The following is a 55,021-nucleotide window of genomic DNA, read 5'->3' on the forward strand; positions in this document are numbered from 1 at the left end:
GGTCGCCCACCACGTCGGCGATGTGGATGATGGGCACGCCGACCTCATCCAGCACCTGATCGTAAACCCGGTGCATGGAATTGGCGCAGATGAGCAGGCTTTCCGCCCCGGCCTGCTCCAGCCGGCGGGCCGATGCGATGAGTTGCCCGGCGGCGCAGTCCCAGTCCTGCTGCGTGGCGCAGCGCGCGACCTCGGCGAAATCGAGGCTCTCGATCAGCAGCGGCGCGCTATGCTGGCCGCCCAATGCGCGATGCACCGCCTGGTTGATGATCTGATAATAGCGGGCGGTGGACGTCCAGCTAAGACCGCCGATCAGGCCGAGTTTGCGCATTATGATCCCTGTCTCCCTTGAACGGCCGCGCGAAGGGGGGCGGCCTTCCCTGCCCCCTCTTAGCGCAAGCCAGGGCAGATGCCAGCGCTCAGAAGCGACGCCGCCTTGCCAGCGCCGCCGTCCGGGCGCAAAGAAGGGTTCGGGGCAGGACAGATGGATTGGGGCGGGAATGAGCGCGGGGGCAAGGGCGCGGTTCGTGCGGGAGACGGCCGATGTGCGGCGGCAGGCGCTGATCGAGGCGACCGCCTGCTGCCTCGCCGAAAAGGGCGTGGCGGGCACGTCGGTGCGGGCGATCTGCGCGCGGGCCGGTGTGTCGGCGGGGTTGCTGACCCATTATTTCGACGGGGTCGAGGCGCTCATCATCGCGACCTATCGCGGCGTGGGCATGAAGGTTTCGGCTACGCTCGACGCAGCGGTCGAGGCGGCGGGCCCCGATCCGCGCGACCGGTTGCGCGCCTGCCTTCAGGCCAATTTCACCGGGCCGATCCTGGACCCGGATCTGCTCGCGACATGGATCGCCTTCTGGAGCCTCGTCAAGTCCGAGCCAAAGATCGCGGCGGTCCATGCCCAAGTCTATGGCGCGACACGGCGGCAGATGGAGCAGCTTCTCCATGCCGCCGCTCCTGCCATGCCCGCTCAACAGGCGCGGATCGCCGCGATCAGCCTCCAGGCGCTGGTGGATGGGCTGTGGCTGGAGCTGTGCCTCGACCGATCGGCCTTCTCGGCCGAGGAAGCGCAGACGATGGTCGCCGATGCGATGGATCGGGTTCTCCTGCCGTTCGACGGAAGGATCGATCAGACCGGCGATGATTGATCGCTTTTGTCACTAAGCAGGTTAGAGAAAACCAATTTCCCATCGCCATGCAGACTTCCTACATGCGGCTTCGCAACAGCAACCCATCCAACAAGGAACTGGATAGCCCATGGCACTTATCAACACCCCCCTTCAGCCGTTCAAGGCCACCGCGTACAAGGAAGGCAAGTTCGTCGACGTCACCGACGCTGACGTGAAGGGCAAATGGGCGGTCTTTTTCTTCTACCCCGCTGACTTCACCTTCGTCTGCCCGACCGAGCTGGAAGACCTGGCCGACATCTACCCCACCCTTCAGGGCATGGGCGTGGAAGTCTATTCGGTGTCGACCGACACCCATTTCTGCCACAAGGCTTGGCACGACACCTCGCCGGCGATCGGCAAGATCAACTATTATATGCTGGGCGACCAGAACCACGACATTTCCAACCAGTTCGGCGTCCTGCGTGAAGGCGTGGGCCTAGCCGATCGCGGCACCTTCGTGCTCGATCCCGAAGGCGTGATCCAGCTGGTCGAAATCACGCCCGAGGGCGTGGGCCGCAACGCAGCCGAGCTGCTCCGCAAGATCAAGGCGCTTCAATACTGGACCAGCCATCCGGGTGAAGTCTGCCCCGCCAAGTGGGAAGAAGGCGCCGAAACGCTCGCGCCGTCGCTCGACTTGGTCGGCAAGATCTAAGAACGCCGCCGGCACAGGAAAGGCGCCGGGTTCTCCCCATTCATGCGGGAACCCGGCGGACCTTTCCTTCTTTACCGATTGAAACACAACCATCGGGGGTCTTTGGGTCGCACCATTCCCCGGGCCGGGCCGTCGCGTTTTCTCTCCCGCGCGGCGGCCCGCCTTCATCTGACGGAGCCAGACTATGTTGGACGCAAATCTCAAGGGTCAGCTCAAGACCTATCTGGCGAACATCACCCAGCCCATTGAGCTGGTGGCGTCGCTGGATGAAGGCGCGAAGTCGCGCGAAATGAAGGAATTGCTGGGCGAAATCGCCGAGCTGTCCGACAAGGTGAGCCTCACCACCGGCAGCGACAAGCGCGTCCCCAGCTTCATGATCCGCCGCGTCGGCACCGACATCGGCGTGACCTTCGCCGGCCTGCCGATGGGGCATGAATTCACCAGCCTCGTGCTCGCGCTGCTCCAGGTCGGCGGCCATCCGTCGAAGGCGGCGCAGGATCTGATCCAGCAGATCCGCGATCTCGACGGCGACTTCGCCTTCGAGACCTATTTCTCGCTGTCCTGCCAGAACTGCCCCGACGTGGTGCAGGCGCTCAACCTCATGAGCGTGCTCAATCCCCGGATCAGCCACGTCGCCATCGACGGCGCGCTGTTCAAGGAGGAAGTGGACGCGCGCAAGGTGATGGCGGTGCCGACCGTGTTCCTGAACGGAGAGCCCTTCGCCAGCGGCCGCATGGAGCTAGAGCAGATCGTCGCGAAGATCGACAGCGGCGCGGAAGCCCGAGCGGCCGAGAAGATCAAGGCGCAAGACCCGTTCGAGGTGCTGGTGGTCGGCGGCGGCCCCGCCGGCGCGGCGGCGGCCATCTATGCCGCGCGCAAGGGCATCCGCACCGGCGTCGCGGCGGAGCGCTTCGGCGGCCAGGTGCTCGACACGATGGACATCGAGAATTTCATCTCGGTAAGCCGCACCGAAGGGCCAAAACTCGCCTCCGCGCTGGAAGCGCATGTCAAGGATTATGACGTCGAGATCATGAACCTCCAGAAGGCGGCGAAGCTGATTCCGGCCAAGGACGAGGGCGGCTATCATGAGGTGGTGCTGGAAAATGGCGCGAGCCTGAAAGGGCGCACCGTGATCCTGTCGACCGGCGCGCGCTGGCGGCAGATGGGCGTGCCGGGCGAGGAGGAGTATAAGAACAAGGGCGTGGCCTATTGCCCGCACTGCGATGGCCCGCTGTTCAAGGGCAAGCGCGTCGCGGTGATCGGCGGCGGCAACAGCGGCGTGGAGGCCGCGATCGACCTGGCCGGCATCGTCGCCCATGTGACGCTGATCGAATATGACAGCCAGCTGCGCGCCGACGCCGTGCTCCAGCGCAAGCTCGCCAGCCTGCCGAACGTCAAGATCATCACATCGGCGCTGACGACCAAGGTCGATGGCAATGGCGAGCGGGTGACGGGCCTCAGCTACAAGGATCGCAACAGCGGGACCGAGCATGACGTCGAGCTGGAGGGCATTTTCGTCCAGATCGGCCTTGTCCCCAACACCGAATGGCTGAAGGACGCGATCGCCCTGTCCCCGCGCGGCGAGATCGAGATCGACGCGCGTGGTGAAACGAGCCAGCCGGGCATCTTTGCCGCGGGCGACTGCACGACGGTGCCCTACAAGCAGATCGTCATTGCGATGGGCGCGGGATCGACGGCGGCGCTCTCTGCCTTCGACTATCTCATCCGCCTGCCCGCAAGCGAGGATGTGGCGCAGGCCGCCTGATTCCAACCGGCTCAACCGGGCTTATAGCAGCGGCCGATCCGGGCGACCGGGTCGGCCGTTTTGGTTTGGGTGGTCGGGAGGCCGCACCGATCCAATTCTGTCGTCATTCCCGCGGAAGCGGGAACCCATCTCCTGACGTTTGAATCAGGTCGATGGCATCGGAGATGGATCCCCGCCTTCGCGGGGATGACGATGAAGGGCGGACCTATGGCCCCCTACTCCCCCGCGTTGCTCGCATTGCCGGCGGCGGGGGGCGCGGGTGTCGCGCCCTTCACCGGGAAGGCGCGCAGGCTGTCGAGGACGGTGCCGGACATGGCCTGATATTGCTCGCTCAGCATTTCGGGATAGACGAAGGTGGCCGATATGATCGACCCGTCAGGCTGGCGCAGCAGGCGGACGACGACGTTGTTGCCTTCCCCATCATTGGCGGTGCCGCGATATTCATTGTCGCCGATGAAATCGCCGTCCACCCCCTCCGACGCGCCGTTGACCGCTTCGACGATCTGCTGGAGCGTTTCGTCATTGTCGTTCTTCTGCCAGAAGACGCGCACGTCGGCGCCGGCGCCGGGATCCTGATAGACGACGCCGTCGGCGTTGCTCGCCGCCTTGTCGATCGTCCACCCTTCCGGCAGGGTGATGGAGAAACCCCGCGCCTCGTTCACATAATTGCGGCTTTGTGCTGCATCGGCCTGCGCGGTGGCGAGCGCGGTCGCGGCGGCGGCGTTGGCTGCAGCGGCGAGCTGTTCCTGGCTGGGCATGTCGCCCACCGGCTCGGTGCGGCCGCATCCGGCGAGCAGCAGGAGGGGAAGGCTGGCGGCGAGGAGAACGCGTGTCATGCCATGCTCCAAAGCATAGCCGCGCGGAACATTCAACGCCCCGTCGTTCAGGCGGCGCTGTCGATGCCCAGTTCGGCGAGCTTGCGGTACAGAGTCGAGCGGCCGATGCCGAGCCGCCGCGCGACCTCCGTCATGCGGCCGCGATAATGACCGATGGCGAGGCGGATGACATCGGCCTCGATCTCGGCGAGCTGGCGGACATGGCCGTCGCCTTCGAACAGCGTGATGCCGGCGCCGTCGCGGTGCGGTTGCGGCACGGCGCGAGGGCGCAGCTGATGCACCTCGGCGCTGGCCTGCGCCTCGATCTGGGCGGCGATCTGCGGGAAATCGAGCGGGGTGAGCGCGTCGCCCTCGCACAGCACGGCGGCGCGGAACAGGGCGTTCTGAAGCTGGCGGACATTGCCCGGCCAGCCATGCTGCATCAGCAGCGCGAGCGCATCGTCGGTGAGGCCGAGGCTGCGCAGCCCCGGCTGGGTCGCGATGCGGGCCAGCAGGTGGCGGCAGAGGGCGGGAATGTCGCCCATCCTCTCGCGCAGCGGCGGGACGGTCAGCTGAACGACGTTGAGGCGGTAATAGAGATCCTCGCGGAACCGGCCCGCCTCTATCTCGTCGATCAGCCTTTTGTTGGTGGCGGCGATGACGCGCACGTCGACGTGGATCGGGCGGCGCGCGCCGATCGGCTGCACCTCGCCATCCTGGAGCACGCGCAGCAGCTTGACCTGGGCGTCCAAGGGCATTTCGCTGACTTCGTCGAGGAAGATGGTCCCCATGTCGGCGGCGGCGAATTTACCGACATGGCGGTCGAACGCGCCGGTGAAGGCGCCGCGCTCATGCCCGAACAGTTCCGATTCGACGAGGTTGGCGGGGATCGCGCCGCAGTTCACCGTGACGATCGCCTGCCTGTGGCGGGGCGATGCGGCGTGGATGGCGCGGGCGATGACATCCTTGCCGACGCCGCTTTCGCCCTCGATCAGCACGGGCACGCGGGCACGCGCCGCCTTGGCCGCAATGGCGAGCGCCGCGCGGAATTGCGGGGCGGAGCCGACCACATCCTCGAATGAGAGGGGCGCGGTAATCTTTTCGGTGAGCGGGCGCAATTCACCGGCATTCGCCCCGTCCGCCAGCGTCGCGTTGAGCGCGGCGAGAAGGCGATCGGGCGCGATCGGCTTCGACAGATAATCGGTCGCCCCTGCCCGCATCGCCTCCACCGCGACGGCGACATTGTTGTGCGCGGTGAGAATCAGGATCGGCAGCGCCGGGCGGCGCGCGCGGATTTCGCGGATCAGGCCGGAGGGCTGATAGTCCGGGCTCCACTGGTCGAGGATGATGGCATCGAGCATCATTCCGTCCTGCGTGCCGAGCGTGGCGATCGCGGTTTCGCCGTCGGCGGCGAAGATCGTACGCCAGCCGGCACGAGCCGCCAGCGCCGACACGAGCCGCCTCTGGGCCGGCTCGTCGTCGATCAGCATCAGCATCGGTACGCCCTCGCGCGCCATCGCCACCCCTTAATTGCAACAGGCGACCGACCCTAGGGCGCAGGGGTAAAGGCGCGCTTAACCCCGAAAGATTTTCTTGTGCCCCTACGGGTTGAGGGGGGGGCGGCTTGTGGATAAGAGACTCGCCAATCGCTGCGAAAGGGAGTGGAAATGGCGTCGAACGATATCAAGGCCGCGAACGAAACCTATTCGGGGTTCGTGGGGCTGATGAAGTGGGGCACGATCGCGAGCGTCGCCGTGGCCGCTGTGGTGGTGCTGCTGATCTCGACCTGAAAACGGGATCGGCAACAGGGGAGGATGCACAGATAATGAAGATAGCGGTGGTGAAGGAACAGGCGGCGGGCGAGAAGCGCGTCGCAGCGACGCCCGAGACGGTGAAGAAATTCATCGGCCTGGGCGCGCAGGTGGCGGTGGAGGCCGGAGCCGGCCTCACCGCCTCGATTGCGGACGCAGACTATGCGGCGGCGGGCGCGGCCGTGGGAACCCGTGCCGCGGCGCTGGCCGGGGCGGACATCGTGCTGGGCGTGCAGGGCCCGGCGGTGGACAGCCTTGCCGGAGTCAATCCGGGCGCATGGATCGTCGCCGGCCTTAACCCCTTCGGCGAGCGGGCGCGGGTCGATGCCTATGCAGCGGCGGGTTACGAGGCGCTGGCGATGGAGTTCATGCCGCGCATCACCCGCGCGCAGTCGATGGACATCCTCTCGTCGCAATCGAACCTGTCGGGCTACAAGGCGGTGCTCGACGCCGCGGCCGAATATGGCAAGGCCTTCCCGATGATGATGACGGCGGCGGGCACGGTGTCGGCGGCGAAGGCCTTCATCATGGGCGTGGGCGTCGCGGGCTTGCAGGCAATCGCCACCGCGCGGCGGCTGGGCGCTCAGGTCAGCGCGACCGACGTGCGCGCCGCGACGAAGGAGCAGATCGAATCGCTGGGCGCCAAGGCGATCTTCGTGGAGAAGGTCGCCGGCATCGAGGGCGAAGGCACGGGCGGCTACGCCACCGAAATGTCGGACGAATATAAGGCCGCGCAGGCTGAACTGGTGTCGTCTCATATCGCCAAGCAGGACATCGTCATCACGACGGCGCTCATTCCGGGCCGGCCCGCGCCGCGCCTCATCAGCGACGCGCAGATCGCGACGATGAAGCCGGGCAGCGTGATCGTCGACCTCGCTGTCGAGCAGGGCGGCAATGTCGAGGGCGCGGTGGCGGGCGAAGTGGTCGAGCGGCATGGCGTGAAGATCGTGGGGCACCGCAACGTGCCCTCGCGCCTCGCCACCGACGCTTCGGCCCTGTTCTCGCGCAATCTGTTCAACTTCCTGTCCGCCTTCTGGGACAAGGAAAAGAACGCGCCGGTGCTAGACGAGGAAATCGGCAACGCCATCCGCCTGACGCAGGGCGGGAAAGTCGTGAACGAGCGGCTGCTCGGATAGGGGAATCGCCTGTTCGCGCTGCGCGTGTTCAGGCCAACGTCCCGCAGCCAAATCGGGACGAATGGGGAGTAGGACGATGGACTTCATTTCCATCCTGTCGGTTTTCGTGCTGGCGTGTTTCGTCGGCTATTATGTGGTGTGGTCGGTGACGCCGGCGCTCCATACGCCGCTGATGGCGGTCACCAATGCGATTTCGTCGGTCATCATCGTCGGCGCACTGGTCGCGTCGGCGGAAGCCGGCAGCATCGCGGCCAAGGTGCTGGGGCTGCTCGCGGTGGTCTTCGCATCGGTCAACATCTTCGGCGGCTTTGCAGTCACTGAGCGGATGCTGGCGATGTACAAGAAGAAGGAGCGCAAGTGATGCACGAACTCGCGCCCGTTTCGCCCTTCGTCGCGCTCGCCTATCTGATCGCGGGCGTCCTCTTCATCCTCGCCCTGCGCGGCCTGTCCAGCCCGGCGACCAGCCGGCGCGGCAACCGCATGGGCATGGCGGGCATGGCGATCGCCGTTGCCACCACGCTTTATACCCATGATGTGGTGAGCCTGCCCGAGATCATCGGCGCGATCGTCGTCGGCGGCGGCATCGGCTTCATCATCGCCCGCCGCATCGCCATGACCGACATGCCGCAACTCGTCGCGGCCTTCCACAGCCTCGTCGGTCTGGCCGCGGTGTTTGTGGGCGCGGCGGCTTACCTCAACCCCGGCGCGTTCGGTATTCTCGATCCGCTGACGGATGAGATCCACAATGCCAGCCGGGTCGAGATGGGCCTGGGCGTCGCAATCGGCGCGATCACCTTTTCAGGGTCGGTCATCGCCTTCCTCAAGCTCAACGGCAACATGTCGGGCAAGCCGATCATGCTGCCCGGCCGGCACATCATCAACCTGGGCACGCTGGCCGCGATCCTGGGCCTCGTCGCCTATTTCGTGACCGACCAGAGCCCCTGGGTGTTCTGGACCGTGACCGCGCTGAGCTTCGTCATCGGCTTCCTGCTGATCATCCCGATCGGCGGAGCGGACATGCCAGTCGTGGTGTCGATGCTGAACAGCTATTCGGGCTGGGCCGCCGCCGCGATGGGCTTCACGCTGGGCAACAGCGCGATGATCATCACCGGCGCGCTGGTGGGATCGTCGGGCGCGATCCTCAGCTACATCATGTGCAAGGCGATGAACCGCAGCTTCATCAGCGTGATCGCCGGCGGCTTCGGCGCGGAGGCCGGCCCTTCGGGTGGCGGCGCGGCGGCGGTGGACCGCCCCTACAAGCGTGGCTCGGCCGAGGACGCGGCATTCCTGATGAAACAGGCCGACAGCGTCATCATCGTCCCCGGCTACGGCATGGCGGTGTCCCAGGCGCAGCACGCGCTGCGCGAAATGGGCGACCTGCTCAAGAAGGAAGGCGTCAGCGTCAAATATGCCATCCACCCGGTCGCCGGGCGTATGCCGGGGCACATGAACGTGCTGCTGGCCGAAGCCAACGTCCCCTATGACGAGGTGTTCGAGCTGGAGGACATCAACAGCGAGTTCGGCCAGGCCGACGTCGCCTTCGTCATCGGCGCGAACGACGTCACCAACCCGGCGGCCAAGACCGACAAATCGTCGCCCATCTACGGCATGCCGATCCTGGACGTCGCCAACGCCAAGTCGGTGCTGTTCGTGAAGCGCTCCATGGGCGGCGCGGGCTATGCCGGCGTCGATAACGAGGTGTTCTACATGGACAACACCATGATGCTGCTGGCCGACGCCAAGAAGATGGTCGAGGAGATCGTCAAGGGCCTGGCGCATTAATATCTGCCCCGTTCGTCCTGAGTAGCCATTGAGCGAAGTCGAAATGGCGTATCGAAGGATCAGGCGCAGCGCTTGATGCTTCGATACGGGCCTTCGCCAAGCTCAGTCCCTACTCAGCACGAACGGGCTATTTTTAGAGCATGGAGGCGAAGCAACCCAAGGGGCCTTTGTGACGCCCCTACCCGCTCAGCCCCTCCAGCGCGGAGAAGCGCTGCGACCAGAGCGCGCCATGGACCGCCATCCACTGGATCACCGGCCCCAGCCCCTTCACCCGCGCCGCATACCATGTCTCCCGCCCAGCCCGGCGCGCGGTCACGAGACCGGCACGCTTGAGCTTGGCGAGGTGGCGCGACACCATGGGCTGCGATACGCCCGCCTCCCGGGTGAGCGCCTGCACATTCTGCTCCCCATCGCGGACCAGATTTTCGAGAATTGCCCGGCGCGTGGCGTCGGACAGCGCCTTGAACAGCGCATCGGTGGCCGCGTCGCGATCGGCGGCAGTCATTGAACGAACCATGGTCAATTCATAACCATGTGGATATGAATGGGTCAAGTTTCGCCACGACGGAACGCCCCGATGCGGCGTTAACCAAAAAAAGTCGCGTGGCCCGCCGCCATGAGTCTTTTCCGCCACACCGCCCTATGTGGAGTCTGCCCGTCGCACCCCGACTCAACATCTTGTGGGTCCATGCTTCGTTCGCGCCGCCGTTAACCATTTGTCCGACAGGCTGTGCTAAAGCCCTGATCTTGACGGCGGACTCCCGAGGACTCATCGCTTGGTCCTTGACGATAGACGGGGGCTTTGCAGATGGGTGTGATGGAACGGGTCGCGGCGCCGCGACGCAAGAAGGCGGTTGCGCCGGCCCCGGTGGAGATCGCCACCGACATGCTGCTGCGCGGCGACTGCATCGCGCATATGGCCGCGCTGCCCGACGCCTGCATCGACATGATCTTCGCCGATCCGCCCTATAATCTCCAACTGGGCGGCGACCTGTTCCGGCCGGAAGGCAGCCGGGTCGATGCGGTCGACAATGACTGGGACAAGTTCGATACGCTCGGCAGCTATGATCGCTTCACCAAGGCGTGGCTGCGCGAGGCGCGGCGCATCCTGAAGCCCAACGGCACCATCTGGGTGATCGGCAGCTACCACAACATCTTCCGCGTCGGCACCGCGCTCCAGGACGAGGGCTTCTGGATCCTCAACGACATCATCTGGCGCAAATCCAACCCCATGCCCAATTTCAAGGGCACCCGCTTCACCAACGCGCATGAGACGCTCATCTGGGCGAGCCAGGGCGAGGATGCGCGCTACACCTTCAACTACAAGGCGATGAAGACGCTCAACGACGAGTTGCAGATGCGGTCCGACTGGGTGCTGCCGATCTGCGCGGGCCAAGAGCGGTTGAAGCGCAACGGGACGAAGGCGCACCCGACGCAGAAGCCCGAGGCGCTGCTGTATCGCGTGCTGCTCGCCTGCACCAAGCCCGGCGACGTGGTGCTGGACCCGTTCTTCGGCACTGGCACCACCGGCGCGGTCGCGAAACGGCTGGGCCGCAAGTGGATCGGCATCGAGCGCGAAGAGGATTATATCGAGGTCGCGCTGGAACGGATCGAGGCGGCGCTGCCGCTCGACGAAAGCGCGCTCACCATCATGCAGAGCGCCCGCACCCAGCCCAAGGTGGCGTTCGGGACGCTGGTGGAGACCGGCTATCTGACGCCCGGCGCGGTGCTGACCGACGCCAGGCGGCGCTGGCAGGCGGTGGTGCGCGCGGACGGATCGCTGGGGGTCGGCGCGGAGAGCGGTTCGATCCACAAGATGGGCGCGACGCTTCAGGGCGCGCCGAGCTGCAACGGCTGGACCTTCTGGCACCATGAAGCGGACGGCAAGCTGATGCCGATCGACACGCTGCGCCAGACCTATCTGCTGGCGAATGAGCCTTAGGCGCTGACATCATGATCCGTTCGCCCTGAGCCTGTCGAAGGGCTATTCTTTTAAGAAGTGCAGGGCGCGACAGGCTTAGCCCGAACGGAGTTGTGATAATGCTCCCCACCCTTCCCGCCCACGCCCGCCTCTACCTCCGGCCCGTCTGGTTCGTGCCCTCGCCCATCGGCCTGCCCGATGGCAGCGCGGCGCGGATGGGGAACGGACTGATCTGGTTCCAGGGCTATGAATTGACGGCGTTCGATGGCGCGCGGCGGATTGCACGCGTCACCGTGCCGGTTGCCGAGCTGGACGCGACGATTGCCGCTCTTCCCGACTCCCTGGCCAAGCGCGCCCGCCGCCTTGCCGCGAACATTTCCGCCACTCGCGCGCCATTGACGCTGAGCGCGCGCACCATCCGCTTCGACGCGCCGCAGGTGATGGCGATCCTGAACATCACGCCCGACAGTTTCTCCGGCGGCGGGCGGCATCTGGGCGATCCGCAGGCGGCGGCGGACGCGGGCTTCGCCATGGCATCGGCGGGTGCGGCGCTGATCGACGTGGGCGGCGAATCGACCCGGCCGCGCGCGGAGAAGGTCTGGGAGGGCGACGAGATCGCCCGCGTCCTTCCCGTGATCGAAAGGCTGGCGGCGGCGGGCGTGTGCGTCTCGGTCGATACGCGCAAGGCGGCGGTGATGGAGGCCGCGCTCGCTGCCGGGGCCGCCATCGTCAACGATGTGAGCGCGCTGGCGCATGACCCGCGCAGTCTGGAGGTGGTGGCGCGCGCCGAGTGCCCCGTCATTCTGATGCACGCCCCTTCTTCTGGCGATGATCCGCACCATAATCCGGCCGGCTATGGCGATGTGGTCGCCGACGTGTTCGACCAACTGGAGGCGCGGATCGCCGCAGCGCAAGCGGCGGGCATCGCGCGGGATCGGATCATGGTCGATCCGGGGCTGGGCTTTGGCAAGAGCCTGGCCGACAATCTGGCGTTGGTGAACGGCCTCGCGACCTTTCAGGGGCTGGGCGTGCCGCTGCTGTTCGCGGGCAGCCGCAAGCGCCTCATCGGCGCGCTGTCGAACGAAGCGCCGGCGAGCGAGCGGCTCGGCGGCTCCATCGCGCTCGCCTTCCGCGCGGCGCAGCTTGGGGCGCAGATGCTGCGGGTGCATGACGTCAGGGAGAGCGTCCAGGCGCTGCACCTGTGGCGCGGACTGGCGGACGCGGGGTTGAGCGCGGTGTGAGGGGGGGCGCCCCCCCGTCGCCCCGGCCTTGAGCCGGGGCCCCGCTGCCTTATGGCAACCTGTCGAACATGTCCTGCCATTCGGGATTGGCACGCTCAATCAGATCGAATTTCCATGCGCGTCGCCATCGCTTGATACGCTTTTCATGCTCGATGCAGGCCCGGATATCGTCACCCCGCTCGGCCCATACGAGCCGCTTCAATCCATAGCGGGCGCAGAAGTCAGCCCCGGTTCCAGCCCGATGCTGGTGAACGCGGGTAACGATGTCCGCCGGCACGCCGACATACATCGTGCCGCGATAGCGGTCCGCCATGATGTAGAGCCAGCCGCCTGGTCGCGCGTCCATCATGGCTGGAGCGTCAAAGAAGCGGGGCCCCGGGTCAAGCCCGGGGCGACGATACAGGGCTTGGTCAGTCTTACCGCCCCCAGACCCCGAACACCGCCGGGTCGATCGTCAGCATCGGCACCTCCGCCGCCCCGTCCTCCGGCTCCGGCGCAGGCAGGCGCATCGGTGGTCCCTTGCCCGGTCCGAAGCTGACCACCGCGCTGCCGGGGTCGCTCAGCACCAGCGGATCGAGTTTCAGCGCCGCCGTCAGCCGCGCCTGGGTGACTTCGACCAGCGTCCCGATCTTCGTCAACGCGAACAGGTCACGGGCGAAGGCGTAGGGCAGGCGGATGCAGCCATGGCTGGCGGGATAGCCCGGATTATGCCCGGCGTGGAGGGCGATCCCCGTCCAGGTGAGCCGCTGCATATAGGGCATGGGCGCGTTGCTGTAGAGGTTGGAGCGGTGCCATTGCCGCTTCTGGAGGATCGGATAGTCGCCGGTCGGGGTGCGGTGCCCCTTCATGCCGGTGGATACACTGGAAAGCCCGATCAGCCGGTCGCCGCTATAGACATGGATCATCTGCTTTTCGATGCTGATGACCATGTAGATGGGGCCGCCCCACGGGCCCTGCCCCAGCCAGCGATATTGGCCGGGCGCGAGCCGCTCGACATCCGCCTGCGCGCGCGCCGGTCCGGTCGCGGTCAGGCATAGCAGCAGGACGGAAAGATACGGCAGGGCGCGGCGCATAACCCTTTCTTAACCATCCGGTCCGCCAGCGCCAGCCCGACGCATCCGCCGGTCCCAAGACGGGACATCGCCACCGGCGGCGCAACAAAATGACAGCCACGATGCTCCAGCACGATCGGAAGCGCGAGATGGGCACCGGACAGGAATAATATGTTTCGCCCTACAGCCTTAGGTTGTAGAGGGGCCGCCTGCCCAAAGCCCGAAGGACTTGATCGTCATGCCTGCCTATCGTTCCCGCACCACCACCCACGGCCGCAACATGGCCGGCGCGCGCAGCCTCTGGCGCGCGACGGGGATGAAGGACGGGGATTTCGGCAAGCCGATCATCGCCATCGCCAATAGCTTCACCCAGTTCGTGCCCGGCCATGTGCACCTGAAGGATCTGGGTCAGCTCGTCGCGCGCGAGATCGAGGCGGCGGGCGGCGTCGCCAAGGAATTCAACACCATCGCGGTCGATGACGGCATCGCCATGGGCCATGGCGGGATGCTCTATTCGCTGCCCAGCCGCGACCTGATCGCCGACAGCGTCGAATATATGGTCAACGCCCACTGCGCCGACGCGATCGTGTGCATCTCCAATTGCGACAAGATCACGCCCGGCATGTTGATGGCGGCCATGCGCCTCAACATTCCGGTCGTGTTCGTGTCGGGCGGGCCGATGGAAGCGGGCAAGGCCGATTTGCGCGGCCGGAAAGTCGCGCTCGACCTGGTCGACGCCATGGTCGGCGCGGCGGACGACAGCTATACCGATGCGGAAGTGGAGACGCTGGAGCGGTCCGCCTGCCCCACCTGCGGGTCATGCTCGGGCATGTTCACCGCCAATTCGATGAACTGCCTGACCGAGGCGCTGGGCCTGTCGCTGCCGGGCAATGGCTCCGTGCTCGCCACGCACTCGGACCGCGAGCGGCTGTTCCGCGAGGCCGGGCACCTGATCGTCGACATCACCAAGCGTTATTATGAGCAGGATGACGCGAGCGTCCTCCCCCGCTCGATCGCCAGCTTCGCCGCGTTCGAAAATGCGATGAGCCTCGACATCGCGATGGGCGGTTCCACCAACACGGTGCTGCACCTGCTCGCCGCCGCCTATGAAGGCGGGGTCGATTTCACCATGGCCGACATCGACCGGCTGTCGCGCCGCGTGCCATGCCTGTGCAAGGTCGCGCCGGCCAAGAATGATGTCCATATGGAGGATGTCCATCGCGCCGGCGGGATCATGGCGATCCTGGGCGAGCTGGAGCGCGCGGGGCTGGTCGACGCTTCGCTGCCCACCGTCCACAGCGCAAGCCTTGCCGACGCGCTCGCCCGCTGGGACATTGGCCGCACCAACAGCGATGATGTGCGGAATTTCTATCGCGCCGCGCCGGGCGGCGTGCCGACACAGGTCGCCTTCAGCCAGTCGTCGCGTTGGGAGGAACTGGACACCGACCGCGAAAAGGGCGTGATCCGCTCGGCCGAACATCCCTTCTCGCAGGATGGCGGACTTGCCGTTCTGTTCGGCAACCTAGCGCCCGAAGGCTGCATCGTGAAGACCGCTGGCGTGGACGAGAGCATCCTCGTCTTCCACGGCACCGCGCGCGTCTATGAAAGCCAGGACGCATCGGTCGCCGGCATCCTGGGCAACGAAGTCAAGCCCGGCGAGGTCGTGATCGTCCGCTATGAAGGGCCGAAGGGCGGACCGGGGATGCAGGAAATGCTCTATCCCACCAGCTATCTGAAGTCGAAGGGCCTCGGCAAGCTGTGCGCGCTCATCACCGACGGGCGCTTTTCGGGCGGGTCGTCGGGCCTGTCGATCGGCCATGTCTCGCCCGAGGCGGCCGAGGGCGGCGCGATCGCGCTCATAGAAACCGGCGATCCGATCGTGATCGACATTCCGGCGCGCTCGATCCGCATCGACTTGGACGACGCCACGCTCGCCGCGCGCCGCGCCGAGATGGACGCGCGTGGGCCGAAGGCGTGGAAGCCGTTCGGGCGCAAGCGGGAAGTGACCCCGGCGCTGCGCGCCTATGCCGCCATGACCACCAACGCCGCGCGCGGGGCCGTGCGCGATGTAAGCCAGATCGAGCGCTGACCCGCCGCATCCATTCCGCTCTCCCTGCGTTTGACCCGCGTCATTGCAAGGAGAGCATCATGGCAGACCTCAGCACCATCACCGAACATATGGACGTCATCGGCGCCGACGGCGTGCATATCGGCACTGTCGATCATGTCGAGGGCGACCGCATCAAGCTGACCAAGGCGGACAGCGGCAGCCATGGCGACCATCATCATTATGTCTCGGGCGGCCTCGTCGCCGCGGTCGAGGGCAATCAGGTGCGCCTGTCCGCCAATGGCGACGCGGCCGTGCTGCTTGAGGAAGAAGAGGATGGCGGCGCGATCATGGATCGCAATCCATGACCAAGGCGCTGAAGAAGGGCGATACAGTCCATTGGAACAGCCATGGCGGCACGGCGGAGGGCAAGGTGGTGAAAAAGGTCACCGCCCCGACCTCGATCAAGGGCCACAAGGTCAAGGCGTCCAAGGACGAGCCACAGTTCATCGTCGAAACCGACGAAGGCAAGCGCGCGGCGCACAAGGCCGAGGCGTTGAAAAAGGGCTGAAAATTCGAAAGGGCCGGATGGCGGATGCCCCCGGCCCTTTTACATGTCACATAGTGGGTCGGATCAGCCGACGATCTCTTCCGGCTTGAAGAAATAGGCGATCTCGATCGCGGCATTTTCCTCGCTGTCGGAACCATGGACGGAGTTGGCCTCGATCGATTCCGCATAGGCCTTGCGGATCGTGCCCTCATCGGCATTCGCGGGGTTGGTCGCGCCCATGATGTCACGGTTGCGCTTCACCGCGTCCTCGCCTTCCAGCACCTGCACGACCACCGGGCCGGAGATCATGAAGGCGACCAGATCGGCGAAGAAGGGGCGTTCCTTGTGAACGGCGTAGAAGCCTTCGGCCTGCTCGCGGCTCATGCGGATACGCTTGGAGGCGACGACGCGCAGGCCCGCTTCCTCCAGCTTCGTGGTAACAGCGCCGGTCAGGTTGCGACGGGTGGCGTCGGGCTTGATGATCGAAAAGGTGCGCGTGACGGCCATGGGCCTCGTTACTCCAGATTATTGGGAATGCTGCGCGCGCCTTTAGACGCGGGACGCGCGGGCCGCAAGGGGGAGAGGACAGGCCGATATCCGGCACCGAGGCCCCTTCCCGCCGCCGACCATGAAAAAGGGCGCCCCGCTCCCGGAGCGCCCGTTTCCCATCGAGCCTCGAACGGCCGATTACTTTTTCAGCGTCAGGCCGCCGAAGCGCTTGTTGAAGCGCGCCACCTGGCCGCCGGTGTCGAGCTGGCGGTTGCCGCCGGTCCAGGCCGGGTGCGACTTGGGATCGATGTCGAGCGCCAGCGTGTCGCCTTCCTTGCCCCAGGTCGAGCGGGTCTGGAAGGTGGTTCCGTCGGTCATCTGGACGGTGATCAGGTGGTAATCGGGGTGGGTATCGGCCTTCATGGCGGTGATGCTCCTTTGGTGGCCGGTTTCCGACCGGCCGGATGCGACAAAATGCGAAGGCGCGCCGTTAGCTTGTTCGGCGCGCCAACGCAAGCATGCGATGGGTTGTACGGTCAATCCTTGGGCGGATCGGTGATCATCGCGACGAACTGCGCTTCCGACGCCAGCTTGTCGCCCATCATCGCCTTGCCGCTGAACTTGCAGATCGCGCCCCGGTTCTGGGTCACTTCGACATGCAGGTCGAGCAGGCAGCCGGGCTCCACCGGCGCGCGGAATTTCGCGCCGTCGATGCTCATGAAATAAACGAGCTTGCCCGAATCGGCGAGGTTCATCGATTCGACCGCCAGCACGCCCGCCGCCTGCGCCATCGCCTCGACGATCAGCACGCCGGGCATGATCGGCCGGGTCGGGAAATGCCCCTGAAAGAACGGCTCGTTCACCGACACCGCCTTGATCGCGTGGATCGACTGGCTCGGCACCAGCGATACCACGCGGTCGATCAGCAGCATCGGATAACGATGCGGCAGCGCCGCCATGACCCGACGGACATCCATCGGGCCAAGCACGGCGTTATCCCCCTCTCCACTCATCCTTGTATCAGCGCGACTTGGGCGCCTGCGCCGGGGTCGCCGGGGCGGGAGCCGTGGCCGCCGGTGCGGCTGCGCCCTGCTGGCGACCCGGCTGCCAGCCGGCGGGCGGGGTGATGCCGACGCTGGGGACCAGCGTGTTGAGTTCGGTCACGACCTCGTCGGTGATGTCCGCGCCCGCGCCGAAGCTTTCGGTCGCCGCCTTCTTGAAGACGATTTCCGACTTGGTCTTGGCGGTCGCAGCCTTGAGCGCGTCGTCCAGCTTGTCGACGATCTGCTGCTCGACATAGGCGCGGGCCAGCTGCACCGGCTGGCTCAGCCGCTGGATTTCGGCCTGGCCGTTCTGTTGCGCCTGCTGCAATGCCTGATACTGGGTCTCGATCGCCGGGGTGGGCTTGTTGCCGGCGGCCTTGTAGGCGGCCTGGAGCGCGTCGTTCTTGGTCTTGAGATCGGTCTCGATCGCGGTCCGGCGCGTGTTGATCTGGTCGAGCTGCGGCTTGTAGGTGGTCTGCATCTGCGTCATCGCAGTGGTGAAGGCCGCGCTCTTGACCACGGCTTCCTCCAGATCGACCACGGCGATGCCCGACTTGGTCTGGGCGGCGGCGGGCGCGGCGGTAAGCGCGATGGCGGTCATGGACGTCAGCGCAAGCGCGGTCGCCTGAAAAATCGTCTTCATCAGAATTGAGTCCCTACGTTGAAGGTGATGAGCTTGGTATCGTCGCCCGGCTCTTTCAGCAGGGCCTTGGCGATGTCGATGCGGAACGGGCCGAAGGGCGAGTTCCAGTTGACGCCGAAGCCCACCGACAGGCGGGGTTTCAGCGTATCGCCGAGATATTCTTCCTCGAAATTGCCGCCGGAGAAACTGTAGCCCGTGCCGCAAATCGGAGCGCGGGCCGTGCCGGCGGCGCGCACGCGCGTCGATCCAGTCGGAGCCGTCGCGGTGGGATCGCAATAACCGGCAAAGCTGCCGGTGCCATTGACCAGCACCGGATCCTTGATCCCCGCGACGGCGCCCGCATCCACGAACACGGACGGACGCAGCCCCATTTCGCGGGCGCCCGACCCCAGCGGGATTTCGATTTCGGCGCGCGACATATAATAAAGGCGGCCGCCCAGCGCGTCGTCGGACACGTTGTTCCGTCCGGTCACGCGCTCATAGCCCGTCGTATTGCCGTTCGCGTCGGTAGTCGCGTTGAGGAAATAGCGCTTCACGCGCGGGCCGACGCCGCGGATGTTGAAGCCGCGGAATTGCGGTTCGCCCAGGAAGAAGCGATCGACCAGCCGGATCTTTTCGGTCGGGAAGCCATCGGGATCGAGCCGCTGGCTTTCAAGCGAGTGGATATAGCCCGCCTCGCCCGTCAGCGAGAAGATGAATCCGCCGCCCAGCGGCACATATTGCGCCGCGTTCACGCGCGTGCGGATATATTTGACGCTGCCGCCCAGACCCGCGAAATCCTGGCTCAACGTCGCGCTGCGCCCGCGCGTCGCCCGGATGCGGTTGTCGCGCGTGTCGTAGATCAGCGAATAGCCGAGCGAGGATGTGGTGCGCTTGCCGATCGCGTCGCACAGATACCGCCCGGCGAGCAGCGGATCGCACCGCTCCACCAGCGGGCCAGCGCCGTCCGGGTCGGAATAATAGGTGCCGCGATCAAGCGTCACATCGTCGAAGTTCAGGCTGTAGCGCAGCGCCAGCGAGATATATTCGGTGATCGGCACGCCGGCGCGGATCTGGAAGCCGGTCGTGGTCTGCTCGTAAGTGGTGTCGCGGTTGTTGGTGCCGCCGCCCAGGAACCGGAAGCTGTTGAGATCGCGCCGGTAGATGTCACCCCCCAGCGCGATATTCTTGTCCATGAAATAGGGTTCGGTAAAGCCCAGCTCGATCGACTTGCTATAGGCCGAATAGTTGACCGATGTGCGCAATTCCTGGCCCTTGCCGCGGAAGTTGCGCTGCGTGATCGACGCCGCGATGATGAAGCGCTCCAGCGAGCTGTAACCTGCCGAAAGCGACAACTCGCCGGTCGACTTTTCCTGGACGTTGGTTTCCAGCACGATCCGGTCGGGCGCGGAGCCGGGCTTCTGCTCGACGTCCAGCTTCTCCTGGAAGAAGCCGAGCGAGTTGATCCGGTCCTTCGAGCGCTTGACGAGGAAGCTGTTGAAGGCGTCGCCTTCGGCCAGGCGGAACTCGCGGCGCACGACCTTGTCCTGCGTCAGCGTGTTGCCGTTGATGTCGACCCGCTCGACATAGACGCGCGGCGCGTTGGCGATGCGGAAATTGATCCCCATCGTCAGGTCTTCCTTCGACCGGTTGAAGTCCGGCGATACGTCGGCGAAGGCATAGCCGAACAGGCCGGCGGTCTCGCTCAGCGTGTCGACCGTGTCCTCGACCTGCTTGGCGTTGTACCAGTCGCCCTTCTTCATCGGCAGCCGCTTGGTCAGCAGGTCGCTCGAAAGGTCGCGAATGTCCGATTCGACCTTCACGTCGCCGAACTTGTAACGATCGCCTTCCTCGACGACGTAGGTGATGATGAAGTCCTGCTTGTCAGGCGTCAGCTCCGCCACGGCGGAAATCACGCGGAAGTCGGCATAGCCTTCGGTCAGGTAGAATTGGCGCAGCTTCTGCTGGTCATAGGCCAGACGATCGGGATCGTAGCTGGTGCCCGAGGAAAAGATGCGGAACCAGCGCGACTGCTTGGTCACCATCTGGCTGCGAAGCTCGCCATCCTTGAACTTCTCGTTGCCAAGGATGTTGATCTGGCGGACCTTGGACTTGGGGCCCTCGCTGATCTCATAGACGATATCGACGCGGTTCTGGTCGAGCTGCACCAGCTTCGGCTCGATCGTCGCGGCAAAGCGGCCCTGCCGGCGATAGAGTTCGACGATGCGGGCGACATCGGCGCGGACCTTCGAGCGAGTATAGATCTGGCGCGGGGCGAGCTTGATCTCGGGCCGGATCTTGTCTTCCTTCAGCCGCTTGTTGCCTTCCAGCACGATGCGGTTGATGACCGGGTTCTCCTTCACCTCGATCGTCAGCGCGCCATTGTCGTTGCGGATCTGGACGTCGGCGAACAGCTCGGTCTCGTACAGGTCGCGCAGCCCCTGGTCGAGGCTCTCCTGCGTGAAGGGCTGTCCGATGCGCAGCTTGGTGTAGGAAAGGACAGTATCGGGCTCCAGCCGCTGCGTGCCGGTGACCGCGATCGAGCGGATGGTGCCCAGCGTCGCCACGGTCGATCCCGCAGGCGCGGAGATGGGGGCGGCGGGCGCATCCTGCGCCATCGCCGGGAGCACTGGCAGGCCCGCGATCATCGTCGTGGCCAACAGAACCGTGACGATCGGGCGCTGCTTCATGCTGCTGTTCATCGCTGTCACCCGTTCCACCCTAAACAAAATCGCAAAAACTGTTTCTGCCGCAACAGACGCCGCCGACCGGCGCTTCCCTGCCCGAAGCGCGTCAGCCGATCAAGCCGGACAGGCTCTTCCAAAGGCCGAAAGACGATAAATCGTTGAATGTCACCAGCAGCATCATCGCCATCAGCAGCGCCAGGCCGGACCTGTAGGCCCATTCCTGCGCCTGCACACTGACGGGACGCCGCTGCACTGCCTCGATCCCGTAAAAAAGCAGATGCCCACCATCCAGCATCGGGATTGGCAAGAGGTTGATGAACCCCAAGTTAATCGAGATGAGCGCGGCGAAGAAGATGAAGCTTTCAAGCCCAAGCGTGGCGGCCTGCCCCGATACCTGCGCGATCTTCAGCGGCCCGCCCAGTTCCTTGACCGATCGTGACCCGCCGACGATCTGTCCCAGCGTTTCGACCATGGTGCGGACGATCTGCCCCGTGCGTTCGATCGCCACCACCGGCGCGCGAACGAGGCTGACCGGCACCACCACCGGATCGCCCGGCGCGATGCCGAGCCGCCCGACGTTGAACATGTTGCCCATGCCGTCATCTTCGGCGACGCTGCCGATCCGGCCCTGCTTGACCATGCGTGCGCCGTCCCGCTCGATCACCATCTCCACCGGCTCGCCGGGGCGGATCTGCGCGTAAAGGCGGATGTCGTCGAACGTCTCCATCGCCCGCCCGCCCAGCGACACGATGCGATCGCCCGGAACGATGCCCGCCGCCGCCGCCGCGCTGCCCGGCTGCACCATGCCGGCGATGGCAGGCGTGCGGCTTTCGCCATGGAGGAAGGCGAAGGCCGCCAGGATGAGGATGGCGAAGAGGAAATTGATCGCCGGCCCCGCCGCCACGATCGCCGCGCGCTGCCACAGCGGCTTGGCGGGGAAGCTCTCGGCGCGATCCTTCGCCGACATTTCCAGCCAGGCGGGATCGGTCATGCTGGCCGCGTTCATGTCGCCCTTGAAGCGGACATAGCCGCCCAGCGGGAGCGCCGCGACGCGCCAGCGGGTGCCGCGAGAGTCGACCCAGGCGAACAGTTCCGGGCCAAAGCCGATGGAAAAGGCCTCCGCCTTCACCCCGCACCAGCGGCCGACCAGATAGTGGCCCAGTTCATGCACGAACACGAGCGGCCCGATCACCGCCACGAAGGCGAGCACGGTCATCAGGAAACCGGGATTTTGGATCAAGCCGTCAATCTTTCCATCACTTGGCCCGCCTGCCGCCGCGCGCCGGCGTCCGCCGCCAGCACATCGTCGAGGCCCTCAGGCGCCGCCGCGCTATAGCGATTGAGAACATCCTCCACAATCATGGCGATATCAAGGAAGCCGATCCGCCCGGCGAGGAAAGCGGCGACCGCGACTTCGTTGGCGGCGTTGAGGATGGCGGGCGCGGTGCCCCCTTCGCGTGCCGCCGCCCGTGTCAGGCGCAACGCCGGAAAGCGTTCCTCATCAGGCGCTTCGAAGTCGAGCCTGCCGATCGTTGCCAGGTCGAGCGGCTTGCAGGGCGTGGCGATCCGGCATGGCCAGGCGAGCGCATGGGCGATCGGGATACGCATGTCGGGCGAGCCGAGCTGCGCCAAAGTCGAACAGTCGCGATATTCGACCATCGAATGGATCACCGATTGCGGGTGGACCAGTATCTCGATCCGGTCGAGCCCGACGGGGAAGAGGTGCGCCGCCTCGATCAGTTCCAGCCCCTTGTTCATCATCGTTGCGCTGTCGACGCTGATCTTCGCGCCCATCGACCAGTTGGGATGGGCCACCGCCTGGGCCGGGGTGATATCGGCCATCTCCGCGCGGCCGCGCGTGCGGAACGGGCCGCCGCTGGCGGTCAGGATGATCCTTGAGACATCATCCAAGTCACTGCCGGCAAGGCACTGAAATATCGCATTATGCTCGCTATCCACCGGCAGCAACGTCGCGCCCGACCGGCGCGCCATGTCCATCATCAGCGCGCCGGCCGACACCAGTGATTCCTTGTTGGCGAGCGCCACCGTGCCGCCGGCCTCCAGCGCCGCCATGGTGGGCCGCAGGCCAGCGCAGCCCACGATCGCGGCCATGGTCCAGTCCGTGTCCAGCCGCGCCGCATCGATCAGCGCCTGCGCGCCCGCCGCCGCCTCCACGCCTGAGCCAGCGAGCGCGTCCTTGAGCGCGCCATAGTGCCGTTCTTCCGCGACAACCGCGACCTGAGCCCCGGTCTCGCGCGCCTGTGCCGCCAGGCTGTCGACATCGCTGTTCGCGGTGAGCGCGACGACGCGATAGGCTTGCGGATCGCGCCGCACTAGGTCCAGCGTGGACAGACCGACCGATCCGGTCGCGCCGAAGATCGAAACCCGCTTCACGCGCTTTGCACCAGCAGGATGTAGAGCAAAGCGGCGAGCGGCGCGGCCGAAACAACGCCGTCCAGCCGGTCCATCACGCCGCCATGGCCGGGCAGCAGCGTGCCGCTATCCTTCACCCCCGCCCGCCGCTTCATCCAGCTTTCGAGCAGGTCGCCCAGCTGAGCGGCGACCGCCAGCAGCCCGCTCGCCGCGGCAAGCTGGATCGGCAGGCCGGCGAAACGGTGCAGCAGGAAGCCCAGCACCAGCGCGGCCAGCACCCCGCCCGCCAGCCCCGACCAGGTCTTGGACGGGCTGACGCGCGGCGCGAGCTTCGGCCCGCCGATCGAACGGCCGGCGAAATAGGCGCCGATGTCGGTGGCCCACACCAGCGACAAGGCCCAGAAGGCGAGCAGCAGCCCGTACGCATAGGGCGCCTGCCCGCGCAGGAAGAGCAAGGCGGTGACGGGAAGGCAAATATAGGGAATGCCGAGCGCCAGCGCCGGGCTGCGGCTGGTGAACAGCACGAAGAAGAAGGCCGCGGCGCCCGCCACCAGCACCGGCCAGTCGATCCCCGCCGCCAGCGGGCAAAGCAATGCCAGCGGGATCGAGACGGCGAACATCGCCGCCTTGCGCTGCTGCGGGTCCGCGCCGGTCAGGTCGCCCCATTCGCCCTGCATCAGCACGCCGGCAACGACCAGCAGCATCCAGAAGAGCAGCCCACCCGCCAGCAAACAGCCGAGCGCCAGCGCGATCAGCGCGACGCCGACGATGGTGCGGGTCCGCAATTCGCCAGTCATGCGATCACAATCCGCCGAACCGGCGGTCCCTCATGCGGAAGGCGTCGAGCGCGGCGGCGAGCGCCCGTCCGTCGAAGTCCGGCCATAATATGTCGGTGAAGTAAAGCTCGGCATAGGCCGCCTGCCACAGCATGAAGTTGCTGAGCCGTTGCTCGCCCGACGTGCGGATGAGCAGGTCCAGCGGCGGCAGATCGGCGGTGTAGAGCGCGGCGTCGATGTCCGCCGCGCCGATCGTGTCGGGCGCGATCTCGCCACTCGCGGCCTGCTGCGCGATCCGCTGAACGGCGCGCACCATCTCGTCCTGCGCGCCATAGTTGAGGGCGATGGCGATCATCGGGCCGCTGTTGCCCGCCGTCCGCGCCATCGCGCCTTCGATCATCGCCACCAGCGAGGGTTCGAGCGCATGATAGTCGCCAATGACCTTCAGCCGCACGCCATTGGCATGGAACTCGTCCAGATCGGCCTTGATGAAGCGCCGCAGCAGCCCCATCAGGTCGGCGACCTCGCTTGCCGGCCGCTTCCAGTTTTCGGACGAGAAGGCGTAGAGGGTCAGGCATTCCAGGCCCAGATCCTGCGCCGCGCGGGCGACGCGCCGCACCGCCTCCACCCCCGCGCGGTGGCCGGCGGCGCGCGGCAGCAGCCTCTTCTTCGCCCAGCGGCCATTGCCGTCCATGATTATCGCGACATGACGCGCCCCGTGTGGCGGGGCGGCGCTGGACAGATCGGGCTTGGCTTGGGTCGCCATCAGAAGGACATGCGTGTTTTGGCCGCGAAAGGAAAGCCCCGGCTTACTGGCCGAGAATTTCCTTCTCCTTGGCGGCGGTCACCGCGTCGATATCGGCGATGCTGCTGTCGGTCAGCTTCTGGATTTCGGTTTCCAGCCGCTTGCGCTCATCCTCGCTGATCTCGCCCTTCTTCTCGTCGGCCTTCAGGCTGTCCATGCCGTCGCGGCGGACGTTGCGGACTGCGACGCGCGCGCCTTCGGCATATTTGCTGGCGAGCTTGGCCAGTTCCTTGCGGCGTTCCTCGGTCAAGTCCGGGATCGGCAGGCGCAGCGTCTGCCCGTCGACGATGGGGTTGAGGCCAAGGCCGGCCGACCGGATCGCCTTGTCGACCGGGCCGACATTGCTCTTGTCCCACACCTGCACCGAAAGCATGCGCGGTTCGGGCGCGGAGACGGTCGCGACCTGGTTGAGCGGCATGTTGGCGCCATAGACGGTCACCATCACCGGATCGAGCAACTGCACGTTCGCGCGCCCGGTGCGCAGGCCCGTCAGGTCGCCCTTCAGCGCTTCGAGCGCGCCCGCCATGCGGCGTTCAAGGTCGGCTTTGCTATATTGCGGCATGACTAATCAACGCTCCTGGTTCTGCACGATCGTCGCGACGCCCTGCCCCGCGAGCACGGTGGCAAGGTTGCCGGTCTCACGGATGTTGAACACGACGATGGGGATATTATTCTCGCGGCACAGCGCGATGGCGCTGGCGTCCATGACCTTTAGATTGTCGTTCAGCACCTGGTCGAAGCTGATGCTGTCGTAGCGCACGGCGTCCGCCACCTTCTTGGGATCGGCGTCGTAGATGCCATCGACGCTGGTGCCCTTGAACAGCGCGTCGCAATTCATTTCCGCCGCGCGCAGCGCCGCCGTGGTGTCGGTGGTGAAATAGGGGCTGCCGGTGCCGGCGGCGAAGATCACGATGCGGCCCTTTTCCATGTGCCGCTCGGCCTTGCGCCTTATATAGGGTTCGCACACGCTCGCCATGGGAATGGCGGACTGGACGCGGGTGTCGTAACCCAGCTTTTCCAGCGCATTCTGCACCGCCAGCGCGTTCATGACGGTGGCGAGCATCCCCATATAGTCGGCGCTCGCCCGGTCGAAGCCCGCCGCCGCGCCGGCCAGGCCACGGAAGATGTTGCCGCCACCCACGACGACGCACAGCTCGAACCCGGCATCCTTGGCCGCCGCGATCTCGCCGGCGACGCGGCTGACCGTCTCCGGCTCGATCCCGAACTGCCCCTGCCCCATCAGCACTTCGCCGGACAGTTTCAGCAATATGCGCTTGAAGGCGGGCCGGGTCATGGGCGGGCGAGAATCCGTAAATGGGTCAGGAAAGCGGCCGGACCTTAGGCGGGGCAGCGCGCGATGGGAAGGGCGATTGTTGCTGCTTGCCTCTCTGGGCGATCAGCGCAAGCGCGGTCATGAAAAAGGGAGCGCCCCTTACGGACGCTCCCTCGTCATGCGTTCGGCCTATCCTACGATCAGACGCCGGCAGCCGCAGCGACCTCCGCCGCGAAGTCGCTGACTTCCTTCTCGATGCCTTCACCGAGCTGGAAGCGGACGTAGCTCTTGAGCGTGATCGACTTGCCGGCGTCCTTCGCCGCCTTGGCGACGACGTCGGCGACCGGGGTCTTGTTGTCCATCACGAACAACTGCGAAAGGAGCGCCTGCTCCTTGGCGAACTTGGCGACCGCGCCGTCGACCATCTTGGCGACGATCTCGGCGGGCTTGCCGCTCTCGGCGGCCTTCTCCGCCGCGATGGCGCGCTCGCGCTCCAGCAGGGCGGGGTCGATGTCGGCGGCCGACAGCGCCAGCGGGAAGGCGGCGGCGATGTGCATCGCGATCTGCTTGCCCAGCGGCTCCAGCACGTCGGCGGGCGCATCACCCTCCAGCGCGACCAGAACGCCGATCTTGCCCAGGCCCGGCGCGGCGGCGTTGTGGACGTAGGACACGACGACGCCCTGCGACACTTCGACCTGGCCGACGCGGCGCAGCGTCTGGTTTTCGCCGATGGTGGCGATGTTGGCGACCAGCTTTTCGGCGACAGTGCCGCCCGAAGGATAGGCCGCATTCGCCAGCGCGTCGGCATCGGTCGCGCCCGTTTCCAGCGCGATCTGCGCCACGGTGCGGACGAAGTCCTGGAACTGGTCGTTCTTCGCGACGAAGTCGGTTTCGCTGTTCACTTCAACAGCGACGCCCTTAGTCCCGGACACGGCAACGCCGACCAGACCTTCGGCGGCGGTGCGGCTCGACTTCTTCTGCGCGGCGGCGAGGCCCTTGGCGCGCAGCCAGTCGGTTGCGGCCTCGATGTCGCCATTGGCTTCGGTGAGCGCCTTCTTGCAATCCATCATGCCCGCGCCCGAACGGTCGCGCAGTTCCTTGACGGCGGCAGCGGTAATCTCGGCCATGTTTTAGGCTCCTAAATCTTGGATGGTTTAAATACGGGAGGGCGCATCTCGTGAAGAGTGCGCCCTACTCCGGCAAAATTGCAGTTTGGAGGCAACCCTCCGCTTCCCACCGCCGTTCGCCCTGAGCCTGTCGAAGGGCTCAACTGAGCGGAGCGAAGTGACTTCGCCTTCGCTCAGTGGAAGGCTTCGACTTCGCTCAGCCCGAACGGAGATTGGGTTATAGCTTACGCCTCGGCGGCAACCTCTTCGGCTTCCGGCTCGTCCAGAGCGCCCAGGTCAACGCCCGACGCCTGCTGCGCGCCACGGTTGCCCTTGGTCGCGGCGGCGGCGATCGCCTCGCAATAGAGGCGGATGGCGCGGCTGGCATCATCGTTCGCCGGAACCGGGAAGGCGATGCCGTCGGGCGAGACGTTCGAATCGAGGATCGCGACGACCGGGATGCCGAGGGTATTGGCTTCCTTGATCGCCAGCTCTTCCTTGTTGGCGTCGATCACGAACATGACGTCAGGGATGCCGTTCATGTCGCGGATGCCGCCCAGCGACAGCTCCAGCTTCTCGCGCTCGCGCGTCATTTGAAGGACTTCCTTCTTGGTGAAGCCGTGGGTGTCGCCCGACAGCTTTTCCTCAAGGGTCTTCAGGCGCTTGATCGAACCCGAAATGGTCTTCCAGTTGGTGAGCATGCCGCCCAGCCAGCGGTGGTTGACGAAATGCTGGCCCGACTTGCGCGCGGCTTCTGCGATCGGATCCTGCGCCTGGCGCTTGGTGCCGACGAACAGCACCTTGCCACCGGCGGCGACGGTCGCCGACACGAAGTCGAGCGCGCGGCCGAACAGGGGCACGGTCTGGCTGAGGTCAAGGATGTGGATGCCGTTGCGCTCGCCGAAGATGTACGGCTTCATGCGCGGGTTCCAGCGGTGGGTCTGGTGGCCGAAATGGGCGCCAGCCTCGATCAATTGGTGCATGCTGACGACAGGTGCCGCCATGGTCTTTCTCCTTCCGGTTGGCCCTCTGGGAATCGGGAACCGGGGTGGAAGCCTCAAAGGCCCCGGCCGGCACCGGATATGATGATTCCCATGTGGAATGGTGGCGCCCATAGACGCGAAAAAAAGCGGTGGCAAGGGTTGACGTCGTTTCCAAATGAGAACATAAAGGGAACAGACGGAACAAATACGGTTAACGCCAGTTTACACCGTCATAGTGCGCCATGTTGTGCAAATGGCAAGACAGAAAGCGTTCGCCATGTTCACTTTTGTAGCTGCGACCCTCTTTTCCGCCGCCTTCCTGTTCGCGATCGGGACGATCATCTGGATGCTGGTCCATTATCATGACAAGATGGTGGCGGCGCTCCAGTTCAAGCCGATGCCGCAGGAGCCTCAGGTCTATCACATCCACATCCGCCGTCCGCGGGTGCTTCGCACGCAGCGTCGCGCGGCGCGTCCCCTTCCCGCCGACGCCCTCGCCGCCTGATGGTCAGGCCGATGGTCAGGAAAGGGCGGCGGTCCGCTGCCGCTTGACCTTGGCGTATGACATGATGCCGAAGGGGATGAGCGCCAGATAGAGGGCGCACAGGATCAGCAGGGTCAGCCAGGGATCGGTCACGAGCAACGCAGCCAGCAGCCCGGCGACCGCGATCGCTTCCAGCCGGATATGCCGGCGCAGCCTCAGCGCAGACCAGCTGTAGGTAGCGATGTTCGAAATCATCAGGAACGCGGTGAAAGCGATCCAGGGCGCGACCACATACCAGGCGCGAAACAGGTCTTCGCCCGTCACTAGCCACAGATAGAGCGGCACGAACGCAAGGCCCGCACCCGCCGGCGCCGGAACGCCGGTCAGGAAGCCGGCGGATTTGTGCGGCTGTTCATCGGCATCGATGTTGGCGTTGAATCGCGCCAGCCGCAGTGCGCAGGAAAGCGCGTGGGCCAGAGCGAAAATCCAGCCGAACTTGGGCAGGGCATAGAGCGACCAGAGATAGATGATCAGCGCCGGCGCGACCCCGAAAGCGATCGAGTCGGACAGCGAATCCAGCTCCGCGCCGAACCGGCTTTCGCCGCGCAGCAGCCGCGCGATCCGGCCGTCCAACCCGTCGAGAACGCCGGCGAACAGGATGGAGAGCACCGCCCGCTCCCATTCCCCCGATATGCCGTAGCGCACGCCGGTCAGGCCGAAACACAGCGCCATTGCCGTTACCGCATTGGGCACCAGCATCCGCAGCGTTATTCCCCGCCTCAATCCGCGTGGCACCGCGCGGCGCTGCCGGCTCACAATGCCTTCCCCTCAACCGACCGGCCCAGGGCGGTCGAGGCCCGATGCAGGGCGCAGCAAAGCATTCTCGCTACGCTCGGCATGGTCCCTCGCCTTTGCTCGAGGCGAACGGATCGGGAAAATTCCGCGCCGCTCACTGCTGAATTCCCGCCACCACCCGCGCGTCGCCGATCTGGCCCAGGATCGTCTCGCCCGCGATCGTGCGCTGTCCCAGGATCACGCGCGGCGCGGTGCCGGCGGGCAGATACACGTCGACCCGGCTGCCAAAGCGGATCAGCCCGATCCTCTGCCCCGCCGCCACCATGTCGCCGGGCTTGACGAAGGGTACGATCCGGCGCGCGACGAGGCCGGCGATCTGGGTGAAGCCGATGCGAACGCCGTCATGCCGCTCGACCAATATATGCTGCCGCTCATTATCCTCGCTCGCCTTGTCCAGATCGGCGTTGAGGAATTTGCCCGAGATATAGACGACCGATTTCACCGTCCCGCCGATCGGCGTGCGGTTGATGTGGACGTCGAACACACTCATGAAGATCGACACGCGAATGAGCGGCTGATCGCCCAGCCCGTTCGCCCCCGCCATCTCGCGCGGCGGCGGCACGCGCTGGATCAGCGTCACCAGGCCGTCGGCCGGCGCGATGATCGCGCCTTCATCCTGCGGCACCGCCCGCACCGGATCGCGGAAGAAGGCAAAGACCCAGATGGTGACGATCAGCATCAGCCAGCCGACCACGTCCCAGCCGACCAGGAACAGCAGCGCGGTGATCGCCACGGCGATCAGGCCGAACTTCATCCCTTCGGGGTGGACCGACGGCCAGCGCCATTTGACGTTGCCACCGGCGGCGATCGTGATCTCGTTATTGTCCATGGGCATCGTCTTTAGGCAGAGACTTCTCCCCTGACAACGACCGATCCCGCCGATGGCTCCGGCCGCTGCCGCCCGGCGCGTCTCGACGGTTGAACATTGCCGCCGCTTTGCCTAGGGGAACCGTCAATTCCACCCGAACAGCAAGAGGCGAACAGGCGCATGGCCAAGATCAAGGTGAAGAACCCCGTCGTGGAAATCGACGGCGACGAAATGACCCGGATCATCTGGGAATGGATCCGTGAACGCCTGATCCTGCCCTATCTCGACATCGACCTCAAATATTACGACCTGTCCGTCGAAAAGCGCGACGAGACCAACGACCAGATCACGATCGATTCCGCCAATGCGATCAAGCAATATGGCGTCGGCGTGAAGTGCGCCACCATCACGCCGGACGAGGCCCGCGTCGAGGAATTCAACCTCAAGGAGATGTGGAAATCGCCCAACGGCACGATCCGCAACATCCTGGGCGGCGTCGTCTTCCGCGAGCCGATCGTCATTTCCAACGTTCCGCGCCTGATCCCCGGCTGGACCAAGCCGATCGTCGTTGGCCGCCACGCCTTTGGCGACCAGTATCGCGCGACCGACTTCAAGGTGCCGGGCGCCGGCAAGCTGCGCCTGGTGTTCGACGGCGAAAATGGCGAGACGATCGACCGCGAGGTGTTCCAGTTCCCCAGCTCCGGCGTCGCGCTCGCGATGTACAATCTCGACGATTCGATCCGCGATTTCGCCCGCGCCTCGTTCAACTACGGCCTCAACCTCAAATGGCCGGTCTATCTGTCGACCAAGAACACCATTCTCAAAGCCTATGACGGCCGCTTCAAGGATCTGTTCCAGGAAGTGTTCGAGACCGAAGGCTTCGAGCAGAAGTTCAAGGATGCCGGCATCGTCTATGAGCACCGCCTGATCGACGACATGGTCGCCTCCGCGCTCAAGTGGAGCGGCGAGTTCGTGTGGGCGTGCAAGAATTATGACGGCGACGTCCAGTCGGATCAGGTGGCGCAGGGTTTCGGCAGCCTCGGCCTCATGACCTCCGTCCTGCTGTCGCCCGATGGCAAGACGGTTGAGGCGGAAGCCGCGCACGGCACCGTCACCCGCCACTATCGCCAGCACCAGCAGGGCAAGGCGACGTCGACCAACCCGATCGCGTCGATCTTCGCCTGGACCGGCGGCCTCAAGTTCCGCGGCAAGTTCGACGAGACCCCCGATGTCGTGCGCTTTGCCGAAACGCTGGAGAAGGTCTGCATCCAGACGGTCGAAAGCGGCGCCATGACCAAGGATCTGGCGCTGCTGATCGGCCCGGAACAGGCGTGGATGACCACCGAACAGTTCTTTGAGGCGATCCGCGCGAACTTGGAAGCTGAAATGGGCAAGTGGAACTGATCGCGGCCCGCGCAGTTTCAATACGCTAACGGAACGAGGCGGCGCCGGGTCATCCGGCGCCGCCTTTTCCATGTCCAGTCAGCGCGGGGAACAGACATGACCACTACCGCCAGGAAGCGCCTTGAAACCCGTGCCGCCGTGCCCGCCGATGCGCGCGGTATCCAGCGGCTCATCGCCCGCGCCTATCCCGGCATGCCCAATTATTCGCTGGCGACGATCCGGGGGCAGATCAACAATTTCCCCGGCGGCTGCTTCGTAGCGCTCTATGACGGCAAGGTCGTGGGCTATTGCGCGACGATGCGGGTCAGCAAGGGCATGGCTTTTTCCTACCATGATTGGGAGGAGATCACCGCCAATGGCTTTGGCACCCGGCACAGCGCGGCGGGCGAGTGGCTCTATGGCTATGAAATGGCGGTCGATCCCAAGCTGCGGGGCTTACGCATCGGCCAGCGTCTTTACGACGAGCGCAAGGAACTGGCTGAGGAACTGGACCTGCACGGCATCGTCATCGCCGGGCGGATGCCGGGCTACGCTCGCGCCAAGCGGCGGGCGGGCAGCCCGCAGGATTATCTGGACAAGGTGATCCAGGGCAAGCTGCGCGATCAGGTCATCAGTTTTCAATTGAAGAACCAGTTCGAACCGCTGGGCGTGCTCGAAAACTATCTGCCCGAAGACAAGCAGTCGGACGGCCATGCCGCGCATCTCGTCTGGCGCAACCCCTATGTCGATCCCGACGAGGCGCCCGAAATGCGGGTGCCGCGCGGCGTGGAGAGCGTGCGCCTCGCCACCTGCCAGTTGCAGGCGCGCGCGGTGCAGGATTTCGACGAATTCATCCGCAACATCGAATATTTCGTCGATGTGGCGGCCGATTACCGCTCCGACTTCATCGTCTTTCCCGAACTCTTCACCCTGCCGCTGCTCTCCTACGAGCAGAAGAAGCTGTCACCTGTCGAGGCGATCGACAAGCTCACCGGCTACACCCCGCGCCTGACGAAGGAACTGACGCGGATGGCGCTGGAATATAATATCAACATCATCGGCGGATCCCACCCGACCCGCGCCGACGATGGCGACATCCAGAATATCGCCTATGTCGCGCTGCGCGACGGATCGGTGCATACGCAGGAGAAAATCCACCCCACGCCCAACGAAGCCTTCTGGTGGAACATCAAGGGCGGCGACGCGCTGGACGTGATCCAGACCGATTGCGGGCCGATCGGCGTCCTCATCTGCTACGACAGCGAATTTCCCGAACTCGCCCGGCGCCTGGTGGACCAGGGCGCGCGCATCATCTTCGTCCCCTTCTGCACCGACTCGCGCCTCGGCTATATGCGCGTGCGCTATTGCGCGCAGGCCCGGGCGATCGAAAACCAATGCTATGTCGTGATGTCGGGCAATGTCGGCAACCTGCCGAACGTCGACAATATGGACATCCAGTACGCCCAGAGCGCGATCCTGACCCCCTGCGACCTGCCCTTCGCGCGGGACGGGATCGCGGCGGAATCGACCGAGAATGTCGAGACGCTCACCATGGCGGACGTGAACCTCGCCGACCTCAGCTGGGCGCGCGCCGAAGGCACGGTGCGCAACCTGCGCGACCGCCGCTTCGATCTCTATCATATCGACTGGGACAGCAACCCTGACCATGGCCATGCGCCCAGCGGCGGCCCGGTGCCGGCGGGCGGCCATAACTCGCCGGGCGGCGGGTAGGTTAGCCGATGCGGGGCGCGTGACGTCCGTCACCGGCTCGGTCACGCGCCCCCCTCCGGCGTCAATCGTTGCGGTGCGGGCGGCCCGGACCGTCGGGACGCTGCGCCAGCCGCTCGGCCCGCGCCGCAACCCGCTGTTGCGCCTGTTCGTGGCGTTGAGCCTGCCGCTGGGCCCGCTGTTGCGCCTGCGCCTGCTGCTGCGCGCGACGCTGCTGCGCTTCCGCCGTGCGCGCCTTTTCGCGCTGCGCCCGCTGTTGCGCCTGCGCCGCCCGCTGCTGACGCGCGCGATCCGCCTCAGCCGCCTCGCGCGCCCGGCGCTGCGCCTGCTGCGCCTGGTCCTGCCGCCGCTGCGCAGCCTGCTGCCGCAGCGCGTCGGCGCGACGTTCGGCCTGCGCCCGATCCGCCCGCGCCCGATCCGCCCGCGCCGCCCGCTCCGCGCGCTGCTGCCGGGCCTGCGCCTGGGCGCGCTGCGCCTGCGCCTGACGCCGGTCCTGCCGCGCCTCGACCGCGCGCCGCTCCTGCTCGGCCCGGCGCTGCTCGGCCGCGCGCCGGTCGGCGATCCGCTCGCGCTCGGCCTGCGCCTGCCGCCCGTCGTTCCATGCCGCGCGCCGCTGCTGCTCCTCGCGCCGGTCCCGCGCGGCCTCGCGCCGCTGCTGCGCGTCGTAGAAACGCGGCGGCGGCGTGCGGAAATCCTCCCGCTGCCAGCTTGCAAAGCGCGTCGCCGCCTGTTCGCGCGCCCGGCTCTCGGTTGCCCAATGCTGGCGCGAGCGCGCATCCTGCCGCGCGCGATAGTTGCGCCACTGCGCCTGCTCGCGCCGCGCCTGCGCCCAGCGCGCGCGGTCCTGCGCGATGGCGGAGCGCCGCGCCGCCCATTGCCGCGCCTCGATCCGCTCGCGCTCGCGCGCCCGCGCCGCCCGGCGCATGTCGATCGCCCGCGCATAATAGCGCGACGCATAGGCGTCCCGCGCCCGCGCCTCGCGCCACGGCAGCACCCGCCCGCCGCCATCATAGACCGCGACCAGCCGGTCGTCGCGATAGCCGTAGCTGTTCCACGGATCGCGCACCAGATAGGGGCTCGCCGCCCCCGGCTCATAATAATAGTAACGATATCCGCCGTCGATCGGCTCGGCATAGCGCAGATAATCGTCGCCGCTTTCCCAGGCCCAGGGCGTCACGCCCCCGTCATAGGCAAAGCCATAGTCGGGCGGCGCATCGCCCAGCATGTCGGAAAACTGGTCCGCCCGGTCGATCCAGGCATAATCGTCGCCTTGCGCCTGTGCATAGGCGATCGGCCGCGCGGCGGGCAGCCGGTCGGCGGGCGGCGCATAGGCCGGCGCGCCCGAACCGCCGGCATCCGCCAGCATCGGCTGCGCCTCGGGCAGCGGCGGCAAATCGCCCGAGCCGTTGCCAAAGGCGTTGCTCCACGCCTGATCGGTCATCGAAAAGCGCTCGGCGCTCTTGTCCTGACCACATCCCGCGACGCTCAGCGCCACCACGCACAGGCCGCCCAGCGTCAGGCGACGGATCACTTCATGGGCCATGGCATCCTCCTTGGACCAGCCACTCCCCCCGACTTGCCGCCCTCCAATGCCCAAAGGCCCCTGAACGATCCGTGGCCGGGCCGTTCAGGCGGGATTTAGGGGATCAGCCCGGTTTTCAGATGTCCGCGAAGAAATCCGGCACGATCTCCACTTCCTCATGCACCACCTGCCGCACGCGCACGCCCAGCCCCCGCTCTTTCAGCAGTTCGCACAGCGCCTCCCCGTCGATCAGGTCGATCGCCGGCGCGCCGTCGCGGGTCGCTTCCTTGCGCGCGTCGGCGGTGAAGGTGCCGGTGGTGATGATCAGCCCCTTGTCCGCCCGCCCCTGCATCGCCCCGCGAAAGTCGCGCACGGTGGAGGACGGCACCGACCCCGCATAGCGCTTGCACTGGAACAGCACCTGGAAACTGATGAGGTTCATCCGCAACACGCCCGACCCGTCGATCCCGCCATCGCCGGACTTGCCCGTCACCTCGACCCGCACGAAGCCGCTCTCCCGCAGCAGCCGCTGCGCCAGCCGCTCGAACCCATCGGGCGACATGGCTTTGAGCGTCGCCAGCAGCGCGTCGGTCCATTCCGCCGTCTCCTGCTCGCTTGGCTGCTCATGCAGGATGACGCTTTCCCCGTCCCCCGATGCGCCGCCAGCCCCCGCTTCGGCGGCCGCAGCCTCCTTCGCCTTCTTGCGCGCGTAGAGTTTTGCGCTGTGCGCGCTGCCCGCAGCCGCGACCATCCGCCGCACCTCGGCATCGGAGAGATTGGCCGCATGACGGCCTTCGTCGGTCAGCACCCACACTCCCCGGCCGCCGCTCCCCAGCAGCGCCGCGATCTTGAGGTAACTGCGCGCCCACGACATGCGGTCGGGCACCATCGCCGCGCCGGACGTGGGATAGGTCACTTCCATCTGCGCGGGCGTGATGCCCTCCGCCTCGATCAGCGCCGCCTCGATTTCCTCGATCGTGGCCGATCCGCCATGGCTGACCAGCACTTTCAGCGTGGGCAGCAGGAAATCCTCAAGCCGGGGGATGGAAATCGTCATAATTTTCAAATGCTCACCACAAGGGACTATGAGGATGCGCGGCGTTTGACTTCTGTCTTGAAAGTCTGGCGTTCGCCTCTCAACCGCAACAAGTCAGCCTCCCTGACGAACAGCGTCTTGGAACCTGGCGAACGCTGACACCAATCAAGCTGCCCCCCACCCATCAGCGTCTTGATCGTCGCGATGTTGGTCGCCAGCATGGTCGCTGCGCGCGCAAGCGGAACCCATCGCGCGCCATCAATGACATAAACCGGCATCATCGCCATTTGCATCAACTCCTCAAATCAGCCGATCAGAGCAGACTCCCCTGTCGCCCGCCATCCTCGCGCTTGGCCGATTTGGCGACGCTGGCATCCACCCATGGAATGTCCGGCCGCCTGCCCATGAACAGTTCCGCAAGCGTCAGGATTTGCAGACGCGGATGCTTACGCCCGGTATATTCATTTTCCCATACCCCGACCGCCGCCGCGTCGCGCTCCATCTGGCGCGTGGGCGCCTGCGCGGTGAGGAACACGCCGAAGGGCGCGCGTTCGCGCTCCATCACCTGCGCCAGGCGGCCGATATCCTTAACGCCCGTGCCCCCGCCCTTGACCTCGACGATCGCGCGCTCGGTGCGCTTGCCATCGGGCTTGAAGTAGATGATCCCGTCGATCCCGCCATCGGCGCCCTTGCGCCCGCCCTTCCACGGCTGCGCCTCGACCATCGACAGCGCCCACAGCTCGAACTGGTGCTTGTCGCGCGCCGCGAGATCGAGCGCGGATTGCAGGTCCTGAGGGCGGCCCACCACGTCGAAGGCGAGGCCGGGAAACGCATCCTTCATCCGCTTTTCGATAAGGCTGATGGCAAGATGGGTGACGTCGATCCCGATCCATTCGCGCCCCAGCTTCTGCGCGGCATGGACGGCAGTGCCGCAGCCGCAGAAGGGATCGAGCACCACATCGCCCTCGTTGGAGGACGCGGCGATGATGCGTTCGAGCAATCCTAGTGGCTTTTGCGTGGGGTATCCCAGCTTTTCGGCTTCATTGGACAGCCACCGAACATCGTAATCAATTGCATGGGGATCGTTGTATAAGCATCCTTCAGTGCCGGGCTGAAATGCCCAAACGTCTTGGAGCGCCACCCCTTCTGTCGGACGTTGTTTATACTTTGGCCGACCGGCAGGTGAAAAATAGATCTCCCCCAGCTCATCAAGTGCATCCAGTTGCTGATGCAAAGACAGGCCTTCGCCGCGCTTGGGTAGCAGGCCCCTGAGTGATTCTGGGATCGCCCAGTGCCGGCCTTTTGGTGTCGGATCATAGCCCTTCCACGGTTTGCCGCTGTCACCCTGACGTCCACCGGGGCCCATAATCTCATTGAGGCGATAGGCACCTCGTTGATCAGAATATCGAAACTCGCCTTCAATGTAGCTCTTTGTGTGTGGGATTTTGACGGGCTTGAGGCGGAAGCTGTCGGACTTCGCGTAGACGAGGATCACGTCATGAACCGGACCAAATTGGCGCGTCGCGCTATTGTGTGAGCCGCTTCGACGCCAGACGATCTCACTCCGAAAATTCGTCGCCCCAAACACCCCATCCAGCAGCAGCTTGAGATAATGGCTCGCGGTCGGATCGCAGTGCAAATACAGGGAACCGGTCGGCTTCAGCACCCGGTGCAGTTCGATCAGGCGCACCGCCATCATGGCCAGATAGGCCATCATGTCATTGTCTCCCAGAAACGCGCGCATCGCCCGCAGCAGTTCGAACGCGTCCGAATTGCCGCTGCGCATCACTTCATCGAATGCCGCCTCGGCCCGGTCGTTCCAGTGCCACGTATCCTCGAACGCCTCGATCTGCGCATCGCTGTCCGCGCCCTCGGGTGACTTGAACAGGATGTTGTAATTCGCGTTCGAATTGAACGGTGGGTCCAGATAGACAAGGTCCGCACATTCATCCGCGATATGCTCCCGCAACACGTGGAGATTGTCGCCATAATAGAGCTTGTTCGTCACCCGCACCCCTGAAGAACACTAGCGGAACATTTTTGGTGGAGGGACGTTAGCGTCATGGTTCCCGCATTACCAGCAGGAGACACGCCATGATGGACAAGAAAACCTCTCCCAAGGCTGCAAAGGCGGCGTCGAAAACGCTGCGCGATGGCCGCACGTCGAACACCTCGAAAACAGCAGCGGGCTCCGCCCTCAGCCAGAAGGAATCGGCTGCAAAGGGAAAGGCCAAAACATAGTGGCCTGTCCCGACGCCCCCTACCCCACCACCACGAAATCCGCGTTGGTCAGCGCCGTCCCCGGCGTCACCTGCGCGAACAGCATGGCCGCGCCCGCGCCGTCTCCGTCCGCGTCATAATAGATCGCCCCGCTCGCCGCATCGTAGAGGATGCGGTCGTCCGCCTCGATCGCCACCGCGCCCGACTGGAACGCGTCTGCTGCCAGCACGCCGATCGGCCCCGCCGCCGCGAAGATCGCTTCGTTGAGGCCGATGCTGTCCACCCCGACCGCGAAATCGGCGATGCTGTCGATGTTGTCGGCGGCCAGCGCTGTATCGAACAGGAACCGGTCCGCGCCATGCCGTCCCGTCAGCAGGTCGTTGCCCGCGCCACCGCGCAGCACATTGTCGCCCAGATTGCCGGTAATGCGATCGTCGCCATCGGTGCCGCTGGCGTCGATCGCCCGGCTGCCGATCAGATAGACCGCCTCGACCTGCGTCCCCGTCAGGTTAAAGCTCACCGCGCTATAGACGATGTCGCTGCCCCCGTCCGCGTCCTCGATCACTGCGTCGCCGGCGTCGTTCACATAATAAATGTCGTCGCCCGCGCCGCCGATCAGCAGATCCGCGCCGCCGCCGCCGTCCAGCATGTCATTCCCCGCGCCGCCCACGATGCGGTTGTCCCGAGCGTTGCCGGTGAACTGGTGCGCGCCATCGTCCCACGCCTCCAGCCCCTCGACATTGGCGGTCAGGCGATAGACGGCCAGCGTCGTCGTCACCACGTCGATCCCGCCATTGACCCGCTCCACCACCAGGTCGCCGGCGTCATCGACGAAATAATTGTCGTCGCCCTTGCCGCCGATCATCGTGTCGGCGCCATACCAGCCGTCGATCCAGTCATCGCCCCGGTTGCCGGTGACGATGTTGCTCCCGTCATTGCCGATCAGCAGCTGGCCCGCGGCGGACAGGCCGCGCAGATTTTCCAGCCCCGGCGCCAGGATATAGCTGTCCAGCCGTGTCCGCACCTCGTCCACGCCCTCGCCCGCCTGCTCCAGCACCGCGTCGCCGACATCGTCGACATAATATATGTCGTTGCCCGCCCGCCCGAACATCAGGTCCGCGCCGCGTCCGCCGTTGATGATGTTGTTCCCGTCATTGCCGACGATCAGATTGTCGTAGCCATTGCCGGTGGCGTTGATGTCCGCCGTGCCGATCAGCCCCAATATTTCGACGCCCTTCCCGCCGAGCGAATAGGAAATGGAGGACACGACGATATCCTGCCCGCCGCTCCGCAGCTTCTCGACCACGACATCGCCGGCATCGTCGACCAGATAGGTATCGTCGCCCGCGCCCCCCGCCATCCAGTCCGCGCCAGCGCCGCCGTCGATCTGGTTGCCGCCGCTATCGCCGATCAGCACGTCGTTAAAGGCCGATCCGGTCAGATCCTCGATCCCGACCAGCGTATCGGTCCCCGCGCTCCCCGTATCCTGCGGCCCGGCGATCGCCAGCGACACGGTGACGCTGCCGGGCGCATTGGCGTAGCTCGCGACGTCGTACCCGTCTCCGCCATCGAGCAGGTCGTCCCCGCCCAGCCCCTCCAGCACATCGTCCCCGCCCTCGCCATAAAGGCTGTTGTCGCCCTCGTCCCCGGTCAGGTCGTCGTCCAGATCGGTGCCGGCCGGCGCGCCGATGGAATGAAAATAGGGGGCAGCACCCGCCTGCCCATGGGCCGCCGTCGCGAACCGCAATCGCCCGGCGCCCGCACGCCCGCCAGGAACACCGCCGCCAGCCATGCCCGCCAGAATATTCCCGCTACCGATCAGATCCGTCATCCTACCCCCCCATTTCGCACCACCGGGCGGCCGGGCCGCCTCAGCCGATCACGACGAAATCCGCGTTGCTGAGCGCCGTCCTCGCCGTCACCTGCGCGAACAGCACGGCCGCGCCCGCGCCATTGCCGTCGGCATCATAATAGATATTGCCGCTCGCGCCATCATAGAGGATGCGGTCGTCCGCCTCGGTCGCCACCGCGCCCGACTGGAAAGCGCCCGCCGCCAGCGTTCCGGCCGGCTCAATGCTGAAGAAGATGTTGGGATTCAGCGAGATCGTATCGTCCGCCATCGAAAAATCGGTGATCTGGTCGATATTGCCCGCGCCCGGCGCGGTATCGAACACGAAATAGTCGATCCCCGCTCCGCCGGTCAGCACATCATTCCCGTCATCGCCGCGCAGGATGTTGTTGCCGCGATTACCAACCAGCACATTATCGTATCCGTTGCCGAAAGCATCGATGGCACGCCCGCCAAGCAGAACCAACGCCTCGACATTGTCAGGCAGCGTATAGCTTACGCCGCTATGCACCGTGTCATGGCCGCGCCCGATCCGCTCGACCACCTGATCGCCGACATTGTCGACATAATAATGGTCGTCGCCACCCAGACCGATCATCCGGTCCGCGCCATCCAGACCGCTGATGACGTTGCCCCGATTGTCGCCGATCAACACGTCCGCGCTGTTTGACCCGCGCAGATTCTCGAAGCCGCTGACCGTATCGATCCCCGCCCCGCGCGTGCTTTGCGGCCCCGTGGTCGCCAGCGACACGACCACCCCGGTCCGCGCATTCTCGTAGCTCAGCGTGTCGATGCCCGGCCCGCCCGTCAAAATGTCGCTTCCATAGCCGCCTTCGATCACGTCATCGCCCGCGCCGCCGACGATGTTATCCGCGCCAAGCCCGCCCGTCAGCAGATTGGCCGCGCCATTGCCGGTGAGCCGGTCGTCGTAGCGCGTGCCCTGGACATTCTCGACATTGGTGAGGGTGATGCGCCGCAGGTCGCCTTCATACAGGCCGAGCGCCGCCAGATCGACCGTCACACCGCTCGCATAGCCCGCAAAAGAGACGCTATCCACGCCCTCGCCACCATCGAACAGATCGAAACCCCCGCCCGCGACATAGCGGTCGTTGCCGTCGCCGCCCTGATAGGCCGTATAGGCCCCGGTTCCGGTAAACAGGTCTGCGTCCGCCGTGCCGTTCACCGTTTCGCGAAACACGCCCGCCGTCAGTATATCCTCGCGATAGTCGTCGGTCGCCTGCTTTATCGAGACGACATAGTTCCCCCCGCTGCCGGCTCCGACGCCAAGATAATAGGTGCCGGATGTCGCTGGGGAAAAATGACGGTCGCTTATGCCTGTCAGTCTGGCGCCCCCCGCATCATAGATCGCGGGCCTGCCGACCCCCTGCGTTGCGAAAACATAGGATTTCCCGGCCGACAGGTCGACGGCGAACCAGTCGAGGTCGACCCCATTCTGCAATACCCCTTCCGCCGTGCCCCCCACCTGGATGACGCCGGCCGTAAGCGGGTTGGCGGTGAAATCATCGGCCGTGGCCGAACTGGTCAGGGTGTAGCTGTCCGTGAGGCCGGGCCGGGGCTGTGGAGAGTCGATCCAGACCCTGAACATTCCATCATGCGGCGCCAGTAAATCCAGCCTGCCCAGATGGCTGCTCTTGAGGGACGCGCGGCCATCATAAATGGCGAACGCACGACTACTACTAGCTGTGGCGAAATTGTAAATCTGCCCCTGGGTAAGATATATGTCGTAATGATAGACGTTTTCCGAAACCAGCCCGGATTCGTTCACCACCTGCCCAACGACGATATCGGGATAATCCGCCAGCGGAATCTCTGTCAGCCCAACCGAATAGGTCGGGGTCTTCCCGGCTGAAAAATAGTACTCATAGCCGGCAATGACGGAGATATAATAGACACCCGTATCAACGATGTCGAAGTTGACCTTTCCGCTCGAATGCTCGACAGTCGTGCGAGCCATCACGACATTGCCCTGCGCGTCGAGCAGTTCGACGCTCCGGTCGGGCCGGATCCCAAAAGCGCCAGTCAGCACTTGCAAATCCACCTCATAGGATCGCCCGCCCGTCAGCGTCGCCGCGAACCAGTCCGCATCGCCACCAGCTTCCCAGCGCCCTGTTTCGACCATCCCCGCGTTCAGCGAGCCCGCCTGCGCCGGCGACGTGCCATGATCGTCGTCCACCGGGTCGATCTTGAGCATGTCGCCATTGATATTGAAGATGATGCTCAGATAATAGCGCCCGGACTCGTCAGGGGTGAAATGACCCAGGTGGCTGTGGAATGGTCGCGTCAGCACGTTCCCTTCGGCGTCGGCGATATAGACCTCCTCATAGCCACCGCCGATGGCGTAGGACTGGCCGCCAGTCAGATCGACGGCATACCAGCTTTCGGCGCGGCTCGGATCGACCTGAGCGGGCCAGATGCCTTCTCCGATGATCAGGACCAGAGGCGTATTGATCCAGGGCGGCGTGGGGTCCACCTGCTCCGTCACCGTGACGCTATAGTCCTGCACATTAGCGCCGGACAGGGAAACCCAATAATCTCCCGTCGACTCGGCATAATAGCCGACCGTAGTCAGGAGGAACCCGGCCGTCCGGTCATAATGCGGCGTGACGGCGGAGCCATCGGGCAGCCGGAGCCCGATGCCGAAGGCGTCCGACAGGGTGAAGATATAGGTCTTTCCCGCCTCAAGCCGGATGCGGAACCAGTCGACATCACGCTCCGCTTCAAAACGGCCATTGGCGGTAAGCATCCTGTTTCTCCTCCGGCCCAGCAGATAACGGACAAGTTCGATGATCGTAAAGCCAATTCAACGGCTTGTACACAAAGGACGCTATTCGCCGCCGCTCCCTCCCAAGTCCGCATCCGTCAACGCCGTCCCTGCCGCGACCCGCGCGAACAGCAAAGCCGCGCCATCCCCCATCCGCCTCCTAATAGATCGCCCCGCTCGCCGCGTGCCTCGCTCGCCACCGCGCTCAGTCGGAACGAGTTGGCCCCGCCATTGGTTCGCGCGCGGTGGTGGGTGACGCATTCGGCAGGAATTCTTCAGTCGCATCTCCATCACGGCTTTGTTGCCAAGCGGACATTCCTAGACGGTCAGCCCCGCCCCCCCCTGCCGCGGCGGGGCTTCACAGTGCCTTTCATTCGCGCGGGGCTTCGCTCATTTACCTCTTCAAGAAACTGCCATGGGTGCGTAACCGATTCTTGCCGACCGCCCGTCGCGTCGCCATCTTCCCTACCGAACCGTAGCCCGACTTGCAGCGCAAGAACAAATCTGGAACACTACCCCAATGAGCCTTACCCATATCCAGAAGCAGAGCTTTAGCGAATGCTGACCCACATTTCCGTCCGCGGCGCGCGCGAGCATAATCTCAAAGGCGTGGACGTCGATCTGCCGCGCGACTCCCTTGTCGTCATCACGGGCCTCTCCGGCTCGGGCAAATCCAGCCTCGCCTTCGACACCATCTATGCCGAGGGGCAGCGCCGCTATGTGGAGTCGCTCTCCGCCTATGCGCGCCAGTTCTTAGAGATGATGCAGAAGCCCGATGTCGAGCATATCGAAGGCCTCTCCCCCGCCATCTCGATCGAGCAGAAGACGACCAGCCGCAATCCGCGCTCGACCGTCGCGACCGTCACCGAAATCTACGACTATATGCGCCTGCTCTGGGCGCGCGTCGGCATCCCCTACAGCCCCGTCACCGGCGAGCCGATCAGCGCGCAGACCGTCAGCCAGATGGTCGACCGCGTGATGCAGTTGCCGGCGGGCACACGCTTCTACCTGCTCGCCCCCGTCGTGCGCGGGCGCAAGGGGGAGTATCGCAAGGAACTCGCCGAATGGCAGAAGGCGGGCTACACCCGCGTCCGCATCGACGGCGAGATGTATTTGATCGAGGACGCGCCCGCGCTCGACAAGAAATACAAACATGACATCGAAGTCGTGGTCGACCGCCTCGCCGTCGATCCCGACATGGGCACGCGGTTGGCCGACAGTTTCGAACAGGCGCTGAAGCTCGCCGATGGGCTGGCCTATGTGGACTTGGCGGACGGGACGTTGGCGGACCTTCTCCCCGCTGTCGCCCCAGCGAAGGCTGGGGCCTCAGGCGGCAGCAGCGCTACCTCGCCTGAGATCCCAGCCTCCGCTGGGATGACGGGCGGAAAAATGAAAAACGCCGGCATCCCCGCCAACCGCATCGTCTTCTCCGAAAAATTCGCCTGCCCGGTCAGTGGCTTCACCATTCCGGAGATCGAGCCGCGCCTCTTCTCCTTCAACGCCCCCCAGGGCGCTTGTCCGGCATGCGACGGCCTAGGCGAGCGGCAGGAGTTCGACCCCGAACTGGTCGTCCCCAACGAAGCCCTGTCCCTGAAAAAGGGCGCGATCGTCCCTTGGGCGAAGTCCAACCCGCCATCACCCTATTATATGCAGGTGCTCGGCTCCCTCGCCAAGGAATTCGGCTTCTCCCTCGACACGCCCTGGGCCGACCTCCCCGGCGAGGTGCAGCTCATCATCCTCCACGGCACCGGCGGCAAGCCGGTCACGCTGCGCTTCCAGGACGGCCGCAAGAGCTATGAGGTGAAGAAGGCGTTCGAGGGCGTCATCGGCAACCTCAACCGCCGGATGCTCCAGACCGACAGCGCCTGGATGCGCGAGGAACTCAGCAAATACCAACGCGCCCAGCCCTGCGAAACCTGCCACGGCGCCCGCCTCAAGCCCGAAGCGCGCGCGGTGAAGATCGCCGGCGAAGACATCTCCATCTCCACCCGCCGCTCGGTGGTGGACGCCTTGGGCTTCTTCTCCACCCTCCCCGCGCAGCTCACCGACCAGCAGAACCAGATTGCCCGCGCCATCCTCAAGGAAATCGTCGAGCGCCTGGGCTTCCTCAACAATGTCGGCCTCGACTATCTGAACCTTGACCGCACCAGCGGCACGCTGTCGGGCGGCGAGTCCCAGCGCATCCGCCTCGCCTCCCAGATCGGCAGCGGCCTGTCGGGCGTCCTCTACGTCCTCGACGAGCCCTCGATCGGCCTGCACCAGCGCGACAATGACCGCCTGCTCGTGACCCTGAAACGTCTAAGAGACCTCGGCAACAGCGTCATCGTCGTCGAGCATGACGAGGATGCGATCCGCGCCGCCGACTATATCGTCGACATGGGGCCGGGCGCGGGCGTCCATGGCGGGCAGATCGTCGCGCAGGGCACCCTGCCCGAAATCCTGGCCCACAAGGACAGCCTCACCGCCGATTATCTGAACGGCACCCGCCGCATCGAAGTCCCCGCCAAGCGGCGCAAGGGCACGGGCAAGAAGCTCACCGTCCACAACGCCCGCGCCAACAATCTGCGCGGCGTCACCGCGTCGATCCCCTTGGGCACCTTCACCTGCATCACCGGCGTGTCGGGATCGGGCAAGTCCAGCTTCACCATCGACACGCTCTACGCCGCCTCGGCTCGTGCGCTGAACGGCGCGCGCATTCTCGCGGGCGCGCATGACAAGGTGACGGGCCTCGAACATTGCGACAAGGTGATCGACATCGACCAGTCGCCCATCGGCCGCACCCCGCGCTCCAACCCCGCCACCTATACCGGCGCCTTCACCAACATCCGCGACTGGTTCGCCGGCCTCCCCGAAGCCCAGGCGCGCGGCTACAAGCCCGGCCGCTTCAGCTTCAACGTCAAGGGCGGCCGCTGCGAAGCCTGCCAGGGCGACGGCGTGCTCAAGATCGAGATGCACTTCCTCCCCGACGTCTATGTTACCTGCGACGTGTGCCACGGCGCGCGCTACAATCGCGAGACGCTGGAGGTGAAGTTCAAGGGGCGCTCGATCGCCGACGTGCTCGACATGACGGTCGAGGACGCAGTGGAATTCTTCAAGGCCGTCCCCCCCATCCGCGACAAGATGGCGATGCTCGCCGAAGTGGGCCTGGGCTATGTCAAGGTCGGCCAGCAGGCGACGACCCTCTCGGGCGGCGAGGCCCAGCGCGTCAAGCTCGCCAAGGAACTCTCCCGCCGCGCCACCGGCAACACCCTCTACATATTGGACGAACCCACCACCGGCCTCCATTTCGAGGACGTCCGCAAACTCCTCGAAGTCCTCCACGCGCTGGTCGACCAGGGCAACAGCGTGGTCGTGATCGAGCATAATCTCGACGTCATCAAGACCGCCGACTGGATCATCGACATGGGACCGGAGGGCGGCGTGAAGGGCGGCGAGGTCGTCGCGGAGGGTACACCGGAGAAGGTAGTAAAGGAGAAGCGGAGCTTTACCGGGCGGTATCTGGCGCCGTTGCTGGGGCTGGAGGCTGTGGCGGCGGAGTAGTCATTACAACCCTTGCCTTCTTTAGGATTAATACATGTCTGCCGCAAATAATTCTGGTGGTTTGACGAAAACAGAACAATACTTGTCCAAATTGGCTAGACGCAGCTTCTTGTCGCTGTGGTCACATAGCAATTTGTTCCGAGATGTGGGTAAGGAATTAGCCGATCTCGTCGTTGTTTGCGGTGAAATAGTAATTATATTTAGCGACAAAGAAGTAAAATGCGACGCCAGCGATGATCTGAGAAAAGGATGGCTTAGATGGTACAATCGGGCCATCCTGAAGTCTGTAAAACAATTGAAAAGAGCGCATGGCTGGATACTATGCCATCGAGATAGAATATATCTTGATGCGCAGTGCGAAAATAAAGTTAATTTGTTTGACAAGTTAGATAGAGGTTTACGTATTCACCTCGTTGCTGTGGCGAACGGAGCATCGCAGAATTGTCAGCAGCATTTTGGTGGCGGCAGCGGTTCCCTTGTGGTCAGCCCTGGCGAAGATCCATTAAATCCGGAACCTTTCCACGTCGGCAATCCCGCCGGAGAAGGAGCTTTCGTACATGTTTTTGACGAAGCACATCTACATGTAATACTTCAAGAACTCGATACTATACGTGATTTTTCCGACTATCTCGAAGCTAGACAAAAGGTCATTAAAAATGGCAACCTTCACTTTGCAGCAAGTGAAGAGGATTTGCTCGCAGTTTATCTAAAAGATATCAATGAAAAAGGCGAGCATGACTTCGTTTCTGAAAGCGGAGTTTCGCTGAACGAAAACCAACTCATCGCAATTGAAGAAGGAAGTTACCTAAATTTTCAGAAGGCAACTCAATATAGAAGGAAGAAGTTAGCCGATAAAAAGTCCTATTTGTGGGACCGGCTAATCGAAAAGTTTGCAAAGAATTTCCTAGAGGGGACGTTAGCGCCCATTCCCGCAAGCTTGGGCGCAAGAGACGGGAGGCATGGGGGTGCTGAACTTGGGCTTCGCTATATGGCCCTTGAGCGCAGAGTGCAGAGGCGAGGCCACGCTGAAGCTATAATCGGGGCATTTGACGTTCTAGAAAAGAGCGGAGGGAACCGGTTCCCGATTATCCCGTTGACGCATGTGCCTTCGAATTGTGCCTCACGCTTTGTCGGGTCTCAGATGGATACATCGGCTCTTGCAGTCTGAAGCGCATGTGCAAAACTCCCCATGCAGAACGGGGAGTCGAAAAATGGCAAGTGAGCAGGATATCGCGCGGGGTGTGATGATTATCGCCGCCCGGCAGGCAAACGGACTAGCGAGCTACAGTCGCTGCCGGAGAGAGTTGCCTGCGCTTGTGCAGCTAAATGCAAACAACACTGCACCATCACTTACTCGGCATGGCGAGCCACTATGGCATCAAATCGTCCGGAACATTAAGTCCCATGATGTTGCGGGAACGAATTATATTGCTCAGGGCTGGTTAGAGCATGTCTACCGCACTGGCTATCGGATTACAGCCGCAGGCCGTGCTCATTTGCAGGCGCTAGGTATTCACCCATAAAGCGCCTTGTATCCCGGCTTGAGCCACTTGAGTTCGGCCCCGCCGCTAGCATCCTTGTCCCAGACAAACCACGCATAGGCAGTGGTTCCGGTCCCCTTTTGCACCGCTCCAGCCGGGTAGAAGGTGATGCGTTCACTGAACACCCACACCCGTGACGGCGGGGCATCACTAAAGATGGTGCGCTGCCGGTTGGCGCCCTCTAGAAACGCCAAACGTAACAGCAGCGCGAACTTTCGATCAGTGCGTTCCAAGCCTGAGCGAACGAAGCCTTCGGCCGCATTGTAGGGCGGGTTAGTGACAATGTTGGGAGCCCTACGCCGGCTTTCGAGGAAGTCATGATCTCCCTCGCCGTAGCCGCGATCAATCAGGTCGGAACTGACAACCTTATTACCGGTCGTCTCTAACACCTTCGACATTGCCCCATCGCCGCAGGCGCACTCCCATATGTCCCCTCGGAAATCCTCGTTGTCAATCAAGGCATAGGTGGCCCATGCAGGCGTTGGAAAATAGTCAGGCCCGTCTAAATCGGCGAAGCGCTTCACGGCCGGCTTAAACCCGCCGTTGAGGTTGTAAGTGCTATCCATCAGCAAAAGGTATCAGAATCAGTAACTTAGTCAACAAATGCTAAGCAATTCAAAAGACTCGATTATCTGGATCGTGCAGCATTTTTTCAATTAAGGCTGCGAGTATGTTCCTGAAATATTCCGGCTGCTCATACCCCCACACCCTCTTGCACACTCATGGCTAACCCTCTATAGGGAATCGCCATGACTGCTGATATCCACCTTGGCCTAAGGAACGTCGTCCTCACCGTCGATGACGTGCGCCATTGGAAGGCGAGGCTTGCGCGCATCGATGGTGAAATCAACGCGTTGCAAAGCGAGAAAGAAGATTTTTCGCGGAAGTTGGCTGCTGCGGCATTGTTCCTGGATGTGGATGCCGTCGTCCCGGGCGAGAGTGAGGCAACAGAAGCCGAGAGTCCCCCCATTGGCGCTGAAGAGCAACCTAAGGCAGAACCGGCCGCAAGCGCGCCGGTCCAGAGGAAGCGCCGCAATTATGGGCGGCTGACATGGCGCGATGTCATTCTCGCAGCTGTAGAGCCCGCCGAGATGGGGCTGACCTATGCTGAACTTCGCGCAGCTGTTCGCGAGAGCGAACTCGGTCCGCAGTTGGAGGCGAGTGAAAAGGGATACCACAACGCAATCTCTCGGTGCGCTCGAGATGAAGAAGTGGTTCGAGATCATGGCCGGGTTTTTACGCCCGCCGCTTTTAAGCGCTTTATGGCAGCGGTAGAAGCCGGCGAGGTGTCTACGACAGTTCCGCAGCCGATGGCCTATTCGCCTATGGGTGAAGCTATTCTAGATATTGTCGCAGCCCGTCCCGGCCAGTTGAACGGCAAGGGCATTATTGGGGAACTGCGCAAGGACACAGAGTTTAACGCAACCCTCACGCCGCATGAAACCAGCGCTTACAATATCATCGCTAGGCTGGTGAGGCGGGGGCAAATTGTTCGCCGTGACGATGGGACTATCTTGCCGGGACGCAATTTCCCGCAAGATCGGATCCAGAGTGACGCGAATAGCAATGAGGCGCCTAACGGCAATGTCGCAGGCGCCTCACAAGCCGGGGAAGCGCCAACTTCCCCTAACGAAGCTCCACCGCTCTTTCGAGTGGTGAAGTGAACCTTGCCCGTGCGGGGCACCGACCGGAGGCGGTTCAACCCTCCGGAGGAAGGACAGACCAATGATCGTTGCAGGATTGATCGCCCTGGGGCTTACGGCCCTACTAGCGATCCTGTTAATAGATCAGCCTGCCACGGCGGGGGCAATGCCCCCGCCGCTTTGCGTATGTAGCAAATATGCTAACGGATTGCTATAGTCCGGTTATGGAGCGCATAACCTTAGCCGAAGCGTTGGCAACCGATCGCATACACGAGTTCATAGAGCAGGCCGAGCGCGACGGCGTAGGAAACGCCGACGAAGCGCAATTCATGAAGCTGATGGGGGTCATTGTCACAGCGCCCCGACCAGAAGATCAAACATCCCATTCACCCGCTGGCGATTGTTCGCCCGGAAAGTGAATTCCGACAGATAGCGCTGCATGTGCTTGGCGCTGATCTGGACATGGGTGGAGCGGACCGACGCCTTGAACAGCCGCCAGAAGCCTTCCACGGTGTTGACGTGGAACGTCTCATTGGCGCGGTAGTCGTAGTAGGCGTATTCCTTGCGGCCATGGCTCACAACGCCATGCACGTAGCCATCACCGCTGAGTAAACCGTAGGATACCAGTTCGTCGGTCGAAACGGTGGAACCCTTCTCCACGCTGTCCAGAACCACGCCGCGCAGCGTGTCCTTCTTCACGTTAGGGATCACAACCGCCTTCATGTTGCCGCCGCGTTCGGCCATGCCCATTACGATCGTCTTACCGGGAGCGCCGCGACCGCGCTTGCCGCCCGAACGGCGACCGCCGACATAGGCTTCGTCCATTTCGACATGACCGGAAAGCAGCGCGTCGAAGCCCTGCGCCTTGGCGGTGAGATCGCGGATTTGCTGGCCGATGCGATAGGCAGTCTTATAGGTGACGCCAAGCTGGCGCTGTAGTTCCTTGCCGCTCACGCCGTGGCGCGTCGTGCAGAAGAGATACATGGCATAGAACCAGCTAACCAGCGGCGTCCGCGTGTCGTGCAGGATGGTGCCAGCGGTGGGGTTCACATGATGACCGCAGTTGGCGCAAACGAACGTGCGGCGGGCTGCGAGCTTGTGGTGGGTGCTTTCCTTACCGCACGAACCGCACTCAAAGCGGGTGCCGCCAAACCGCACTTGCATGATGTGGGCAAGGCAGGCGTCATCGTCGGGGAAGCGCTGGAAGAACTCGCGGACCGAGAACTCAGGGGAGGCGGAGGGGCTTTTCTTGCTCATGCCATTCTAATGGCAGAAACTCATACATGCGTCAAGGGGATAAACGGGACCGGTTTTTCCGTGCGATGATTCCGGAGAATGAAGCGCAAGGTGATACCGGCTTTTGCATTCTTCTCTTAAAAAGGGCAGGGGCTCCCGAAGGAACAAGTTTTGAAAAATACCGTGAGTTTCGCGCTCTCAACTTATCCGTATATACTGAGAACCTTTTAGAACGTAATCGGCACTTAAAGCGAGTTATAGGTATTGCTACAGAAGGTGAAATAAATGGTGCCAAATCTGAGGATTTGGTTTATCACCAACCCCCAGAATGGACCCCTGAGGCTATAAAAGAAGCACACGAAAGGGCTGAAGCGATAGGCGCATTCACGAGCGCCATGACGCATAATAAATACTCTGCTCTCGAGTATCCGGAGACTGACGACGGACTGACAGGGCAATTCCAAGCAATACCCTACTCCTTTGTCCAACCTGCCTCAGTCGCGATACCTAGAGCCAGCGGCAATCGGGCCGAAAGACGTAAGAAAATGGCTCAAATCAAACGGAAACTCAGACATAGATAACTGGCTGGATTGATATCCGAATTGAAGAAGCGCCTGTCCAGCTTGCGCAGAAAATCTTCGCTGATAAAATGTTCATATGACCAAACTCACCCCCATCGAGTCCGAATTCGCGACGACCGAGGAAGCGGAAGCTTATGACGCCTGGTTCCGCGCAACGGTCGAGACGCGCATGGCATCGGACAGTCCGCGCATCCCCCACGACGAAGCAATGGCGCGGATGCAGGCGATCATTGATCGGCGCAAGAACGGCTGATGCTCCCGCTCGTCTGGCTTGAGGAAGCGCTGGACGATCTCGAAAGCATCGTCGATTTCATCGAAATGCAGAATCCTGCCGCCGCCGAACGCCTCGGCCAAGCCATTCGCCACACCGCCGCGCAACTGCCGCAGCATCCCTACATGCACCGCACCGGCCGCGCCCCCGGCAGCCGTGAAGCGCTGGTGACGCCCAACTATCTCATCATCTACCGGGTCGCCATCGACACCATCGAAATCCTCGCCATCAAACACACCCGCCAGCAATATCCCTGACATCCCCCAAAATCCTATTCGCTGTCCTACACCCCCCAAATCTGCCTACCCTCATGGCCAAGCCACCCTCATCATGCAGGAGCCTTGCCATGACCATGCAATTCCCGCCTCTCCCCACCCCCACGGAGCAAGTCCGCATCGACGGCTGGAGCCCCGCGCGGCAGCGGCGGTTTCTCGAAACCCTCGCCGCCACCGGCGTCGTCCGCCTCGCCTGCGAAAGCGTCCGCATCACCGCGCGCAGCGCCTATGCGCTGCGCATCCGTCGCGACGGCGCGGCCTTCCGCCTGGGGTGGGACGCGGCGATCCTCATCGCCCGCGCGCGCCTCGCCGATGATCTGCTCGCGCGCGCCATTACCGGCTGCACCGACACCATCCAGCGCGACGAGGAGAATTTCCTCGTCACCCGCCACCGCCACGACAATCGCCTCGCCATGTCGATGCTCTCGCGGCTCGATCGCATGGCGGACAATCCGCCCGAAGGGTCCGACGCCGCCCTCGCCCGCGTCGTCGCGCAGGACTTCGTCGCCTTCCTGGACCTCATCTGTGACGAGGACGCAGTGAAGGCGGAGGTCGATCGCGATCACCTCCCCGCCACCGGCGCGGAGCCCTCCGCGCGCGAGATGGAGGACGCCCGCCTGCTCGACGGCAGCCAGCCCGCCACCCCGGACCCGGTCGAGGAGGACGCCGCCCAGGCGCTCGCGCCTGCCGCCTCGGTCGCCATGTTCATCGCCGCCCGCCTCGCCGTGCATAAGGCGCAGCCGCCCGCCTTTTCGGACTCTCAGCAACGGTGTGAACTTCGCCCCGCGCCGCCCGTGCGGCTCGACACGCTGCCGCCGGAAGAGGCCGCCAAGCGCCTTCGCGGGGTCTGGTGGGACGACCGGAAGGATTGCTGGCGCACCGATTATCCCGCCCCGCCCGATTTCACGGGCGACCAGACCGACGAGCTGTACGAGATCGACTATTACAGCCGCGACCTGTCGCCCGACGAGCACCAGATTCTCGCCTACCGCGATGAAGAAAAGCGCCGCCCCTATGAGCTGGCCGCCATGGACGCGCGCGACGAGTTTTTCGGCTATATGCCCCTGGAGTCCGTGGCCGCGGCGGCCGGGCCGGCGGCGCATCCGGGCTGATCCGCCGCGCCGCGCCGCGCGCTGTCCCCCCACCGATTTGCTATTTCCGGCCCGGTCGCCTATAGCGGTCGGGCTACAGTCGCAAATCGACGGTCTTCGGCGCTTTGCGGCACCTACTTCCTTCTTTCCCTGCCCCTTTAGCCCATGGTCCGTTCACACGGGACGGGCCGCAACGAAAGAAGGACTCATCATGAGCATCACCGGAACCGTCAAATTCTTCAATGCCGACAAGGGCTATGGCTTCATCGCCCCCGATGGCGGCGGTCAGGACGCTTTCGTCCACATCACCGCGCTGGAGCGCGCCGGCATCGCCAACCTCCAGGAAAAGGACCGCGTGTCCTACGATCTGGAGCAGGACAAGCGCGGCAAGATGGCCGCGGTGAACATCGCCCACGCGGACTGACTTTAATAGGGCCGATCGGGCGGCGCGAATGGTCGTGCCGCCCGGCTCCCCTCCCCTATCCGAAGGAGCGACCCATGGCCCATGCCGATTACCACGCCCTCGCCGCCGAAGCCCGCAGCCAGGCCGACGCCGCCACGCTGGACAATGTCCGCGACCGCTGCCTCCGCTCCGAAGCCGCCTTCCTCGCCATCGCCCACCGCCAGGACCGCGTCGACCGCAGCCGGGCCCTGCGGGACGCGGACGCGCCGGCCGCCACCGACTGATCGGCATTTTTGCCGAGGCCGCTGAGCCGTTCTGCGCCGGCGTCCAAAAGACCGGAACCCTTCCGCGCCCGGCCGGTTATCTCCCCAAACCCATCCCAAGGAGACGACCATGATCCGCACCCTGATCTTCGGCGCCATCGCCGGCTATGTCGGCAAGAAGCTCTACGACGAAGGCAAGCTGACCGAGTTCAAGAATGACCTCGTCGGCCGCTACAACGACGCCAAGGCGAAGATCGACGAGCAGCGCGCCTCGACCGACACGCCCAGCGCCCCGCTGGTCGGCGCTACCGGCACCGGCACCACCGCGCCGCTCGCCCACTGATTTTCTTTCCGGCGGCATCGCCCCCGCTCGCCGCCGGTCGCCGCCCGCCCGCTGCCATACCCCCCTTTTGGCAGCGGCGGGCGGTTTCTTATGCCCGCAAAACCCGGGGGACATAGAAGATCGAGGAGAGATATCGTGCGCAAACCCATTCTCGCAGCAGCACTGGTCGCCATGCTTCCCCTCGGCGCCTGCATGTCGGACAATGGCGGGGGTCGGGGCTATGGCTATGACCGCCCCGACGACCGCCGCGGCCCACCCCGCCGCTGGCGTCAACTGCGCGACAATGACGAAATCTACCGCGACAATGACGGCCGCTATTATTGCAAGCGCGATGACGGCACCACCGGCACGATAGTCGGCGCCATTGCCGGCGGCGTACTTGGCAACGTCATCGCTCCGGGCGGATCGAAAACGCTCGGCACCATCCTCGGCGCAGGCGGCGGCGCGCTGGCGGGCCGTGCCATCGACAAGAACGACGTCCGCTGCGAGTGAACAATGAAAAAGGCGTGGGGATCGCTCCCCACGCCCTGTCCTACATCGTGACGATGCTTTACAGCTTCTCGGTAAGCTCCGGCACCACTTTGAAGAGATCGCCGACAAGGCCGACGTCCGCCACCTGAAAGATGGGCGCGTCCTCGTCCTTGTTGATGGCGATGATGGTCTTGCTGTCCTTCATGCCGGCGAGGTGCTGGATCGCCCCGGAAATGCCGACCGCGACATAGACTTCGGGCGCCACGATCTTGCCGGTCTGACCGACCTGATAGTCGTTCGGCACATAGCCTGCGTCCACCGCCGCGCGGCTCGCGCCGACAGCGGCACCCAGCTTGTCCGCCAGCGGGAAGATGACCTGCTCGAACGTTTCGCCGTCCTTCAACGCCCGGCCGCCCGACACGATGATCTTCGCGGAGGTGAGCTCAGGACGCTCCAGCTTGGCGATCTCCGCGCCCACGAAGCTCGACAGCCCCTTGTCGCCGGTCGAAGCAACCGCTTCCACCGCGCCGCTGCCGCCTTCCGATGCCGCCTTCTCGAACGCGGTGCCGCGCACGGTGATGACCTTCTTGGCGTCCTTCGA

At 64.4% G+C, this 55,021-nt stretch carries 57 protein-coding genes (2 of these 57 only partly in view); 27 read left to right on the plus strand and 30 right to left on the minus strand.

Going from position 1 to position 55,021, the window contains the following annotated elements:
• A protein-coding gene (locus ACETPF_RS06715; protein ID WP_373933599.1) for an aspartate/glutamate racemase family protein crosses the window boundary here: on the minus strand, positions 1–331 show its start. The gene continues 359 nt to the left of window position 1, outside the view; only the first 331 of its 690 coding nucleotides appear in the window; its start codon is at positions 329–331; its stop codon lies off the left edge, out of view.
• A 169-nt stretch (positions 332–500) separates the two neighbouring features.
• Between ACETPF_RS06715 and betI the strand changes: the two genes are divergently transcribed.
• From betI to ahpF, 3 genes are all read left to right on the plus strand, one after another.
• Entirely contained in the window at positions 501–1,145 is a 645-nt protein-coding gene (gene betI, locus ACETPF_RS06720) for a transcriptional regulator BetI (protein ID WP_373933600.1), read from the plus strand.
• 109 nt (positions 1,146–1,254) lie between these two features.
• Positions 1,255–1,818 carry an alkyl hydroperoxide reductase subunit C gene (gene ahpC, locus ACETPF_RS06725; RefSeq protein ID WP_373933601.1) on the plus strand — a complete coding sequence of 188 codons (564 nt, stop codon included), beginning with the start codon at positions 1,255–1,257 and terminating at the stop codon, positions 1,816–1,818.
• A 184-nt stretch (positions 1,819–2,002) separates the two neighbouring features.
• Positions 2,003–3,583 (plus strand): alkyl hydroperoxide reductase subunit F, encoded by a 1,581-nt coding sequence (gene ahpF / locus ACETPF_RS06730; protein WP_373933602.1) that lies wholly within the window; start codon positions 2,003–2,005, stop codon positions 3,581–3,583.
• A 215-nt stretch (positions 3,584–3,798) separates the two neighbouring features.
• On the opposite strand, the gene ACETPF_RS06735 is transcribed toward ahpF, so the two are convergent.
• Entirely contained in the window at positions 3,799–4,419 is a 621-nt protein-coding gene (locus ACETPF_RS06735; protein WP_373933603.1) for a hypothetical protein, read from the minus strand.
• 47 nt (positions 4,420–4,466) lie between these two features.
• Entirely contained in the window at positions 4,467–5,915 is a 1,449-nt protein-coding gene (locus ACETPF_RS06740) for a sigma-54-dependent transcriptional regulator (protein WP_373933605.1), read from the minus strand.
• Positions 5,916–6,065: 150 nt separating this feature from the next.
• Between ACETPF_RS06740 and ACETPF_RS06745 the strand changes: the two genes are divergently transcribed.
• The 4 genes from ACETPF_RS06745 (at position 6,066) to ACETPF_RS06760 (ending at position 9,127) form a co-directional block, all read left to right on the plus strand.
• Positions 6,066–6,188, plus strand: a complete 123-nt coding sequence (locus ACETPF_RS06745) for an aa3-type cytochrome c oxidase subunit IV (RefSeq protein ID WP_373933606.1) — start codon at positions 6,066–6,068, stop codon at positions 6,186–6,188.
• Positions 6,189–6,223: 35 nt separating this feature from the next.
• Complete coding sequence (locus ACETPF_RS06750; RefSeq protein WP_373933607.1) at positions 6,224–7,345, plus strand: NAD(P) transhydrogenase subunit alpha; 1,122 nt, start codon at positions 6,224–6,226, stop codon at positions 7,343–7,345.
• A gap of 76 nt (positions 7,346–7,421) precedes the next feature.
• The gene (locus ACETPF_RS06755; protein ID WP_328280408.1) at positions 7,422–7,706 is read left to right on the plus strand and encodes an NAD(P) transhydrogenase subunit alpha part 2; all 285 of its coding nucleotides are present in this window, start codon (positions 7,422–7,424) and stop codon (positions 7,704–7,706) included.
• Positions 7,706–9,127, plus strand: coding sequence for an NAD(P)(+) transhydrogenase (Re/Si-specific) subunit beta (locus tag ACETPF_RS06760; protein WP_373933608.1), 1,422 nt, complete (start codon positions 7,706–7,708; stop codon positions 9,125–9,127). The genes ACETPF_RS06755 and ACETPF_RS06760 overlap by 1 nt, the downstream gene beginning before the upstream one ends.
• Before the next feature lie 178 nt (positions 9,128–9,305).
• Here ACETPF_RS06760 and ACETPF_RS06765 read toward each other — a convergent pair whose 3' ends face one another.
• A complete protein-coding gene (locus ACETPF_RS06765) occupies positions 9,306–9,644 on the minus strand; it encodes an ArsR/SmtB family transcription factor (protein WP_373933609.1) in 339 nt (112 codons plus the stop codon).
• Between the two features lie 291 nt (positions 9,645–9,935).
• Here ACETPF_RS06765 and ACETPF_RS06770 point away from each other — a divergent pair, with 291 nt between their 5' ends.
• Both ACETPF_RS06770 and folP read left to right on the plus strand, forming a co-directional pair.
• On the plus strand, positions 9,936–11,069 hold the full coding sequence (locus tag ACETPF_RS06770; protein ID WP_373933610.1) for a site-specific DNA-methyltransferase: 1,134 nt from the start codon (positions 9,936–9,938) through the stop codon (positions 11,067–11,069).
• Positions 11,070–11,167: 98 nt separating this feature from the next.
• Positions 11,168–12,289 carry a dihydropteroate synthase gene (gene folP / locus ACETPF_RS06775; RefSeq protein WP_373933612.1) on the plus strand — a complete coding sequence of 374 codons (1,122 nt, stop codon included), beginning with the start codon at positions 11,168–11,170 and terminating at the stop codon, positions 12,287–12,289.
• A gap of 49 nt (positions 12,290–12,338) precedes the next feature.
• Here folP and ACETPF_RS06780 read toward each other — a convergent pair whose 3' ends face one another.
• On the minus strand, positions 12,339–12,635 hold the full coding sequence (locus tag ACETPF_RS06780; RefSeq protein WP_373933960.1) for a GIY-YIG nuclease family protein: 297 nt from the start codon (positions 12,633–12,635) through the stop codon (positions 12,339–12,341).
• A 70-nt stretch (positions 12,636–12,705) separates the two neighbouring features.
• Positions 12,706–13,362: a L,D-transpeptidase family protein gene (locus ACETPF_RS06785; protein WP_373933613.1), complete on the minus strand. Its 657-nt coding sequence runs from the start codon at positions 13,360–13,362 to the stop codon at positions 12,706–12,708.
• Between the two features lie 217 nt (positions 13,363–13,579).
• Between ACETPF_RS06785 and ilvD the strand changes: the two genes are divergently transcribed.
• From ilvD to ACETPF_RS06800, 3 genes are read left to right on the plus strand one after another with little or no spacing between them, the layout of a single operon-like run.
• On the plus strand, positions 13,580–15,430 hold the full coding sequence (ilvD, locus tag ACETPF_RS06790) for a dihydroxy-acid dehydratase (protein WP_373933614.1): 1,851 nt from the start codon (positions 13,580–13,582) through the stop codon (positions 15,428–15,430).
• A gap of 59 nt (positions 15,431–15,489) precedes the next feature.
• Positions 15,490–15,756, plus strand: coding sequence for a DUF2171 domain-containing protein (locus tag ACETPF_RS06795; protein WP_373933616.1), 267 nt, complete (start codon positions 15,490–15,492; stop codon positions 15,754–15,756).
• On the plus strand, positions 15,753–15,959 hold the full coding sequence (locus ACETPF_RS06800; RefSeq protein WP_373933617.1) for a hypervirulence associated TUDOR domain-containing protein: 207 nt from the start codon (positions 15,753–15,755) through the stop codon (positions 15,957–15,959). The genes ACETPF_RS06795 and ACETPF_RS06800 overlap by 4 nt, the downstream gene beginning before the upstream one ends.
• A 63-nt stretch (positions 15,960–16,022) precedes the next feature.
• Here the strand turns inward: ACETPF_RS06800 and ndk are convergent, their stop codons facing one another.
• The 13 genes from ndk to rpsB all read right to left on the minus strand — a co-directional run bounded on the left by ndk (position 16,023) and on the right by rpsB (position 28,116).
• Positions 16,023–16,445, minus strand: coding sequence for a nucleoside-diphosphate kinase (gene ndk / locus ACETPF_RS06805; protein WP_373933618.1), 423 nt, complete (start codon positions 16,443–16,445; stop codon positions 16,023–16,025).
• Between the two features lie 180 nt (positions 16,446–16,625).
• Entirely contained in the window at positions 16,626–16,850 is a 225-nt protein-coding gene (gene rpmE, locus ACETPF_RS06810) for a 50S ribosomal protein L31 (protein ID WP_196224061.1), read from the minus strand.
• 113 nt (positions 16,851–16,963) lie between these two features.
• On the minus strand, positions 16,964–17,404 hold the full coding sequence (gene fabZ / locus ACETPF_RS06815) for a 3-hydroxyacyl-ACP dehydratase FabZ (protein WP_483475726.1): 441 nt from the start codon (positions 17,402–17,404) through the stop codon (positions 16,964–16,966).
• A 43-nt stretch (positions 17,405–17,447) separates the two neighbouring features.
• Complete coding sequence (locus ACETPF_RS06820) at positions 17,448–18,113, minus strand: OmpH family outer membrane protein (RefSeq protein WP_373933620.1); 666 nt, start codon at positions 18,111–18,113, stop codon at positions 17,448–17,450.
• Entirely contained in the window at positions 18,113–20,794 is a 2,682-nt protein-coding gene (gene bamA / locus ACETPF_RS06825) for an outer membrane protein assembly factor BamA (protein ID WP_373933622.1), read from the minus strand. The genes ACETPF_RS06820 and bamA overlap by 1 nt, the downstream gene beginning before the upstream one ends.
• Before the next feature lie 91 nt (positions 20,795–20,885).
• Complete coding sequence (gene rseP / locus ACETPF_RS06830) at positions 20,886–22,019, minus strand: RIP metalloprotease RseP (protein ID WP_373933623.1); 1,134 nt, start codon at positions 22,017–22,019, stop codon at positions 20,886–20,888.
• Entirely contained in the window at positions 22,016–23,173 is a 1,158-nt protein-coding gene (locus tag ACETPF_RS06835) for a 1-deoxy-D-xylulose-5-phosphate reductoisomerase (protein WP_373933625.1), read from the minus strand. The genes rseP and ACETPF_RS06835 overlap by 4 nt, the downstream gene beginning before the upstream one ends.
• Positions 23,170–23,949: a phosphatidate cytidylyltransferase gene (locus tag ACETPF_RS06840; RefSeq protein ID WP_373933626.1), complete on the minus strand. Its 780-nt coding sequence runs from the start codon at positions 23,947–23,949 to the stop codon at positions 23,170–23,172. Before ACETPF_RS06840 ends, ACETPF_RS06835 begins: the two co-directional genes overlap by 4 nt.
• A gap of 4 nt (positions 23,950–23,953) precedes the next feature.
• On the minus strand, positions 23,954–24,694 hold the full coding sequence (locus tag ACETPF_RS06845; protein WP_373933628.1) for an isoprenyl transferase: 741 nt from the start codon (positions 24,692–24,694) through the stop codon (positions 23,954–23,956).
• Between the two features lie 43 nt (positions 24,695–24,737).
• A complete protein-coding gene (gene frr / locus ACETPF_RS06850; protein ID WP_373933629.1) occupies positions 24,738–25,295 on the minus strand; it encodes a ribosome recycling factor in 558 nt (185 codons plus the stop codon).
• Between the two features lie 6 nt (positions 25,296–25,301).
• Positions 25,302–26,027: a UMP kinase gene (pyrH, locus tag ACETPF_RS06855; RefSeq protein WP_373933630.1), complete on the minus strand. Its 726-nt coding sequence runs from the start codon at positions 26,025–26,027 to the stop codon at positions 25,302–25,304.
• A gap of 179 nt (positions 26,028–26,206) precedes the next feature.
• A complete protein-coding gene (gene tsf / locus ACETPF_RS06860) occupies positions 26,207–27,133 on the minus strand; it encodes a translation elongation factor Ts (protein WP_373933632.1) in 927 nt (308 codons plus the stop codon).
• Between the two features lie 224 nt (positions 27,134–27,357).
• On the minus strand, positions 27,358–28,116 hold the full coding sequence (rpsB, locus tag ACETPF_RS06865; protein WP_373933633.1) for a 30S ribosomal protein S2: 759 nt from the start codon (positions 28,114–28,116) through the stop codon (positions 27,358–27,360).
• Positions 28,117–28,372: 256 nt separating this feature from the next.
• Between rpsB and ACETPF_RS06870 the strand changes: the two genes are divergently transcribed.
• Complete coding sequence (locus ACETPF_RS06870; RefSeq protein WP_373933634.1) at positions 28,373–28,600, plus strand: hypothetical protein; 228 nt, start codon at positions 28,373–28,375, stop codon at positions 28,598–28,600.
• A gap of 15 nt (positions 28,601–28,615) precedes the next feature.
• Here the strand turns inward: ACETPF_RS06870 and ACETPF_RS06875 are convergent, their stop codons facing one another.
• Together ACETPF_RS06875 and ACETPF_RS06880 are read right to left on the minus strand one after the other, a co-directional pair.
• A complete protein-coding gene (locus ACETPF_RS06875) occupies positions 28,616–29,338 on the minus strand; it encodes a CDP-alcohol phosphatidyltransferase family protein (protein ID WP_373933961.1) in 723 nt (240 codons plus the stop codon).
• A gap of 190 nt (positions 29,339–29,528) precedes the next feature.
• Entirely contained in the window at positions 29,529–30,263 is a 735-nt protein-coding gene (locus ACETPF_RS06880; protein WP_373933635.1) for a phosphatidylserine decarboxylase, read from the minus strand.
• A gap of 159 nt (positions 30,264–30,422) precedes the next feature.
• Between ACETPF_RS06880 and ACETPF_RS06885 the strand changes: the two genes are divergently transcribed.
• Together ACETPF_RS06885 and ACETPF_RS06890 are read left to right on the plus strand one after the other, a co-directional pair.
• Positions 30,423–31,646, plus strand: a complete 1,224-nt coding sequence (locus tag ACETPF_RS06885; protein WP_373933636.1) for an NADP-dependent isocitrate dehydrogenase — start codon at positions 30,423–30,425, stop codon at positions 31,644–31,646.
• Positions 31,647–31,742: 96 nt separating this feature from the next.
• Positions 31,743–33,356, plus strand: coding sequence for a GNAT family N-acetyltransferase (locus ACETPF_RS06890; protein WP_373933637.1), 1,614 nt, complete (start codon positions 31,743–31,745; stop codon positions 33,354–33,356).
• Positions 33,357–33,417: 61 nt separating this feature from the next.
• On the opposite strand, the gene ACETPF_RS06895 is transcribed toward ACETPF_RS06890, so the two are convergent.
• The 4 genes from ACETPF_RS06895 to ACETPF_RS06910 all read right to left on the minus strand — a co-directional run bounded on the left by ACETPF_RS06895 (position 33,418) and on the right by ACETPF_RS06910 (position 37,919).
• Positions 33,418–34,896, minus strand: a complete 1,479-nt coding sequence (locus ACETPF_RS06895; protein ID WP_373933638.1) for a hypothetical protein — start codon at positions 34,894–34,896, stop codon at positions 33,418–33,420.
• Positions 34,897–35,011: 115 nt separating this feature from the next.
• On the minus strand, positions 35,012–35,932 hold the full coding sequence (locus ACETPF_RS06900) for a restriction endonuclease (protein WP_373933639.1): 921 nt from the start codon (positions 35,930–35,932) through the stop codon (positions 35,012–35,014).
• A gap of 26 nt (positions 35,933–35,958) precedes the next feature.
• Positions 35,959–36,198, minus strand: coding sequence for a hypothetical protein (locus ACETPF_RS06905; protein WP_373933640.1), 240 nt, complete (start codon positions 36,196–36,198; stop codon positions 35,959–35,961).
• 26 nt (positions 36,199–36,224) lie between these two features.
• Positions 36,225–37,919 (minus strand): site-specific DNA-methyltransferase, encoded by a 1,695-nt coding sequence (locus ACETPF_RS06910; protein WP_373933641.1) that lies wholly within the window; start codon positions 37,917–37,919, stop codon positions 36,225–36,227.
• Positions 37,920–38,005: 86 nt separating this feature from the next.
• On the opposite strand from ACETPF_RS06910, the gene ACETPF_RS06915 reads away from it, so the two are divergent.
• Positions 38,006–38,152: a hypothetical protein gene (locus ACETPF_RS06915; RefSeq protein ID WP_373933642.1), complete on the plus strand. Its 147-nt coding sequence runs from the start codon at positions 38,006–38,008 to the stop codon at positions 38,150–38,152.
• Positions 38,153–38,171: 19 nt separating this feature from the next.
• Here the strand turns inward: ACETPF_RS06915 and ACETPF_RS06920 are convergent, their stop codons facing one another.
• Both ACETPF_RS06920 and ACETPF_RS06925 read right to left on the minus strand, forming a co-directional pair.
• A complete protein-coding gene (locus ACETPF_RS06920; protein WP_373933643.1) occupies positions 38,172–39,962 on the minus strand; it encodes a calcium-binding protein in 1,791 nt (596 codons plus the stop codon).
• 40 nt (positions 39,963–40,002) lie between these two features.
• The gene (locus ACETPF_RS06925; RefSeq protein WP_373933644.1) at positions 40,003–42,744 is read right to left on the minus strand and encodes a calcium-binding protein; all 2,742 of its coding nucleotides are present in this window, start codon (positions 42,742–42,744) and stop codon (positions 40,003–40,005) included.
• A 576-nt stretch (positions 42,745–43,320) separates the two neighbouring features.
• Here ACETPF_RS06925 and uvrA point away from each other — a divergent pair.
• Both uvrA and ACETPF_RS06935 read left to right on the plus strand, forming a co-directional pair.
• Positions 43,321–46,302 (plus strand): excinuclease ABC subunit UvrA, encoded by a 2,982-nt coding sequence (gene uvrA / locus ACETPF_RS06930; RefSeq protein ID WP_373933645.1) that lies wholly within the window; start codon positions 43,321–43,323, stop codon positions 46,300–46,302.
• Positions 46,303–46,336: 34 nt separating this feature from the next.
• Positions 46,337–47,470, plus strand: a complete 1,134-nt coding sequence (locus ACETPF_RS06935) for a hypothetical protein (protein WP_373933646.1) — start codon at positions 46,337–46,339, stop codon at positions 47,468–47,470.
• A gap of 345 nt (positions 47,471–47,815) precedes the next feature.
• Here ACETPF_RS06935 and ACETPF_RS06940 read toward each other — a convergent pair whose 3' ends face one another.
• Complete coding sequence (locus ACETPF_RS06940; protein WP_373933647.1) at positions 47,816–48,409, minus strand: hypothetical protein; 594 nt, start codon at positions 48,407–48,409, stop codon at positions 47,816–47,818.
• A 183-nt stretch (positions 48,410–48,592) separates the two neighbouring features.
• Here ACETPF_RS06940 and ACETPF_RS06945 point away from each other — a divergent pair, with 183 nt between their 5' ends.
• Entirely contained in the window at positions 48,593–49,507 is a 915-nt protein-coding gene (locus ACETPF_RS06945; protein ID WP_373933648.1) for a hypothetical protein, read from the plus strand.
• Between the two features lie 330 nt (positions 49,508–49,837).
• On the opposite strand, the gene ACETPF_RS06950 is transcribed toward ACETPF_RS06945, so the two are convergent.
• Positions 49,838–50,743 (minus strand): IS1595 family transposase, encoded by a 906-nt coding sequence (locus tag ACETPF_RS06950; RefSeq protein WP_373933649.1) that lies wholly within the window; start codon positions 50,741–50,743, stop codon positions 49,838–49,840.
• A gap of 26 nt (positions 50,744–50,769) precedes the next feature.
• On the opposite strand from ACETPF_RS06950, the gene ACETPF_RS06955 reads away from it, so the two are divergent.
• The 8 genes from ACETPF_RS06955 to ACETPF_RS06990 all read left to right on the plus strand — a co-directional run bounded on the left by ACETPF_RS06955 (position 50,770) and on the right by ACETPF_RS06990 (position 54,441).
• Entirely contained in the window at positions 50,770–51,303 is a 534-nt protein-coding gene (locus ACETPF_RS06955) for a hypothetical protein (RefSeq protein WP_373933651.1), read from the plus strand.
• 76 nt (positions 51,304–51,379) lie between these two features.
• Positions 51,380–51,556 (plus strand): type II toxin-antitoxin system RelB family antitoxin, encoded by a 177-nt coding sequence (gene relB, locus ACETPF_RS06960; RefSeq protein WP_373933652.1) that lies wholly within the window; start codon positions 51,380–51,382, stop codon positions 51,554–51,556.
• On the plus strand, positions 51,556–51,831 hold the full coding sequence (locus ACETPF_RS06965) for a type II toxin-antitoxin system RelE/ParE family toxin (RefSeq protein ID WP_373933653.1): 276 nt from the start codon (positions 51,556–51,558) through the stop codon (positions 51,829–51,831). The genes relB and ACETPF_RS06965 overlap by 1 nt, the downstream gene beginning before the upstream one ends.
• A gap of 89 nt (positions 51,832–51,920) precedes the next feature.
• Complete coding sequence (locus tag ACETPF_RS06970) at positions 51,921–52,961, plus strand: hypothetical protein (protein ID WP_373933655.1); 1,041 nt, start codon at positions 51,921–51,923, stop codon at positions 52,959–52,961.
• A 190-nt stretch (positions 52,962–53,151) separates the two neighbouring features.
• Positions 53,152–53,364, plus strand: a complete 213-nt coding sequence (locus ACETPF_RS06975; protein ID WP_373933656.1) for a cold-shock protein — start codon at positions 53,152–53,154, stop codon at positions 53,362–53,364.
• Positions 53,365–53,438: 74 nt separating this feature from the next.
• Positions 53,439–53,627, plus strand: coding sequence for a hypothetical protein (locus tag ACETPF_RS06980; protein WP_373933657.1), 189 nt, complete (start codon positions 53,439–53,441; stop codon positions 53,625–53,627).
• 109 nt (positions 53,628–53,736) lie between these two features.
• On the plus strand, positions 53,737–53,949 hold the full coding sequence (locus ACETPF_RS06985; RefSeq protein WP_373933658.1) for a hypothetical protein: 213 nt from the start codon (positions 53,737–53,739) through the stop codon (positions 53,947–53,949).
• Positions 53,950–54,084: 135 nt separating this feature from the next.
• Positions 54,085–54,441 (plus strand): glycine zipper 2TM domain-containing protein, encoded by a 357-nt coding sequence (locus tag ACETPF_RS06990; protein WP_373933660.1) that lies wholly within the window; start codon positions 54,085–54,087, stop codon positions 54,439–54,441.
• A gap of 58 nt (positions 54,442–54,499) precedes the next feature.
• Here ACETPF_RS06990 and ACETPF_RS06995 read toward each other — a convergent pair whose 3' ends face one another.
• Positions 54,500–55,021, minus strand: the 3' portion of a protein-coding gene (locus ACETPF_RS06995) for an electron transfer flavoprotein subunit alpha/FixB family protein (protein WP_373933661.1). Its footprint extends 411 nt past the window's final position; only the last 522 of its 933 coding nucleotides appear in the window; its start codon lies beyond the right edge, outside the window; its stop codon occupies positions 54,500–54,502.

The sequence above is a fragment of the Sphingobium agrisoli genome (assembly GCF_041877245.1).
Taxonomy (GTDB): Bacteria; Pseudomonadota; Alphaproteobacteria; order Sphingomonadales; family Sphingomonadaceae; genus Sphingobium.

Excerpts from the sequence above, each read along its gene's own strand:
- ACETPF_RS06765 (WP_373933609.1), bottom strand. The coding sequence starts at position 9,644 with ATGGTTCGTTCAATGACTGCCGCCGATCGCGACGCGGCCACCGATGCG.
- folP (WP_373933612.1), top strand. The coding sequence starts at position 11,168 with ATGCTCCCCACCCTTCCCGCCCACGCCCGCCTCTACCTCCGGCCCGTC.
- fabZ (WP_483475726.1), bottom strand. The coding sequence starts at position 17,404 with ATGGATGTCCGTCGGGTCATGGCGGCGCTGCCGCATCGTTATCCGATG.
- relB (WP_373933652.1), top strand. The coding sequence starts at position 51,380 with ATGACCAAACTCACCCCCATCGAGTCCGAATTCGCGACGACCGAGGAA.
- ACETPF_RS06880 (WP_373933635.1), bottom strand. The coding sequence starts at position 30,263 with ATGGACAATAACGAGATCACGATCGCCGCCGGTGGCAACGTCAAATGG.
- ACETPF_RS06785 (WP_373933613.1), bottom strand. The coding sequence starts at position 13,362 with ATGCGCCGCGCCCTGCCGTATCTTTCCGTCCTGCTGCTATGCCTGACC.
- ACETPF_RS06760 (WP_373933608.1), top strand. The coding sequence starts at position 7,706 with ATGCACGAACTCGCGCCCGTTTCGCCCTTCGTCGCGCTCGCCTATCTG.
- ACETPF_RS06890 (WP_373933637.1), top strand. The coding sequence starts at position 31,743 with ATGACCACTACCGCCAGGAAGCGCCTTGAAACCCGTGCCGCCGTGCCC.
- ahpC (WP_373933601.1), top strand. The coding sequence starts at position 1,255 with ATGGCACTTATCAACACCCCCCTTCAGCCGTTCAAGGCCACCGCGTAC.
- ACETPF_RS06875 (WP_373933961.1), bottom strand. The coding sequence starts at position 29,338 with ATGCTGGTGCCCAATGCGGTAACGGCAATGGCGCTGTGTTTCGGCCTG.
- bamA (WP_373933622.1), bottom strand. The coding sequence starts at position 20,794 with ATGAACAGCAGCATGAAGCAGCGCCCGATCGTCACGGTTCTGTTGGCC.
- ACETPF_RS06800 (WP_373933617.1), top strand. The coding sequence starts at position 15,753 with ATGACCAAGGCGCTGAAGAAGGGCGATACAGTCCATTGGAACAGCCAT.
- ilvD (WP_373933614.1), top strand. The coding sequence starts at position 13,580 with ATGCCTGCCTATCGTTCCCGCACCACCACCCACGGCCGCAACATGGCC.
- ndk (WP_373933618.1), bottom strand. The coding sequence starts at position 16,445 with ATGGCCGTCACGCGCACCTTTTCGATCATCAAGCCCGACGCCACCCGT.
- ACETPF_RS06845 (WP_373933628.1), bottom strand. The coding sequence starts at position 24,694 with ATGGCGACCCAAGCCAAGCCCGATCTGTCCAGCGCCGCCCCGCCACAC.
- tsf (WP_373933632.1), bottom strand. The coding sequence starts at position 27,133 with ATGGCCGAGATTACCGCTGCCGCCGTCAAGGAACTGCGCGACCGTTCG.
- uvrA (WP_373933645.1), top strand. The coding sequence starts at position 43,321 with ATGCTGACCCACATTTCCGTCCGCGGCGCGCGCGAGCATAATCTCAAA.
- ACETPF_RS06885 (WP_373933636.1), top strand. The coding sequence starts at position 30,423 with ATGGCCAAGATCAAGGTGAAGAACCCCGTCGTGGAAATCGACGGCGAC.
- ACETPF_RS06905 (WP_373933640.1), bottom strand. The coding sequence starts at position 36,198 with ATGGCGATGATGCCGGTTTATGTCATTGATGGCGCGCGATGGGTTCCG.
- ACETPF_RS06820 (WP_373933620.1), bottom strand. The coding sequence starts at position 18,113 with ATGAAGACGATTTTTCAGGCGACCGCGCTTGCGCTGACGTCCATGACC.
- ACETPF_RS06945 (WP_373933648.1), top strand. The coding sequence starts at position 48,593 with ATGACTGCTGATATCCACCTTGGCCTAAGGAACGTCGTCCTCACCGTC.
- ACETPF_RS06950 (WP_373933649.1), bottom strand. The coding sequence starts at position 50,743 with ATGAGCAAGAAAAGCCCCTCCGCCTCCCCTGAGTTCTCGGTCCGCGAG.
- ACETPF_RS06740 (WP_373933605.1), bottom strand. The coding sequence starts at position 5,915 with ATGGCGCGCGAGGGCGTACCGATGCTGATGCTGATCGACGACGAGCCG.
- ACETPF_RS06940 (WP_373933647.1), bottom strand. The coding sequence starts at position 48,409 with ATGGATAGCACTTACAACCTCAACGGCGGGTTTAAGCCGGCCGTGAAG.
- frr (WP_373933629.1), bottom strand. The coding sequence starts at position 25,295 with ATGCCGCAATATAGCAAAGCCGACCTTGAACGCCGCATGGCGGGCGCG.
- pyrH (WP_373933630.1), bottom strand. The coding sequence starts at position 26,027 with ATGACCCGGCCCGCCTTCAAGCGCATATTGCTGAAACTGTCCGGCGAA.
- ACETPF_RS06985 (WP_373933658.1), top strand. The coding sequence starts at position 53,737 with ATGATCCGCACCCTGATCTTCGGCGCCATCGCCGGCTATGTCGGCAAG.
- ACETPF_RS06920 (WP_373933643.1), bottom strand. The coding sequence starts at position 39,962 with ATGACGGATCTGATCGGTAGCGGGAATATTCTGGCGGGCATGGCTGGC.
- ACETPF_RS06755 (WP_328280408.1), top strand. The coding sequence starts at position 7,422 with ATGGACTTCATTTCCATCCTGTCGGTTTTCGTGCTGGCGTGTTTCGTC.
- ACETPF_RS06900 (WP_373933639.1), bottom strand. The coding sequence starts at position 35,932 with ATGACGATTTCCATCCCCCGGCTTGAGGATTTCCTGCTGCCCACGCTG.
- ACETPF_RS06915 (WP_373933642.1), top strand. The coding sequence starts at position 38,006 with ATGATGGACAAGAAAACCTCTCCCAAGGCTGCAAAGGCGGCGTCGAAA.
- ACETPF_RS06750 (WP_373933607.1), top strand. The coding sequence starts at position 6,224 with ATGAAGATAGCGGTGGTGAAGGAACAGGCGGCGGGCGAGAAGCGCGTC.
- rpmE (WP_196224061.1), bottom strand. The coding sequence starts at position 16,850 with ATGAAGGCCGATACCCACCCCGATTACCACCTGATCACCGTCCAGATG.
- ACETPF_RS06970 (WP_373933655.1), top strand. The coding sequence starts at position 51,921 with ATGACCATGCAATTCCCGCCTCTCCCCACCCCCACGGAGCAAGTCCGC.
- ACETPF_RS06895 (WP_373933638.1), bottom strand. The coding sequence starts at position 34,896 with ATGGCCCATGAAGTGATCCGTCGCCTGACGCTGGGCGGCCTGTGCGTG.
- ACETPF_RS06870 (WP_373933634.1), top strand. The coding sequence starts at position 28,373 with ATGTTCACTTTTGTAGCTGCGACCCTCTTTTCCGCCGCCTTCCTGTTC.
- ACETPF_RS06770 (WP_373933610.1), top strand. The coding sequence starts at position 9,936 with ATGGGTGTGATGGAACGGGTCGCGGCGCCGCGACGCAAGAAGGCGGTT.
- ahpF (WP_373933602.1), top strand. The coding sequence starts at position 2,003 with ATGTTGGACGCAAATCTCAAGGGTCAGCTCAAGACCTATCTGGCGAAC.
- ACETPF_RS06925 (WP_373933644.1), bottom strand. The coding sequence starts at position 42,744 with ATGCTTACCGCCAATGGCCGTTTTGAAGCGGAGCGTGATGTCGACTGG.
- ACETPF_RS06980 (WP_373933657.1), top strand. The coding sequence starts at position 53,439 with ATGGCCCATGCCGATTACCACGCCCTCGCCGCCGAAGCCCGCAGCCAG.
- ACETPF_RS06935 (WP_373933646.1), top strand. The coding sequence starts at position 46,337 with ATGTCTGCCGCAAATAATTCTGGTGGTTTGACGAAAACAGAACAATAC.
- ACETPF_RS06735 (WP_373933603.1), bottom strand. The coding sequence starts at position 4,419 with ATGACACGCGTTCTCCTCGCCGCCAGCCTTCCCCTCCTGCTGCTCGCC.
- ACETPF_RS06795 (WP_373933616.1), top strand. The coding sequence starts at position 15,490 with ATGGCAGACCTCAGCACCATCACCGAACATATGGACGTCATCGGCGCC.
- betI (WP_373933600.1), top strand. The coding sequence starts at position 501 with ATGAGCGCGGGGGCAAGGGCGCGGTTCGTGCGGGAGACGGCCGATGTG.
- ACETPF_RS06745 (WP_373933606.1), top strand. The coding sequence starts at position 6,066 with ATGGCGTCGAACGATATCAAGGCCGCGAACGAAACCTATTCGGGGTTC.
- ACETPF_RS06955 (WP_373933651.1), top strand. The coding sequence starts at position 50,770 with ATGCGTCAAGGGGATAAACGGGACCGGTTTTTCCGTGCGATGATTCCG.
- ACETPF_RS06840 (WP_373933626.1), bottom strand. The coding sequence starts at position 23,949 with ATGACTGGCGAATTGCGGACCCGCACCATCGTCGGCGTCGCGCTGATC.
- ACETPF_RS06780 (WP_373933960.1), bottom strand. The coding sequence starts at position 12,635 with ATGGACGCGCGACCAGGCGGCTGGCTCTACATCATGGCGGACCGCTAT.
- ACETPF_RS06965 (WP_373933653.1), top strand. The coding sequence starts at position 51,556 with ATGCTCCCGCTCGTCTGGCTTGAGGAAGCGCTGGACGATCTCGAAAGC.
- ACETPF_RS06975 (WP_373933656.1), top strand. The coding sequence starts at position 53,152 with ATGAGCATCACCGGAACCGTCAAATTCTTCAATGCCGACAAGGGCTAT.
- rpsB (WP_373933633.1), bottom strand. The coding sequence starts at position 28,116 with ATGGCGGCACCTGTCGTCAGCATGCACCAATTGATCGAGGCTGGCGCC.